A 57,671-nucleotide genomic window follows, 5' to 3' on the forward strand; every position below is an offset into this window, starting at 1 on the left:
TGCGCTTAAAAAGAGTGTAAAAAGCATCATGGATAATTACCCATCAAAATATACGATAACTTTTAGTTAAGCACTTAACTTAAGTTAACCATCCACAACAAGAAATAATTATTGATAGTTAATTTATAAATCTGAGTATCATCTCATTCATTGGGACTCAAATTATCGTTCCCTTGAAATAATATTTAACACAAATAAACAAATGAATATGTAAATAAATATAATATCATCAAAAACATAAGACACTGTTTAGTATAAAAATAAAATATATTTATTATCAATAAATAATCTACAACCATTAAAATGTAAATCCATTTATTGAAAAAAGGTGAATCGCTTCTTTGAGCCAGCAACTGTTCAGTTTACATACAGACCCTACCTTTTACGCTGAGCAAAATAACCTCAAATTAAGATTAAATTAATATGACACAAACGTATTCTTTAACCCTTGCACATATCAACGATACCCATTCTCATTTCGATCCAAACGACGTTCACTTTGATCTCAATCGAGATGGTAAAATATTAACCCTTAAAAGTCGAAGTGGTGGGTATGCCCGCCTAAGTCATCATATCGAATGCGCTCGAAAAAAAGCAAAATTGGCACAAGAAGCCTTTCTATTTCTTCATGGAGGGGATAGCTTTGAAGGCACTCTTTATTACAGTCAATTTAAAGGGAAAGCTAATTCACATTTACTGAATATGCTCAAACCTGATGCCATGGTTCTAGGTAATCACGAAATGAACGCAGGCAATGGCCCAGTAAAAGCCTTTCTTGATGAAATCAATTTTCCTTTACTTGCAGGCAATATGGATCTCAGTCATGAAGATCCCAATAAAATAGAGAAAATGGCCCAGCATAAAAATTTATTAGACTACGACCCAAACACACAGACCGCAAAAGTATTATTCAAACCAATACAAGATAAAACATTGGCTATTATTGGGATCACATTAGAAGAAATGCACAACATTGCTAGGCCTGATCCTGATACCCAATTTAAAAGTGTCGTTGAAACGACACGCAATACGATTGAGAAATTAAAGCAGCAAGGAATTGTGCACATTATCATTTTAAGCCACCTTGGTATTGCAAAAGATCGCCGTCTTGCTAAGACAGTATCAGGGATCAGCATTATTGTCGGTGGACACAGCCACTCCCTTCAAGGTGACTTTAAGGCTTTAGGATTAAACGCGACTCCCTATGGCGAAAAAATCAATCAAACTCACATATTACATGCTGGAAAATATGCAGAAACGTTAGGACTTGCAAAGATCACATTCGATGAAACAGGCCATGTCATTTCCCTTACTGGGCACAACCGATTTATGTTAGATAGTCAATTTAATTTATCTTCTTCACAAAAAGTTAAACCGGAGGATTATGAATGGGCGTATCAACAATTATTGAAACATGAAGATATCGCTTGGGATGAAGAAGATAAAGAAGTGGAAACCGTTATAAGTACTCAATATCGCCCAACAATAACGCGTCTACAAGAAAAAGTGCTAGGTGTTTTACCCCAAAATTTAACGCATGTTCGCGTCCCTTGTGACTCATTACCACATGGCAGTGAAATTTGTCCTTGGGTATGCCGCAGTATGTATCATGAAGTGAAGGCCCTAAATCCTCATCTGGATTTCGCCTTACATAATGCAGGTGGCGTTCGCGAATCTTTGTCTAGAGGTGAACTGACCTTAGCTGAAGTGATTGGCCGGATCCTTCCCTTTGAATTACCTTTAGTCACTTATGAAATTGAAGGAGTGTATTTATTTCAAGCACTAGAGTCTGCGATTAACCTTGCAACGAACAATAATATCATCGGCTCTGGTGCAGGTGGTTTTCCATACACTTACGGATTAAGGTATTTCTACGATGGCCGAGCTAAAGAAGGACAAAGGATCACCAATATCGAAATATTTAATAAAAAAAGTCAATCAAAATGGAATAAAATCAATAAGAGTCAAACATACATAGGCGTATCATCTGACTATACCGTTTCAGGTAAAGAAGGCTACCACCCATTACTCAACTCTAATTGGATAAAAGACTTTTCAAACCTCACTCTACCCGAAGCTTTTATTCAACATATGAGTAATCAACGAAACTTACAAAAAACATTGCTTCCCAATGTGCATTATACTGGTCATTGAACAGGTTAAATATCAAAGCACTTAGTGTGAAGAGAGTGAATATCACCTTCTCTTAACACTAAGTGTCTTCTCCATCAAAAAACCCATGATCACTTGACCAGATTTCTCTTGGTAACTACGATGCATTTGCCTAAACCCTTGCTGCAAAAATAATGGCTTTGACAAAATAGAGGCATCAACACTTAAAGTAGGATAATGTTGCAAGCAAGCCCATTCTTGTAAGCAACACAATAAACGTTTTCCAACCCCTTGATGTTGGTATTTTGGGTGGACATATAAACTGTCAATATAGCCTCGACCTATAAAACCCGTTTCTACATTGATGAATCCACAACACTGAGCTAAGCCCTTATTCAATTGATTATTATCAGTCATTAACCAAGTTTGACTCTTCGACAAACGTTTATGCCAATGATAATTTGACCGTGGCGCTTTTGACCAAGCTCTTTGCTGTTCAAGTGAATAGACATCTTCACCGATATGATGAATAGCATCATGAAATAGTTGACTAATACTTGCCGCATAGGCTTTTTGATAAGGTATAATTGATAACATAACAATGGGCTATTTAATGCTTGAAACAGTGACTTTCTGCCGAATAGTCGACTCACTGACAAAGCGGTAACCACTTAAACCGTAACGCTTTAGCACTTTATGACTTTGAATAGACAAAATAACATAAGGAATAATATTAACCGCGTTAATAATCGCTAAAATCGCCAAGAATGTGGTTTTCATTTTGTGATTGAACATTCGTGAAAATTTCACCGTGTTCCATACATAAAAAACAATACAAGCCACATACACCGATAACGTACCAATGAGTAAAAAAATATTGTCTGCTATTCCTTTTGCAAACTGCCATTCAAAATGGGCATATAGCCGAGGTAACATATCAAGCAACATCATCATGACTAAAGGGATTAATAACTTTTTTTGATATAGTGATATTTTTTGAAGCATTAAAATAGTATGCTCTTTACTGTCGGTGTCTACACTATCGTTTTTAACAATATTGTTAGCAATAACTGCTGAAGTGTCTGTCATTATTGAGTATAAGTTTCATGGTTAAATAAAATAATAATTTTACACTCAATGTCATCCACATTATAGCCAAATCAAGACAAAACTTGTTCCTCAATTATCTTTCTCTAATAACGGCTGCAACATAGACTCTAAACCATTAAGTTTGATTTCATACATCAATGCTAATTGCTGCCCTAATTTCCCCTCTGGAAACCCTTTTGCATGAAACCACACCAAATATGGCTCAGGCAAGGTCAATAACTTTCGTCCAGCGTATTTTCCAAAAGGCATCGTTTGATGGATAGCGGCCAACAAATCTTGTTCGTTCATCATTCTTTGTTCCAAAAACTCATTATATGCTTACCCTTGAATATGATCTCAAGATCCCCTATCTCTTTTAATAAGAAAAATAAAAAGGATGTCATATGGATATATTCATTATCATGTTAGTCAGCATCAGTGCCATTATGTGGATATTATCACGTAATTGGCGTGTCGAGCGAAAACGTAACAAAATAAAGTCCCAACCTTTTCCAAAAGCTTGGCGCAATATTCTTAAGCAGCGTTTCCCCTATTTTAATGCCATGCCGACGGATCTTCAGCTCCAGCTCAAGCAACACATTCAAGTATTTGTTTCAGAAAAAACCTTTGTTGGCTGCAAAGGACTGAAAATTGATGATGAAATCCGTGTAATTATTGCTGCCCAAGCCTGTTTATTATTACTCAATCGAAAAACGGACTTTTACCCTAAACTCACCGAAATTTTAGTCTACCCCTCTATTTTTGTCGTGGAACATCCTGAGCAAATTGGTCAAATAGTGTCGTCAAAACCCAAAATATTATCCGGTGAATCTTGGCAAAATGGTAAAGTCATCCTCTCTTGGCAAACCACACAAGATAATGCCGCTCACCCTTTTGAAGGTAATAATGTCGTTATTCATGAATTTGCCCATCAATTGGACCAAGAAAATGGTAATGCCAACGGCGCACCTATTTTAAATCGTGTTGAAGACTATCAGTCATGGTCTAAAGTATTGGCTGATGAATATGCATCACTGGTGAAGGCTGCTCAACATCAAGAAGAGTCATTATTTAATTATTATGGCGCAACCAATCCAGCTGAATTCTTTGCGGTTATTAGTGAAGTCTTTTTTGAAAAACCCCATGAATTTTTTGAACAACACCCCGCACTTTACCGAGAACTCAGTCACTTTTATAAACTCAACCCAATCCATTGGCATTGATCCGCAGCATGATAAAAAAACCGTACAGCTCGGTTGGAGGCTGTACGGCGAATTAAATCATTTTTTATTTTAATTTGCGCTTCAGATATTAGGCATTTTTAGCATAAAACTGTTGTTCTTCCGTTGATCCCGTTAATGCAGTCACCGAGGAATGTCCCCCTTGAATAATGTTGGTCACCCGATCAAAATAACCGGTTCCAACCTCTTGTTGATGGGCAACAAAACTATAACCTTTTCGCGCTGCAGAAAATTCTGCTTGCTGCACTTTTTCCACATAATGTTTCATGCCTTCACCTCGCGCCGTATCATAAGCCAGATCAAACATATTATACCACATGCTATGGATCCCAGCGAGCGTGATAAATTGAAACTTATATCCCATATCAGATAGTTCTTGTTGAAAATGAGAGATTTGTTCATCCGTTAAATTTTTCTTCCAATTAAACGAGGGGGAACAATTATAAGCTAATAGTTGATCGGGGAAATGTTCATGAATAGCATCGGCAAAACGTCTTGCCTCGTCCAAACAAGGTGTCGAGGTTTCACACCATAACAAATCAGCAAAAGGGGCATAAGCTAAGCCACGAGCAATCGCTTGTTCTATTCCAGCATTTACTTTAAAAAAACCTTCTTCTGTTCGTTCTCCAGTAATAAAATCTCTATCATAGGGATCACAATCAGAGGTTAATAAATCTGCTGCATTAGCATCGGTTCTCGCAATCACTAAAGTTTCAACGCCACATACATCAGCCGCGAGTCTGGCTGAAACCAGCTTTTGTACCGCTTCTTTTGTCGGCACTAATACTTTTCCGCCCATGTGACCACATTTTTTGACCGACGCTAATTGATCTTCAAAATGCACACCTGCCGCCCCAGCATCAATCATGCTCTTCATTAATTCAAATGCATTTAAGACCCCACCAAAACCCGCTTCTGCATCGGCAACAATAGGCAAGAAATAATTCACATATCCTTTTTCTTCTGGATCATGTCCACTCGCCCATTGGACTTGATCTGCACGCCTAAAAGCATTATTGACATTGGATACAACCGCAGGGACTGAATTAGACGGATATAAAGATTGATCAGGGTACATATTTCCCGATAAATTCGCATCCGCAGCAACTTGCCAGCCTGATAAATAAATCGCTTCAATCCCAGCCTTAGCTTGTTGTACAGCTTGCCCACCAGAAAGGGTACCAAGAGAATTAACATAACCTTTTCTAGCATCTCCATGAATAAGTTCCCAAAGCCTAGCAGCGCCACGCTTAGCAAGGGTATTTTCTGGCACTAAAGATCCCCTTAATGCCAGTACTTCTTCTGCGCTATAGGGACGATAGACATTTTTCCATCGTGGGTTTTCGGCCCAATCATTTTTAATTATATCAAGTTGCTTTTGCCGTGAAATACACCCCATTATATTGGCCATAATCGTCCCCTCTATTTTATGCATCAAGTATTTGAAAGTATTATTTTTAAGCTATCAGTAACCGTGAAGCGGGTTCAGTGAAAAAATCCACTAATTCATCTGCCAGTAACATGTTTTCCAGCAATACCGCAGCTTGTGTATACCGCCCATGAGTAAATTCTTGATCGCCCACTTCATTTTTCACCTTAGCAAGCTCTTCAATCAACATCTCTTTTATGAGAGATTGTGTGACTCGCTTTCCATTTGAAAGCAGCACTTGATGCTTAATCCACTGCCAAATTGATGTCCTCGCTATTTCAGCTGTCGATGCATCTTCAAGTAATCCATAAATAGGCACGCTGGCTTGGCCATTAATCCAAGCTTGAATATATTGCAATGCTATTCGTAAGTTCAACCGAATCCCCGCTTCAGTTCGCTCACCTTGGCAGGGGAACAATAATTCTTTGGCTGAAACCGGCGCATCAACATCACGAGTCACATGAAGCTGATTGGTATGGCTCGCACCGATATATTGTTCAAATGCCGCAATGGATATAGCAATCAATCCTTCATGTGCGACCCAAGTTCCATCATGCCCGTGATGAGCTTCAACTTGTTTCTCATTAAATACTTGTGTGAGTAATTGCTCATTATTGACTTTATCGTCACTAGGAATACCCGCTGCCAATCCACCTATCGCCATCGCCCCTCGTTTATGGCAAGTTTTCACCAATAATCTAGAGTAAGCACTCATTAATGATGCATCCATAGTGACCGCTTGCGTGTCAGGTAAAATACGATCTTTATGATTTTTTAGCGTTTTGATATAACTGAAAATATAATCCCAACGGCCACAATTGAGTGCGACAATATTGGCACGAAGTTCATATAAAATTTCTTCCATCTCAAAAACCGCAGGCAATGTTTCAATCAAACAAGTACATTTTATTGTGCCAGGGCGAAGGCAATAACGCTCTTCAACAAATGAAAAAATCTTAGCCCATAACCTTGCTTCTAAGTGACTCTCAAGTTTAGGAATATAAAAATAGGGAGCACTCCCTTTCTCTAATAATTTTAAATAATTGTTATGAAAATAAACACAAAAATCAAAAAATGCTGCAGGAATAGGTTCGTCATTCAATGTCAAATGCTGCTCCAACATATGCAGGCCTCTGACTCGACACATCAATACCGTCGCCATTTCATCATTATTTTTTCTTGTCTGAGCTATATCATCCATTTCACCATGAATAACATCACGTAGATTTTCCTGACCACTTAACACATGCTCCCAACTTGGCGAGCATGCATCTTCAAAATCAGCGATAAACACATTGGCATTTGAATTGATCCCATTCATCAAGGTATAGCGATCAACAGGACCGATTAACTCAACTCTTCTGTCTTGTAAATCCTGAGGAATCGAGGCAATTTTCCAATGCGCTTCTCTTACTGATTTCGTTTCAGATAAGAATGCAGGCAAGGTTCCCTCATCTATAGATTGCTGTTTAAGTGTACGGAGCTTGAGTAATTCAGTGACTTCATGATTAAATTTCTCACACACTTTTTCTATTAATGTCACCACGCCAGATGAAAGCACCTGACTTTGCTTTGTTAAGTGTTGTTCTTGGTCGTTCCCATTAATCACAAGAGATGAAGCGGCTTTTTTTTGTTCTTCTATTGTATTTATTGTCATCTCGACGGCTCCGTATAAAAAGGGAAAGCAAGTGCGCTCACTTCCAAATGTTGAATTAATACAAAATTTAAAGTGAAACAATTGAGAATGCAACTTGACAGTAAGCTATTTAGAAACAACATACTCTGAATATAACGAATGTTTAATTGGTCTTACCAAGAAAACAATTTAAACATTAAATGTTGATTTGAAAAGATAAAATAAAACCAACCAGATAGCTAACATCGTTATAATTAAAAAAAATGAAATTTGTCAGACAATTTGACCAGTAATGGATGAGTGAAAACCATTACGTTATTTTATTACACAATGTAAAATAATTATTACTTTTTAAATCTTTATTTTTATTTGTACTATTTCAGTTTTTGTTTTGAATTTCCCCTTAAGAAAAGAGCATTAATATCAAGTAATCATTGTGTTACATAATATTTCCCCCCTCAAAAAATTAAACAACCGTTTAAAACTTACGTTTACGTCAATTTATCGCCATTATTTTAATAAAAAGAAAAAAGGAAAATAATGTTTAGTGACTAACACTGCAATATTTATTGGTTTAATGAAAAAAAATATCGAAGACCACGGTCTTCGATATTGTTTGTCGCATCATTAGAGGCTCATCATCTTTTGTCGTTAAATAATGTTTGAGCTCAACTTGTTTTAATGGGAACACCATCAGCAGCCCAATCTTCTGAGCCAATGTTATTCCATTAAAGCAATCGACAAGGATTATGACTGCCGATGTTTAGATTTAAATCGCAATAAACGTAACGCATTAAGCGTCACTAAGGCGGTGGCGCCACTATCAGCTAAAATGGCCAACCATAAACCAGTTAGCCCTAACAAAGTGGTTACTAAAAACACGGCTTTAAGACCAATTGCCAATGTAATATTTTGTCGAATATTACGTAACGTTGCTTGGGATAACTCAATCATTGCAGGTAATTCAGTTAAACGATTATGCGTCAAAGCAGCATCTGCCGTTTCTAACGCAACATCGGTACCGCCACCCATTGCAATACCAATAGAAGCCGTTTTCATCGCTGGCGCATCATTAATACCATCTCCAACCATCGCCACATTGGTTTTTAAATTTGCTTGCTCAACGGCAGACACTTTATCAGCAGGTAACAAACCAGCTTGAAAATCAATATCAATTTCTGCTGCAATTGCCGCAGCTGCACGCGGATTATCACCCGTTAACATTAGTGACTTTATCCCCATCCCCTTTAAAGCTAACACTGCTTCTTTGGCATCACTGCGTAAGTTATCTCGCCAAGCAATCAATCCAATTGGCACATTATTTCTTAACACTACTACTAATGTTTTCCCTTGAGCCTCTAATGTAATGGCTTCGTTTTGCTGAGCGTCAGTCAGCTCCACTTGTAATGGTAATCTATCTGCAGCATGTAACTGAATATGCTCACCTTCAGCATTCCCTTGAATACCCCGTCCTGGCAAAGCTTCTCTATCTAACGCTTCTTTAACATCAATGCCCTTATCAATGGCGACATTCACCACTGCCAATGCTAAGGGATGCAAAGACCCCATTTCAACCGCCGCAGCTTGTCTAAGTAACTTATCTTCATCACCATCCCAACAAACAAGATCAGTCATAACAGGTTGACCTTGTGTTAAGGTACCCGTTTTATCAAAAGCCACAGTATTGATATGCCCTAACTGCTCTAATGCCGCTCCACCTTTAATCAATGCGCCTCTTCTTGCCCCCGCAGCTAACCCAGATGTTATCGCTGCAGGTGTTGAAATCACTAATGCACAAGGACAAGCAATCAATAGCAAAGTTAAACCACGATAAAGCCATTCACTCCATACTTGAGCAAAAAAGAGCGGTGGAATAACAATAACCAATGCTGCCAGCACAATCATAGCCGGCGTATACCAACGACTAAAACGATCAAGAAAACGTTCTAATGGTGCTTTACGTGATTCTGCATCTTCAATTAAATGTAAAATACGATCAATCGCATTTTCTCCTTGCGCAGAAATAATACTCAATTGCACCACTTTATCGACCACTAAAGAACCCGCCATGATCTTATCACCAGGTACATGCTCCACAGGTACGGACTCCCCTGTTAATGCACTCTCATCAAAACTGGCAATGGTATTGATTAACTGAGCATCAGCAGGCAATCTGGCACCTGGAGCCACTTCAATGACATCCCCTTTCACCAAAGTATCAACAGAAACCTTGACTTTAGTGCCTTCTTTTTTGATCACAACAGCCTCTTCAGGCACTAAATCCATCAGTGCTTTCACACCGCTTCTTGCCCTTTGCGCGGCATAACCTTCAAGCCGTTCACCAATTAAAAAGAGCAGTAATACCATACCCGCTTCTGCGGTCGCTCCAAGATAAAGTGCCCCGATAGCCGCAACACTCATTAATGTCTCAATGGAAAAAGGAGTCCCTGAACGGGCTAATGTAATGGCTTTTTTTACTATGGGTAATAAACCCAATACTGTTGTCAGAGTAAAAGCAATCCCCCCCCAAGTCACAGCATATTGACTGATCGCAAACGACAATAGCATCATTGACGTAATAACAATGACAGAGACATTCTGCCGAATAAAACTGTGTTCAACTTGTGCCGATGCAGGCTTCCCCGTTACCAACCTAACCCCTGTCTCCTTTGCTTTTGCTTCAATTTGTGCAATCATATTCTTAGAAGCACAATGAACAATGAGCTTTTCAGTGGCAAACATCACCTTTGCACTGTCCACTCCCTTTAATGACAATAACGCCTTTTCCAACTTATTGGCACAACTAGGGCAATCCATTCCAAGTACAGTCCAAGTTTGCTTATATTCAGCTTGGACTTTAGACAATGCAGCTTCCAATGCACGCTCTTCGTCTTGATCCGTTTTCACTATTCCATTGCAACTTCCATGCTCATGCTCATGCTCATGCTCATGCTCATGCTCATGCTCTTCACCGTATTGATTTGACGCTTTATCCGCTGCTTTAACTCTATTCAACACCAAAGGCCCACTTTGTTCTTCCTTTTTTACAGCGCAACAACCACTATTATTACCTGTGCTTGCCGCTTTATTTCCTGTTAGGTGAAGATGGGGCTCTTTTCTATTACAACTTTGAGCAGTCATAGGCAACACTCCTAAAGTACATCATCATTTTAACGGTTGCGTTTACACTAATAGTAAACACTTTCATTCTGAGTCATTTCAGATGCACTTAATCAATCAAAACGCGTCAACATGTGCTCTGTATTATCAATTATAAAGCTTAGAGTTATGTCGAAGGTCAAGCACAGTTTGCCTGTATTGAATCCGTGATTGTTTGACTGTATTGAATTGAAAAGAATAAACAGGATCATAGAAGAACAAACGAGCAAAAAGATAATAGCATTCTCCAATCCCTTATAGCACTTTGATGATTAACAGGCTCTCAGCCATTCATCTTTAAGTGGCTTAAGGGATTAGATTAACAAACGATATATACCCGTGATACTTCAAGATGCCTGTTTTCAAAATGCGTAACAGTGCCTAATTCAAGGCGTACTCTTTTTTTAAAGACAAAGGGGCCAAAATGCTTATTGCCTTTAAGGTGATACAAGGTAGAAGTTGGTGCTTTTACACACTCCCAAGGGGCTGGCCTCTTTATATGTAAAAGCAAGGCCTTTTATACTGTATTATTAAACATCGGCTTAGAATGACTAGGCTCGATGTTCAGCTGACCATCAAGGATGATGGAAATGTCACTTATGCAGGCGCAATTAATGACCTTGTCTAAAAGGCTTTTCATTCCAACTGAATCCTGCAGCTTGAAGTCTCACGGGTATATTAATAATGAGGTATCATTCGTTGGCACATTGCTGGCCTGCAAATTGAGGAGGTTTATTTCTGTGCGATAAATTTAAAGAAAGTGTCGCTGCCAATACACGATCAGGGGTAATATCACGAATTAAATCTTCATCCACTAATCCCAACCCATTGGCAAACAAATCAACACCTAAATGCCCTTTAGGTTTCACCATACTCCATGGGCTGGTTCCTAAACCTACAATCGCCACATAAGGTGTTTCTACTGCGGCAGCCATATGTAAAGGACCTGAATCTATTGTCAATAATGCATCAACAGATGCGATATTATCGACTAATTCGATTAAACTGGTTTTACCTGATAAATCCTCAACATCGTGATGATTACGCTCTAATGCTTCGGCTAATACTGAGTTCTCATGGCCTTCAGTTTTATCACCAAAAATCAAAAATTCACAATCAATAGCAGCCCCTATTTTTAACAATGCTTGAATCGCAAGATCACTTGGATAATGACGTAATCCCTTATTTTTTCCACCGAAATAAATGCCCAGCTTCAGCTTTTCATTTTGCTTATTTTGATTTAGATTCTTGGCAAATAAATACGTCTGTGGCATTTCATCAAAAGGGCGCCCAAAAGGCTCATTAGCCAAACAGGCGTATCGCTGTAAATAATGCCGATAAGGATGTAATTGATATGCGTGAGTTAATAAAAATGAGCGTCCTTCATTTGCATAACCAATCCGGTAACGAATACCTGAGAGCCAACACAATAATGCATCAGAAAAAGAGTTACGCATTACAATCGCTAATTCGCAATCATGTGATTGTATCAGTCGAGCTTGTTTAATCATACTCAAACGGGATTTAGCAGTATAACGATGATCAATCATGACAGAAACGTTATAACGATTATCTCGTTCAAATATGGGCGCTAAATAGGCTCGAACAAGTAAAATAATTTTCTTATCAGGGAAAAGCGTTCTTAGCATATCGATAGTGGGAGTCGTATTAATAGCATCACCGATATACTTTGGAAGGACTAATAATATACTTCCATTCACCTCTTTACGTTCAATTTTCTCAAGCTTCATTCTAGATTCAAATACCTTTTATTCATAGATACACATGCTTCCCCTGCCACCCAATGAATTCTCTAATAATAAAAAGAAATATTTCAAAAGAGCAATCCATGCTCATTCTAAGCGCGGTATTCTACCCTAAGATTGAATTTGTTTTAATCGATAACATTAAAAAATCATAAAAAAGGAATAATTATGACAATTCAGTCTCAACATTAACGCTAGACACTTCTTTTCTAGACAATGTTTCAGGCATAAATACAGCAAAAACAAACAATCCAACAAGACCTACCAACCCTAAGAAAATGAACCCTGTGTCGAAATTCGTGAATTCTACAACTTGCTCTGCAATGAGATTACTCAAAGAGACCCCGATACCTAACAGCGTTGCCAACGCCCCTTGCACAATATTAAACCGACCTGAACCTTTGGTTAAATCAGCAACTATCAATAAAAAAAGCACGCCAAAAATACCATTAGCGACGCCATCTAACGCTTGGATCATCACTAAATAAACAGATGTATCCGTTAATGAAAATAACAAAGCTCGAATAGGTAAAATGGCAAATGCGATTAAAAACAAAGGTTTTCGCCCCCAAATATCGGCTTTCTTTCCACAAAATATCGCCATAAAAACCATAACGAATTGAGCGGTTATAATGCAAGCAGAAGTAAATGCAATACCATGCTCAGCATTACTTCCCGAAGATAGCTTCTGACTAACCAAAGGTAGCATAGCCGCATTAGCAAAATGAAATAACAAAATACTAGAAGCAAAAATAGCTAAACGGCGATCAAGCAGTAACACTTTAAACCCTGAAGGTTGTTTGATGGTTTCTTGAGGAGTCACCATCGCCCCTCGCGCTCGATCATGATTGATTTCCCTAGGGTCTATCAATAAAGTACAAATAACCAACCCAATGGCCATCAATGCCACTAGCCAAAATACACCTAAAGCTGATACCCATAAGGCTAATATGGCTGAAACTGCAGCCGCAAAGACATTACCAATATGATTCCAAGCTTGATTGGCACTGGTTTGTCGAGTAAAACGGCGTCCGCCTACAATTCCTAACGTCATACCAGCAATTGTTGGACCTAAAAATGCAGCGGCAGCCCCAATGAGCGCTTGGCAAAAATAAATAATCCAAGGTGTACTGTTAAGGGCAATCGTCACTGTCGATATCGCGATAATAACCGCACAAATAATCAACAATAAACGTTTGCGATGAGTCGCATCAACAAACCCACCTGCGGGTGTTTGCATAATCACTGTCGCAATAGAAGTGATAGCTAAGGCGATGCCAATTTTTCCTGGATCCCATTGCAAAATAGACATGAGATAGATAGCAAGGTAAGGCCCAAGACCTGCACCAACATCACCTAAAAAGAAATTAATACCCAATAGAGGTTTGTGCATAGTTCAGATCAACCCTATAAATGAACAAACAAAGAATAATCATATGGTTTTTTATACAATTTTGGCATTATTGATATAATGAATAATAATTAATCATATCCTATGAGTATAGTAATGAAATTATTTTATGCTTTATTTATTATTCCAGATATATAACTAGAATATTGATAAACAAAATAAATCAATATAAACAAACCTAATTAATTTAGTAAAAAATGATAGTAAGTAATATAAAACTACAAATGTTCAATATAATTTAATAAATCAATCTCTTGCATAAAATTAACAAAAAAACAATGTATATCTTATTTATAATCAATTTTTAAAATCACGTTAAAATAGCGTCATGGTAGCCACACAAGCTATAGAATATAGCCCTAATCTTATTAATGAGTCACCATCAATAAGGCATCATTATGTCATTTAGTTTAATCATCACCATCATTATTTTTATTTTAATCTCAATTCGGCAATGGCTACCTTCTTGGCTTCGTATTTGGCATATCATGTCAATGGGCGCCATAGCTATTCTTCTCATGGGGGAGGTAAGCTTTAAAAGCGCTTTTACAGGGGTTGACTGGAATGTCATTGCGTATTTATTTGGTGTTTTTTCTATTGCTGCTGCGCTATATGATAGTGGTATATCCGATCGTATGTGTGATTATTTGAACAAACATCACCCTAGTATTTCTATTTCTTTACTGTTTCTTATGGTATTTTCTGGCATAACAGCTGCTGTATTAACCAATGATGCCGCTGCGGTAATCGGAACACCTATCGCGCTCACTTTAGCCAGATTATTAAAAATTCGCCCAACCTTGTTACTCATTGCATTATGTACTTCAGTGACAATTGGCAGCATGTTAACACCTGTAGGTAACCCTCAAAATATCCTCATTGCCGCTAAGGGGCATATCACCAACCCAATGAGTAGCTTTGCACTCTGGTTAATTGTTCCAACCGTTTTTTCAATGCTATTCGCTTTTTTTTGGTTACTCTACGTGCAAAAAAAGTGGGGAAGTCCCTGCCAAGAACATGCTGACCTTCCCAAACCCAATCACGGTAGTACCTGGCCGGCATATTTAAGTGTAGGCATGCTTATCATAATGATTTTAGGTGATAGCATTCTCATTAGCATTAACCCAAATTATCATCTTCCCATTGGTGTCATAGCCCTCATTGCATGTTTACCTGTTTATTGCTTTAACCGACACCGTAAAACAGTCTTGAAAGAAGTCGACTGGCCCACACTCATATTTTTCGTTGCCATGTTCATTGTCACTGGAGCCGTACTTGCCTCTGGAGACTTACAAACCTGGTTAGGGCCCAAAATCAATGAGCTTGATCACCCTCCACTGCTAACAATGATCAGTTTTTGGGGTAGCCAACTATTTTCCAATGTGCCACTAATTGAAATTTATTTACAGCTGTTGACTCAGCAATCACTGCCTACCATGATGTTATTATCAGCCACCAGTACACTGGCAGGAAACCTTTTTATTATCAGTGCAGCAAGCAATGTCATTGTGGTACAACAAGCTGAAAAATTTAATGTAAAACCCTTCAGTTTTTGGGAGTTTGCTTTAACCCTACTTCCAATTACAATTGTTTCTCTTATTTTTAGTTACATATGGATTGTTTTTGTCATGTCCTAAGTTTTTATTCACACTCAAATTTACTAGAGCCACAGCAAATCATTATGCAAGGTGGCCCAAAGTATGAATATCGCAATGAACCAGAATACTACTCGCTAATTTTAGACTCTAAGTCTTTTTTCACTATAGACAAAGCCTGTAAAGCAACGTGAGGATCAATATCATTGCTTTCAAATAAAAAAATCAAATCTACTGCTAACTTAACCTCAGCCGAAGCTGAATCTAAAGGATGTCTCTTGTTTTCATTGCTATCTGTCATATCGTTATCTTGGCTCATTATTATTCTCAAAAGGGGATCTCAATAAAGACTATCAAGCCAAGCGCAACGACCATCTCAGCCCATAACATACTTATTTCCTTACATCTTGACATCATTTTTAGGTGTCCGAAGATGTGATTTCTTACCCGAAATCATTGCTGATACAATACCCGGCTGATGAGTTATTTCCGCCAATACCACACCTAACACGTGAAAGAAAATCAATAACATCAAAAAATAAACACTATACAAGTGCACTTTACCCGCCAAGCCTTTATAAGGACTCAAGAAAGCATATTTATTCTCATCAACACCGGTTTTGTCATAAGGCTTAATCAATGTTGGCTCAACATTTTCTTGCGCAATAAATTGCTGAGTCATACGGCCAAAAGGAGGATAATACACATCTGTTCCTGCACGAATAAGCCCCGTGACACTAATGATAACTAAGGTTAGCAATATCAAAATAACGGCTACTTTCCCAAGAGGGTTGTGCCCAATATATTGTGAAGTATTATCGCCTCTAACGTTTTTAACATACTGCTTTATTTCACCCTTTTTAAACGTTAACGCACTCCACCTAGCAAATTTGTTCCCCACAAACCCCCATATTAACCTGATCACAAGATTAATCACGAAGCCATAACCAATAATGATATGTAGCTCTTTTAATTTAATTTTAGCCGCTAAACCTGTGATCCCTAACTCGGGCTTAAATAACATAATAACGCCGACAAAAAGTAACATGAGGACTAAAAATAAATTCATCCAATGAAAAATTCGACTGGGCAAATCCCAAACAGCAATGGTAAATTGGTTTTGCGACTCAGACTTCATTTGATTTCCCCTCTACAAACACAACTTTTATTTCGGCGGACATCTTACTTGTTAAAGCAAACAAAATCGAATATTAACGATTTACCCTTGATCGGTATCAAAGCCAATGACAAGCTCGTGCTCCCTTACATTTAAGGATATTTCACTTGTGAGATGAAAGCGGGGTTAGGTATAATTGAGAAAATCATTTGAAATTATGTCAGGCTCTTACTCTGAGCGAAAACATAAGCAGTAAAGGCTAAACATCATGACAAAAATGGATTTCTCCAATATTAATAAAGCCACGACTCAGTCGTATAACGAACAAAAAAACATGATAAAGCGCGTGTTTAAAGGCCAAAGTGTGTTGTGCAGCAACTGTAACCAAACATTGTTATTAAAATTACCGGTACCCAAGCAACCTGCGAGTGTATCGGGAATATATTGTAAAAAAGGCTGTACTGATATAGAGCTGGATATGGAACAGATAAACTAGTTCCGCACGCAATACTTAACATAAATCCACATGAATACCATCTTGAATCTGCCCATTTATTACAGTTGAGCCTTTCCTTTGAAATTAAGTCCCCGATTACATCACATTAACAGCATGATCAATCAAGATTATGACCATATATGGGATTGCTGCTGCGATCACGGTTTACTCGGTGCGGCATTACTCAAGCAACAAACGAACGCTCAAATCCATTTTGTTGATACAGTTCCTCACTTAATCACATCACTACGCGATAAACTAGAATGCTTCTTTCCACAACAAGGAAGCGATAAAAGCTCATGGCAATTACATTGCCAAACGGCAGAAACTCTTAGACTAGCACCAGCCTCAACATCTCAATTGATCATCATCGCTGGCGTTGGCGGTGATCTCACCATTCAAATTATCAAAATGATTTTAAACGCCCACCCGGAGCATCCATTGGATTTTTTATTATGTCCTGTTCATCATCATTATAAACTCAGACAGATGTTAGCAAAATATCAACTTGGCTTAGTCAAGGAAACATTGCTTAAAGACAATCAACGCTTTTATGAAGTCATTCATGTCTCAACACAAAGTCAAAAGTCATTATCCACTATCGGTAAAATGTGGGATCTCAACTTAAAAGATCACCAAGACTATTTAGCCAAAACCCTTAAACATTACCAAAACATCGCTCGAGGCTCAGAGCGCGCAGACAATAGTCCTATCGAGGCCTATCAAGCGCTTTTATCGCCAGATAATCCCTTACAAATCGACTTAACCTGAACAAGAATTAAGCTGCGCTGCTAAATACCACTAATATTAACCAATTGATAGTAATAGTATTCTAATGATGACTTAACACTCATTCCCCCGAGTTCAGCTTACTTATTCATCCTTTGCAATCCATTCTCTTGTTATTAGCGTTTCACCATTTAGCATCGCCTTGGCGCAATAATGGCTTTCAGGTTTAACTTTCCCCACTCCTTTAGGTGTTCCCGTCATAACAATATCACCGTCCTCTAAAGACATAAAACTTAAAATATGCGCTAAAATAGCCTGAGGAGAATGGATCATTAAGCCAATATCACCGACCTGTATCTGTTCATTATCAATAGAGAGTGAAAAAGATAAAGAGGCGTCTATCTCATCGATTGAAATAAAGTCGCTGAATAAAGCTGAACCATTAAATGCTTTCGATTTTTCCCAAGGCAAACCTTTTTGCTTTAGCTGACTTTGTAACTCTCTTTTCGTTAAATCAAGGCCAACAGCTACTGCTGAAAAACGTCCAGCTTGGTACATGAAGCATAACTCCGTTTCATAGTGTAAAGCCTCACCATGAAATGACTGAAGTTGTGATGATATCGCTGAATTAGGTTTAACAAAAATCACCATTTCATCAGGAATAGTATTATTCAACTCTTGAATATGCTCGACATAATTACGCCCGACACACACTATTTTAGACGGTATTACTTCTTGTTTATCTAACTGTACATATTTCACAAAACCACCCTTAACTTAATCATTTATAATAGAAATTATACATTAAATACAATAACAACCAAGCTTTCATATCAACCAAAAGTTGATGACTCAGTCAGGCGAGATAGCATGAATAAACAAATAGAATAAAATTCAAGCGATAATGAAGAGTAAAACCAAGAAATAGACTAAAGTCGAAAGTAAAATTCAATTTTTATGAATAAAAATGTTAAGCAAACAATAACTTGATTACAAGTAAAAAAAATGCAACTCTAAACAACAACTAAACCAAACATTTTGAAACAAACTAGAACAATAACGCAACAATAATTAACGAAATAGGTGATTTTATCATTTCAACCCTGTTTTTTAGCTGAATATCATTAAAGAGACTTGCTAATAAAGAAGATATCGAAGAGTATTTTTAGCACTAAAGATGGACATAACCCTCTACGGAAAGAGATAAACAACATAATTGAAGGCATAAAACTCATGTTTAAATCATTATCATCGCGCATTTTTATCGGTTTATTTTCCGGCCTAATAATAGGCACAATTATTCAATATGGCTTTCCTCAAAATAACTTTGCAACAGGTACCTTAATCCATATGGCATCGGGTGCAGGGAGTATGTTTGTTCAGTTAATTATGATGCTCGTCGTTCCCCTCGTCTTTTTTAGTATTGTCACTGGAGTCAGTGAACTACAAGATTTAAAATCCTTTGGCCGCTTAGGCAGTAAAACCTTTGCCTTATACCTATTCAATACCATGATAGCCATTGTTGTGGCCATTGCTTTTGCATTATGGCTAGAGCCTGGTGCTGGTATGATGTTATCTGGCGCTAAAGATGCCCATTTGACCGCCACTGAGTTGCCTGGCTTCATCGATATGATTGTCAATATTATCCCCAGTAACCCTGTCAAAGCTTTTTATGAAGGTAATATGCTTCAAGTCATATTTATGGCTTTACTGACAGGAGGCATTGTCAAATCCCTCGGAGATGAAGTCAAACCTGTCGTCGTATTTTTTCAACACGCAAATAAAGTGATGCTAAAAATGATCACTGTTGTGATGAGCATTGCTCCAATAGGAGTTTTTGCCTTAATGGTCAAACTTGGCGCCACTTTTGAGCCTGATGCTTTCATTAGTGTCTTTAGCTACATGGCATTAATTATTGCTTTACTGGCTTTCTGGGCCTTGGTGGTCTATCCCGTTATTGTGGGACTGACAACTAACATACCTGCTTCACAATTTCGTCGTAAAACCAGTGAGCAGTTCTTATTTGCTTTATCAACAGCAAGCTCAAATGCGACTATTCCTGTCACCATGCGAACCTTGACAGAAAAATTAGGGGTTAGATCAAGCGTTGCTGGTTTTGGTGTCCCCATGGGAGCCACCATGAATATGAGTGGCGTTGCTATTTATATTACTGTTGCTGCATTCTTTGTTGGAAATGCATTCGGTCACCCTATCACAGTCAGTCAATTACCTGTCTTAGCCTTTAGTGTATTCTTACTTTCTGTAGGAGCCGGTGGCGTGCCTGGTGGTGGAATCGTAATGATAGGCGTACTCATCCATCAGCTTGGATTACCTATTGAAGCGATTGCACTCGTTGCCGCATTGGATCGCATTATCGATATGTTCTGTACAAGTACTAACGTTGTCGGTGACTCAGCAGTGGTAAGTATCGTTGATCACTCTGAAAAAACACCAGAGCAAAGACAAGCATCAGCGACAAAAGCCAGTGCAGAGCTCAGCTAAATCAAGGTTAATCTGGCGCCGACTGCCGATAAAGTAGTATTCAATGTCAGATTAATCAATCAAACGCCAATCATTTTGATTGGCGTTTTTTATTTCTTTCTATTTGCCGTTAATATTTTATCCAGTTGATTAGAAAAAGCTTGCCGCTCAGCCTGACTCATTGCAGCAGGACCACCAGTTTGAACACCACTTGAACGCATGGTATCCATAAAATCACGCATATTTAAAATCGCTTTAATATTATGGTTCGTATACAACTCTCCTCTAGGATTGAGCGCCACCGCGCCTTTATCAATCACTTCTGAGGCAAGTGGAATATCAGCGGTGATCACCAAATCATTCGCTTCTAAACGTTTCACGATTTCATCATCTGCGACATCAAATCCTGCTGGCACCGTGATAACCTTAATAAATGCAGAAGATGGGATCCGTATGGCATGATTAGCCACTAACGTTGTCATGGTCTGCGTTCTGTCAGCTGCTCGAAACAAAATATCTTTAATGACTCCCGGACATGCATCAGCATCGACCCAAATTTTCATTTCTATCTCCAATAAAAAGCATAAAAAAACCTCTAGCTTAAGTTAGAGGTTATAAAATTGTCTTTAACTTTGATTATGATTTTTTGACAAAACAAGTCAAAATGACAATTCGAGTCCCATTGACTCGCCCTTCAATATGTTCAGGGTTATTCGTCAGTGAGATATTACGTACTGCCGTCCCCCTCTTAGCAACAAAACTGGTTCCCTTTACATTAAGATCTTTAATGATGACAACATTATCACCCGCTTCTAATACAGCCCCGTTACTGTCAAGCGTAGCAACACTTTCTTCTTCTGCGTTATCCGCTTCAGCATCAACCCAAGCTTGTAGCTCATCTTCTAAATAAAGCATATCCGTTAAATCTTGTGCCCAGCTTTCTAACTGTAAACGTTTCAACATTCTTGCAGCCATCACTTGTACTGCAGGAACCGTACTCCACATACTGTCATTTAAGCAACGCCAATGATTCGCATCCATTTTGGCGGGTGTCACCACTTGCTCATGACATGTATGACAAACCATGATTTCATTTTCATGATTATCACCAGAATAAGGTAACTCATAGGCAATTAATTCTGGACCAGCGCCACAAAGCTCGCATTTATTCTCACAACGTTTACGTAATTCAGCGGTCATAACTCTTTTCAATTATCCATACAAAATTGAGGTGTATTGTATCCCATTGACAAAAGACTTGAAATACTTGAAATACTCACCTCAAGGCTGAAGCTATCACTCTAGTACCATTTCAGGGTATAATCCGAACCAATGTTAATCCATGCTCGTCATTCTCGTCAGCATTCATATCTAGGCTCTTATTCATGGATACCCCTAACAATATTGAGGCACTCAGCCCACTGCAAAAACGTGCACTGAGTTATAGCAATACACTTCAACGACTTTTTAATGAAATTATAAACACTCGATCTCCGGCCGATCGTGTGTTAGCCCAATACTTCAGGGACAATAAAAAACACGGCTCTAAAGATAGGAAAGTGATCAGAGAGACCTTATTTGCATTATTCCGTTGGTGGGGCTGGCTTAAAAAAGTAGCAATACAAGAAGAAAATCATAATTGGTATTTGCAGCTGGGGCTGACGGGTTTATTTGAGAAGCATAACTGGCATGAGTTGACCAATGCGTGGCTAGCATTTGCGAAGCTTAAACCCGCACACTCACACTTACTTTCTCCCTATCTACTCACCAATAATGAATTGGTGAGTCAAGATACACCTATCATTGAAAAAGCGCACTTACTTCCCCTGCAAGATAAACAAGTATTACTAGAACAACTCACCTCTTTAGACTACCCATTACTCGACTTGGTCCCTGATTGGTCTAAAAACATAGGCATTTTTACTGACGAAAACACACCTAGTCTTATTGAAGCATTTAGCTCTCGTCCTCCTATTTGGGGAAGAGCACAGAATATCAATACCCAACAACTAGTTGAAATATTAAAAAAATCAGGTATTGAAGCCAAAGCACATTCCGTTTTCGCTGACAGCATTCATTTAGGCCACAAAAATATTAACTTAAGTGGGCTCTCACTGTATAACCAAGGTCAATTGGAAATACAAGATTTAGCCTCACAAGTAATTGGCCATGTCTGCGCGCCTAAACCCAATGAAAATTGGTGGGATGCGTGCGCTGGTGCAGGAGGAAAAACGTTACAACTGCGCTCGTTAATGTTGAGGCAAGATCCCAAAAGTAAGGGACACATTATTGCCTCAGATGTTAGATATAAAGCACTAGAAGAGTTAAATAAACGGGCTAAACGAGCTCAATTTAAAGGCATTAAAACCCAAGCTTGGGTAAACAATGAACTCCCCGTCAATGCGAATAGTTTCGATGGTGTTCTTGTTGATGCTCCTTGCAGCTGTATAGGCACATGGCGACGTAATCCTGATCTGCGTTGGATAAGTGACATTTCAGCTGTTCAAGACAAAGCCCCTCTTCAGCTTGATATTCTAAACCGTAGCGCTCAAGCCGTGAAAGTCGGAGGAAAACTCATTTACGCCACTTGTTCTCTTTCTTCCATTGAAAATGAAGATGTGGTTAATGCCTTCTTACAATCTCACCCTGAATTTAGCTTAGATACACTCACCCACCCTTTTACAGGTCAATCTCATAGCATGCTAACTATCTGGCCATGTGAAGCCAATAGTGATGGCATGTTTGTCACAAAATTGACTCGAAATCAATAAATATTAATCTCACCATAAGCTCTTAAAAAATGCATTAATCCCTCCCTTTTTAAGAGCTTGCCCTCTATTTTCACCGTTCCAGCCATGGCGCCTTCAAAATTTACGATCCTCATTTAATCAATTGTCCACTCAAAATATATTGTGCACAACTGAATTTAACGATACAGTAAAAGGGAAATAATGATAGGGCCTATTGTTCTTTCGTGGTTAAATTATGTTCAAATAAACGTGTTTTAATCGCGACGGGAGGGATGACGCCTAGTGATCTAAGCCCTCTTTCTTTAACAAAGGGCTCTCAACAAAGAGTAAAACACGTTTAGTGGATCCTACGGACAGCGCTTGTCGCTCCTTTCTACAGCGTTATCGCTTATTTATGGACGACCCCATGGATGGGGGGAGGTAGAGTGACGTTCGACGACTCCAAGGATGGAGAAGGTAGAGCGACATCTGGAGTCAAAGCCGAGAACAAGGACACCGCATAAGCTCTGCCTTGTATAAAGAAGCGACAAACTGCTGCAGAAAAACTCACCAAAGATCAACAGGCCCTAGGCCACATTTACTATAAAAAGGATATTCTAATGGCAAACTCTATCTATCAATTTTCAGCTGTCGACATACAAGGTACTCAGATTAATTTTAAACAGTATGAAAATAAAGTGCTTTTGATAGTCAATACCGCCAGTCAATGTGGCTTTACACCTCAATATAAAGCCCTCGAAGCATTATATAAAAAGTACCGATCCCAAGGACTCGTTATTTTAGGCTTTCCTTGCAATCAATTCGGTCAACAAGAAAAAGGCTCTAATGAAGAAATTACGGCTTTTTGCGAATTAAATTTTGGAGTTTCGTTCCCTCTATTTCAAAAAATAGAGGTCAATGGAAAGCAAACCCATCCGCTTTACCAATTCTTGAAGGTGTCAGCAAAAGGCATATTAGGATCTGAAAATATCAAATGGAATTTTACTAAATTTATGGTTGATAAGAGTGGACAAGTAACCAAACGTTATGCTCCCACGACTAAACCTGAAGCATTAGAAAAAGATATTCTGTCTTTACTTTAAGTCATTAAATAAAAACAACAATTTATTTTTTTACTTTTTTATCGATAATTTTTGAACTAATGGTGATAAAGCCACTCTAATTTATTGAGCATGTTTTTTATGTTCATCATTCTCCCTTGGGGGTTTTAGCGATCCCCATTGATCAATAAATTGATCGAAAGGCAACACTTGATTTAATCAAGCAGGTTGCCTTTTTTGTCTCTGTCACTTTATTTTTTCTCCCTCTAACCCCTTTTCGTTTAATACCCATTTTTCATTTTTTTTGCATAAAAATGGAACTTATGCGCATTTAAGCACTCTGATATTATGAAGCGATTATTTTTGAATGGTTTCATCATTTATCATCTCCCTATTTAAGCATATTTTGTGCTTATTCGGAAAATGACATGAACAAGGCTTGGCACTGGGCTGATAGGTCTTATTTTGAACACCTATCACCACGTTCAATGCAATACCGCCGATTAATATGTAATGCAGTAATGGTCGCTAGCGCATCACCACTTACCATAACATCAATACCCCGGCGCAGTTGAACACAGAGGTTCATTGATATTGTTCACATTTTTCATTTACTGATTGTTATTGGCAACCCTCATTTGAGCGTTGCCATTTTTTATGGCATTTTATAACACTTTATGACCTACTCGCTCTCGACACTTGATGTTCGGCTTTCTTTTTCAGCTTTCAATAGGCAGCCTCACCCATTTTTCATTTTTTTTGCAAAAAATGGAACTTATGCGCATTTAAGCACTCTGATATTATGAAGCGATTATTTTTGAATGGTTTCATCATTTATCATCTCCCTATTTAAGCATATTTTGTGCTTATTCGGAAAATGACATGAACAAGGCTTGGCACTGGGCTGATAGATCTTATTTTGAACACCTATCACCACGTTCAATGCAATACCGCCGGTTAATATGCAATGCAGTGATGCTCGCTAGCGCACCATCACTTACCATAACATAAATACCCCGGCGCTGTTGAACACAGAGGTTAGTTGATATTGTTCACATTTTTCATTTACTGATTGTTATTGGCAACCCTCATTTGAGCGTTGCCATTTTTTATATGTGATGTTTATCTCTTTTGGGTTTAGAGGCGAATACCTGCTTTCTCTAAATCTTTAGCTATCACTCCACGAGGTAATGCAACATAACCATCTTTTTCTACAATTTTTTGCCCTTGCTTCGATAAAACAAAACGAATGAATTCACGATCCATTGGAGCCAATGCTTTATTTGGCGCTTTATTGATGTAGACATATAAGTAACGAGATAATGGATAAGTTCCCCTTGCCGCATTTTCAGGGGAAGCATCGATGTAATTTTCGCCTTTCTTTGATATAGCAACCGCTTTCACGCCTGCTGTTTTATAGCCAATTCCTGAGTAACCAATGGCATTTAATGATTGCGAAACTGATTGAACAACCGATGCAGAACCAGGTTGCTCGTTAACATTGGCTTTAAAATCACCTTTACAGAGTGCTTTTTTCTTAAAATAACCATAGGTGCCTGATACTGAATTGCGGCCATATAACTGAATATCTTTAGCAGCCCAACTCCCTGTTAAGCCAAGATCTCCCCAACGAGTCGCATCTTGCCCACCACACTTATATGTTGCAGAAAAAACATCATCAATTTGCTCAATACTTAGCCCTTTTATAGGATTATCTTTATGAACAAAAACGGCCAATGCATCGATAGCAACCCTAATTCGAGTAGGTTTATAACCGTAATGCTTCTCAAAAGCCTCAATTTCATTTGGCTTCATTTTTCGACTCATTGGACCAAATTGAGATGTCCCTTCAGTCAGAGCTGGCGGCGCAGTAGACGATCCTGCCGCCTGTATTTGAATATTGACATTTGGGTATAGTTCACGAAATTCTTCAGCCCATAATGTCATCATATTAGCCAAAGTATCAGAGCCAACCGATGACAAATTTCCTGATACGCCACTTGTTTTTGTGTAAGTTGGTAAATTAGGATCTATAGATGCCATTGTCCCTACAGAAAACACACTTGCGGCAGTCAATCCCACTGCGCTAATCAGCTGTTTAAGTTTCATTTCTTGCTCCGATATTCAGCCTATTAATTTCAACGCAGTCAGTATCGATTGCGACCATGACAAGTCTATGACAACAAGATGACACAACAATGACAGTCATGACATTATCGTTAAATTTCGACTAAATGCGGTGGGATCACAAAACTAAATGTACTGCCTTTGCCTAATTCACTGACAATATTCAATTCACTTTGATGATGACTCAAAGCATGTTTAGTGATTGCTAAACCCAGTCCCGTTCCTCCATTGCCTCGAGATCTTGCACTGTCCACTCGATAAAAGCGCTCAGTCAGTCGACCAATATGCTGCATTGCAATTCCTTCCCCTGTATCAGTAACACTAAAAACACCTCCAGAAGGTGTGTGACGCCAACTGATCTCTATCACGCCACCTTCTGGGGTATACCGAATGGCATTAGAAATTAAATTTGAACAAGCGCTCCGTAATTGCACTTCATCACCGTGTACATTACATTTTTGCTCACAAAAAAAGTGCAGTTGATATTTCGACTGAGAGAGAGCTTTTGCTTCTTCTGTTAAGGTTTTAAACAAAGCCCCCATATTGATAGTTTGTTCTAAATCAATACTACTGGCATCTTCAATACGTGAAAGCACCAATAACTGCTCTACCATCAAACGCATACGCGTCGTTTGCTGCTGCATTTGTTCCATAGCCTTTACATTTGGAGAATCCGGTTCAACCATTGATTGCATCATCTCAAGGTAGCCTTGCAAGACAGTTAATGGTGTTTTTAATTCATGAGACACATTTGCTACAAAATCTTTTCGCATGCCTTCCAGCTGTCTAACATGGGTAATATCTCGCGCAATAAGAAGATACTGCCCTGTTCCATAAGGCATAATCCTAATCTCTAGCACTCCAGTATCAGATAAAGGTGCAGCCAATTCGAAAGACTCTGCATAGTCACCTTTTTTTAAATATAAAGAAAAGTCAGGATGACGAAGAAGATTATCTATGCGCTGGCCATTATCTTGAGGCCAGACCAACCCTAATAATAAACGAGCTAACTGATTACACCATAAAATATTATATTCAGAATCGAGCACAACAGCGGCATCAGGTAAGGCTTCAGCACCTTGCCTAAAACGCCCTAAAATAAAAGCCAATTGAGAAATCCGCTTTCTATTTTTCCCTTGTAAGCGATAAATACCGTTAAACACCCCTTCCCAACTTCCACTGCCATTTGGAGGCGTTAATCGTCTGTCATGCCATAACCAATAATTTAACCTAGAAATTTGATGATAATGCCAAATTAACAAGCCAATACTGCCTAGTAAGACTATTTCCATGACTTTATCGAGTAATAAGCCCAGAGAAAAGCAAAAAAACAAGAAAAAAACTAAACGAAAGAACAGACGGGAACCCGAATAGGAATTAAGCATAATACAACCTAAATACGGCACTAAAACACCGCACATTCAAAAAAGAAATAAACAACGTCAGGCTAGCCTCATTGATAGACAACCAATATTATACAAATAGTATTTATAATGCAGCCACCTATCACACTATACAGTATTCCATTAATCTGACTTTTCAATATGCTATTACGTATAATACAATTTACTCTAGCAATGATATTCATCCCATAAGTTATCTAATCTAAGCCGCCAACAAGTATGATTAATGTCTCCACACATATTGCTATGTCATTCTTCTTAAATAATGGTATTTCACAAGTGAAGTACACCAAATGATTAACAATTCTAAATATCTGGGGATTAGAGACACAACAAACTCATTAATCCATTCAGTCTCTTCAACATAAACCTAGAAACCTTGTTATCCCCAATACTTAAAAATAACTAAAATAATCAACTGATGATAGAACCTAAAGTCTACACATAACTTAAACAAATTTTAGTCATATATCAACCACCGTATATCTATCATGAAAAGCGAATATTGTATTATCATCAGATGATTACTATAGAGGTAATCATTACTATTTCCATTAGAATATTAACTCATTATCATCGAGCTGAAAACCGATATCCTGCTCCTCGCACCGTTTGTATCAATCTATCATGTCCACCAAACTGTATCGCTTTCCGTAAACGCCTAATATGCACATCGACAGTTCTATCTTCAACGTAAACATTGGTTCCCCAGACATTATCGAGTAACTGCTCTCGACTATAAACACGCTCAAGATGCGTCATAAAAAAATGTAATAATTTAAACTCAGTAGGCCCCATTTCAATCGCAACTTCACCAACAGTGACTCTATGACTCACAGGATCAAGTTGTAAACCTTGAACATCAATCGTATCTTCTAAACAGGTTGGCGCACTTCGACGCATCACCGCTTTAATCCGCGCAACCAATTCTTTGGGTGAAAAAGGTTTAGTAATAAAATCATCGGCCCCCACTTCTAATCCACGCACCTTATCTTCTTCTTCTCCTCGTGCTGTTAACATGATGATTGGGATCTGACGTGTAAACTCATCTTGGCGTAAACGCTTTGCTAACTGTATGCCACTGCCACCAGGAAACATCCAATCAAGTAAGACCAAATCAGGATAGGGTTCAGAAAGCTTAGCTAAAGCTGAATCATAGTCTTCTGCAGCAATAGTGTTAAAACCGTGTTGCTCGAGCACAAAAGTTAGCATATCTCGAATAGCTAACTCATCTTCTACAATTAATATCCTTGCCGTCATAATTAATCTTCTATCAGTGAATTTTACACGACTATTATTGGTCAATTTTATTACAAAAATATGAAACAACGCACGATATTTACCCTCAAAAGCAATATTCTCGTCTTGTTAACTTTACACAACATACTCAAGTCTCTTAAAAGTGTATGTTTTCAAATCGTTTTAATATATACCCGTGATACTTCAAGATGCATGTTTTCAGAGTGCGTAAAAGTGCCTAATTCAAGGCGTATTATTGCCGAAATGCTTATTGCCTTTTAAGATGATGCAACGTAGAAGTCGGTGCTTTTACACACTCCCAAAGGGCTGGCCTCTTTATATGTAAAAGCAAGGCCTTTTATACTGTGTTATTAAACATCGGCTTAGAATGCTAGGCTCTATGTTCAGCTGAATCCTGCAGCTTGGAAGTGTCACGGGTATAGCAAACAAGGAGGTATATGCCTCCTTGTTTTATCTTACTTTTTCAATGAATGCAATGTCACATTTTTAGAATTTATGTTCAATCCCGACAGCAAAATACTTATCGGTTTCTTCACTACTGCCTGTATAAGCACTGTCGTAGGTACGATCTATCCAAAAAGCAAGCAATTTAGTTGGTTTAGCTAACTTATAATCAAAACCTGCAGCCCAAGATTGACCAACATCTTCCATGTCTTGATATTGTGCTTTTAACGTAAAATCATTTATAGGATAAGCTGCACTTAATAAATAACCATTTTCACGACTACCCGATACAGCACCTGTCTCATCATAGGTTTCTTCTTGTTGCTGGTACATCGCGCCCAGTTTAAGTTTCATGATGTTAACTTGCGCAGTCGCACGTAAGATTTCATAACCTTTCACATTATCATCATAAGCAACTGATGCATAAAACATGGTTTTCTTTAAAGCTTTATCGCCATAAAATGCGGCAATACTATACCCATTCTCACCATATTGATTCGCTTCTGCATCAGCGACATAAGTTGCACCAATTCTAAAGCCATTCATATCAGGCGTTAAATAGGTTGCTGTTTGTGCCATACGATTTTGGCCTTTAAACAGATATTTAATATCACCATCTAAATCATTAAACTGATCAACTTTACCTTCTGAACGTTTAAAAATCGTGTCATTACGGCCCACAGCCAGTGAGCCTAAATCTCCTCTTAATCCAACAAATTGATTACGAGCTGTAAAGTTATCCGAACTATCAGAGCCCACATCCACCTTATACTCAATGGTATAAAAAGCTTCAAGTGAATCTGTAATTTGATAGCCACCTTTAACCCCTAAACGAGACTCATTACTTTGAATAGTGTTTTCAGTATCGCCATTTTCATCGTTATATTGGCCCGTAATATTGAGCTTGCCGTATAAGATCACCGCATCATCTGAGGCTTGTTGGCTTTGCATGGTATTTCCACGCTCACTGTCAATATTAATATCTGTCTCAACTTCTTGTTTATTCGTTGTATGTGTTGCTTCAGCAGCCTGAGCAGAGGCCAAAGTGAGTGAAGCCAGCGTGGAAGCTAATAGAGTTTTATGAAAAACATTCATCAATTCATCCTTTGGCGTTAATTCGCCTTCGTTATTGGTTTTCGAGCGCTATAATGCAACATCTTTATTTCATTTTTATTTCAATAATTATCTTATGATGCATTTAAATTAATTAAAAGGTTTGTTGTTAATCAAATGTGAGTATTCCGGATTTTCATCTCTGTTCCTGTTACGGATAAATAATCAAAATGAACGTATGGATTAGAGTTTACCCACACTCGACAATGCCTTACACTTCTGTGCTTAATTTCTCACTAGGTGTGCTATATATGTGGTTCAAAAACCTTACCCTTTACCGCTTCAACAAACCCTTTGATATTGATACAGAAAAACTTGAACAATCACTTTCTGATTTCACTTTCTCACCTTGTTCAAGTCAAGATATCAGTCAATTTGGTTTTTCTAATGCCTTAGGGAAGCTAGGACAAGCATTGGTTCATACAGCAGAGAATAGACATCTTATATGCGCCACTAAAGAAGAAAAAATTCTTCCAGCCCAAGTGATTAAAGAAGCATTAGAAGAAAAGGTTATACTGATTGAAACGGAAGAAAACCGTCAATTAGCCAAAAAAGAGAAAGATGCCTTAAAAGATGACATTATTACCAGTTTATTGCCTCGTGCCTTTTCAAGACGCAGTCAAATTCACGCATTAATTTTGCCAGAAATTAATATGATTTTAGTGGATAGCAGTAGCGCAACGAAAGCTGAAGAACTATTGGCATTATTAAGAAAAGCCTTAGGCAGTTTACCCATAGTCCCCTTAAGCTTTCAAACCCCCATAGAAAGCCAATTAACTGAATGGCTCAAAATAGGAAACGCCCCTCAAGGGTTTGAAATGCAAGATGAGGCAGAACTCAAATCTGATTCAGATGAAGGAGGAATCGTACGTTTCAAACAACAAGATCTGAGTGAAGATGAAGTGCTTGCCCATATTGAAGTCGGTAAGCAAGTACACAAACTAGCCTTACATTTTGGTCAATCTATCGCTTTTTTAATCCAATCAGATGCAAGCCTTAAACGACTTAAGTTTTCTGAAGAATTTAGAGCAGAAAATGATGATGTTGCCGATGAAGATCCATTAACGCGTCTTGATGCCGATTTTGCATTAATGAGTTCCGAACTCATCGCACTTATCAACACATTGATTGAGGCGCTAGGGGATATCGAAGAGCATTAAGCCCCACGAATAAAAATGGCAGCCTCAATAACGGGCTGCCATTCTTTCAACTGTTACAGTTTTATCCATTCCCCTTTTTCATCAAAAGGCCATTCTATACCTAGCCACGCTGTCAAAAAGGCTTTTTGTTCTCTCGTCGGTGACTTAACACTGCTTAACTGTAATGGACTATTTGGCTGCGCCGCTAACGTCACAGGCACAGCTTTTAATTGTTGCTCTTGAAAAACAGTCAAAGTAATCGTCTGCCCAGCAGTAAAATCTTGGATACGTTTTTCAAGCTCTTCAGGTGTCACTTTTAAGCCATTAATCGCAACTAATTCATCGCCTAAAGTGAGACCTGCGTTCCAAGCCGGACTATCTCGCAATACTTCTAACATAACCAAACTCCCTTCTTCAAACGTCACTCCTGTAAAAGGGATGTCTCTCATTCCATCTTTATAAGTTATGACGATTCCAGCAGTTTCCAGTAATTCAGAAAATTCCAATTGCACTGGTGACTCCACATATTGAGACCACCATTGTTGATAATCTTGGCCTGATAATGTCTTTAAAATAGCTTTTACATCATCCACATCATAAGATTTAGGTACTGAAAAGTCTTGATATAACTTTTGATGCACATCTCGATAAGATACGTTATTCGATGTGTTTTTCAATAATGAAAAATCCAAAGCAAGTGAGGCCAAATAGCCTTCAGAGTATATACTCACGCTATTATTTACCGAATAATCTCCCCTAGCGCTGACCCATTGATTTTGGCTGGCTTCAGATACCGATTGAATTTGATTTCCAGGCGTATGTCGACTCAAAGTAATTCTCTCGGCTAAATCATCAAAAAACTCTTCAGCAGTGATCACACCCGCCCTTAATAACAATTGACTTTGAAAGTAACTGGTTGACCCCTCTGATATCCATAATAACGGCGTTAATTTTTCATACTGATAATCATAAGGAACGAGACCTTTAGGCCGATAAGCCTTCACATTCCACGTATGAATAAACTCATGTGCAGCAGTCTTAATAAAACTGAGATAATCTTCTCTATCACGAAAATTAAAACGGGGCTTTTGAATGATAGTAGAATTAAGATGCTCTGTTGCCCCACTTTCTCCACTTGTTGCATGGATCATATATAAATAACGAGAAAAAGGATAATCAGACCAAATGGCAGAAGCTTGGCGACTTAGTTTGGTTAAATCTGTCACTATTTGCTGAAGATCATAGTTTCCTTCTCCCCAGACCACGAGTCCATATTGCTTACCATCCACATTAAACTCTCGATACTGGCTTAAGCCCGACTCAATCGGGGAGTCAACCAACACATCATAATTCATTGCAGTGAAATGATGTAAACCCTCTCCCCTTTCCATACCCGAATAACTTTTCCACTCTTGGGGTACGGATAAATGTACGTTAACCTTATCTTCTCTGTAAGTAGGGCTGTACATAAAGGTGCCTGAAGCATCTAAAAATGCATGGGTGCCATTAATATGACTGACTCTTTGGCCCAGTAAATTTGCATGTAACTGATAAGAAACTGTCACACTCGTCGGTTTATCTAGCACTATTTGCCATTCCCCACTGCTCTCTCTTCGCCAAGGCAGTGGCTCTCCTTGAGGATCCGTCGCAGTAAACGAACGAATATTATTCGACAAAGGTAACACTTGATATTTTCCGGTTCGCCAAACTGGCAAATTCACCGTCAACATCTTCGATTGTGTTTTCGGAAATTGAATATCCACACGAGCAAGATGATGCTCAGGCTCAACAATATCAATAAAGTAATTAACATCACTGTATACAGGTAAACTCAAAAATGCGCCGCAAAGAGTTACAAATGAAACTGACTTTTTCACTAAAACACCATTATGTTATTATAATTTATAATTAAAAAATAAAAGTATAACATTAGAATCAAGCATACTGGTATAATCAAAAAAGAATCCTTGTAAGTGAATAAAGGCTAGCGGTTTTATGCGTTTCTTGTTGTTATTACTTCCCCTTGCGCTATTAATGCTTTCTTTTACAGCGAGATCGGAAAATGAATTTTTACTCGAAGTGAAATTAAGAGAAAACCCCCACCTTGTATTACAAGACATACTCACAAGTCTACCGACTCGCTTTAGCTTTAATAACCAAGCTGACTTTTCTCAATTGGTTCGAACCAGCTCACTGACCAGTAGTGAATTAAAACATCAGCTATTGCAACTGGCTCGGCTTTATCTACTTACTGACATCAATACCCAACTCACGACGAATGAACGTTACCAACGTGCAAAAAAAATTATTAAATCAATGGAAACCATCGTAGAAACACCCTTAGAACACAGCATGTTATTGATGTTAAAAGGACGCTACTTAAAACAAACCGTCCAAGACTACACTGGCGCCATTGACTTGTATAAACAAGCACTGGAAAAAATAGGGTTACAATCTTCTCCCAAAGAACGTTTACTCAAGTACATTCTCTATGAAGAGCTAGGGATTATGTATAGAATGATTAAGCAAAATGATTTATCTCTTTCATATTTAAATCAATGTAAAACCCTTGCATTCTCAATGAAAAATAAGTATCTAATTGTAAAATCTGAGATTTATTTAGGCCGCTATCATCAAACGAAAGAAGAATTAACAGAATCGTTAGAGCATTTTACTGAGGCAATCATTTTATCTGAACATATCAAAATGCCCGCTTTAAGGGCTGAACTTTATATGCAAGTTGCACGAGTTTACAAAAGCTTAGAACAATGGGATAACGCGCTCAAATATACTCAAGATGCCTCACTTATTTATACAAAAATAAAAAAAGAGCATAAAGTTATTGCTTCCATCAGGCTAATGGCCATGATTTATGCTGAAAAAGGACAATGGAATTACGCCATCGATTACCATTTAACAGCCTTACAATCGGATATTCATTTAGGTTATTTTATTGGTCAAGCTATTGATTATCATAACCTTGGTGAAGCTTACTTTCAAAGTAAAGACTATAAAACCGCTTACAGTTACCTCAAAAAAGCAGATATCATTTTTTCCGATAAAAAGGCCCATCATTATCTTGTCTATAATGATTTGCTTCTCGCACAGACAACACTCGCAATCAATCAATATTCTCCCGCGAAAATGTTTGCTATCAATGCGTTTGATAATGCGGATCAGCTCAACTTACTCGAAGAGAAAAAACAAGCATTACAATTACAAATCACTGCTTATAAACATTTAAATCAATATGCTCTTGCATTATCCGCACTAGAAAATTGGATACAATTAGACTCTACGGCTCAAATCCACAAAAAAAACAATCACCATGCCAATGCTATTTTGGCTCAACAAAAACTCCAATCAACACTGACTAATGCCAATCATCGACATAATAGCGATATTAATTTACAAAATCGTTACCAATTTATATTGGCCGTGATGATTATATTCATGATTTTTTTGAGCATGGCTTATTTAGGCTTATGGCGTAACCGACGCCTTATGGCTATCAAGCTCACTGAACAATCACAATACTTAAATACCGATCCTATTACCAATTTACCTGACTATAATGCTTTTATTTCAAGACTATCAAAATCGAATATCAATCAACCTTGCTGTATCGCCTTATGTGCATTAAGTGAACAACTTAATGCTGATTTCACTTTAGATTTGAAAAACAGCCGTGATTTACATCAAGCACAATATACAGCAATAAGCCAAGCATTAAACACAGAGACCTTTTATATTCGCCCAGGAGTTTTTGCACTCTTTATGCCAGATAATACTGATGCCACCTGTTTCATGCATACATTTCGAGATTGTCTCAATAACCACCAATGGCAAACAAGCCTTCATGTCGGCTTATTAAATTTACCCTTACATGCCGATCCTGCCATCAAAGTTGATCTGGAAACTCATTTTGGTACCGCCCAAATGATGCTGGCCGGCGCAATAAGTTTAGGTCCTCAGCAAGACACTTACGTGACCATGACAACATTAGATTTCGCACCCGCCAGTATTTTCACTCCTCCTTTATATCCGCAATTAAAACGCAATATTGAACGAGGACTCATTAAAATTGAAACCAATGGGGACAAAAACGGTATTATCTGGCCCTAAATCCATTTTTAACAACCTCTAATGGCTAGTCAACAATAACATTGTTTCATAATAAAATAGCTCATCAGGATAGAGTAATGAAGGATAAAATTACCCCGAAGAAAATAAACGTATCAACGGCTCATTTTCCTAGCATAACAAAACAGCAAGTGACAACAACTCAACTTAACTTGTTATTTCAATTTATCGATTATTTAAGTAAAGCCTGTAAAGGCCTCAACCTTGAACTCGATAATAAATTGGCCAATTTACGTGCCCTATTCACATCCTCCGATAAACTGCCTCAAACTTTTGCAGAACTCAGTAAAATCGAAGTCATATTAAAACAACACGATAAACATGTTCGCACACAATTAACTGCTCACAGAGAGCAGCTAATTCTTGCAATAAAACCACTGGAGAGACTCGAGAGTTTCTGTCAAAAAGACAAACAAACGCTATTATCTTTAAAAAAAGATCTCAATAACCCTTTTCATACATTCTTGGACTACATTAAACAATTAGAAAAGCTTATTGATCTTTATCATCATATTATCAGTGATGATAATCAATGTGTTCAACAAACAACAAGCAGTTACAGAACACAAGCAATAGAGCTGACACAAATCATCTCTGAGATCCGCTTCCATAAACATCAAACAGACAAAATAACAAAAATTAAAGAAGTATTACTTGGTGATTTTTTAGTCAGCGATCTATTATCTGCTTATCAAAATATTCTCCGTTTGTTACAAGAAAATATTGATAGCTCCCAATCTGCTTCTCAAGCTTTTTTGTTCACGCTTGACGATGCTTTATCAGCCATGAGTCATATGGCTGATAATACCCAAACACATACACAAGATCAGTTTGCCAGTCATACCATACTCAATGACAGCCTGTTTAAAAAAATCAATATCATAGAAGACCACTTAATGCACATTGATGACATTGATGAGCTAAAAGTTAAACTCATTGAACAAGTATCTAATATTCATTTAGCGCTTAACCAAAGACAAGCTCAAGAAAAACAATCAATGAAAGTGATGGAACGGGCTTTTGCTTCCATGAAAAAACAAATAAAAGGATTAAATAAAGAAATTAATATTTATAAGCAAAGTTTGTTTGAACAACAAAAATTTCATTTAGTCGATCCGCTCACTCAACTTCCAAACCGAGCAGCACTTGAAGAACGTATGTCATTGGAATTTAGACATTACCAACAACACAAACAAGCCCTATGGGTCGTAATTGCCGATATCGATCACTTTAAATCTGTTAATGATAATTTTGGGCATTCTACAGGCGATAAAACCCTACAAGTTATCGCGATGGCATTAAAAAATACCCTCAATAAAAACGAGTTCGTCGCACGATTTGGCGGAGAGGAATTTGTTATGCTTCTGCCCCAATTATCAGTCAACCACCTTGATGCCACACTCAATCGTTTACGAAAAAAAATTAAAAATATCCCATTTAAGTTCAAAAACCAACGGATCACAGTTACAGTATCTATAGGTGCAGCCAAAATATTAGAAAGTGAAACCATACAGGATACATTTGAACGCGCAGATGCTGCCCTTTACCGAGCCAAAAATGAAAGCAGAGACAAGGTGATTATTGACTTATAAACAATAGCAACCTCACAAGATAAAGCACGACTTACTATTGTGTGAAAGTAATGATCATCATTAACTGCTAAGGAGTTGCTATGATAGTTAGGATCAGCCCAAAAGGTAGTATGGAGCAACTGTCTCAATTAGAAGTTGCCCGCTTGAAACAAAATGCACAAAGTGAGCTTTATCAATTGTATCGAAATTGTTCTCTTGCCGTCCTTGCATCTGGTATTAAAAGTGATAATAGCGAAAAGCTATTTAAGCAATTTGAAGATTTTAAAGTAAATGTGCTGCAAAAAGAACGTGGCATAAAAATAGAACTCATTAACCCTCCAACGGCCGCATTAGTCGACGGAAAGGTGATAGCGAGCATTCAAGAACATTTGTTTTCAGTGCTTAGAGATATCATCTATCTAAACGACAAATTCGAGCAATTTGAATATATTGATTTTACCAATTCTAGCCACATAACTGACCTCGTGTTTGATATTTTGCGTAACGCTCGAGTCATGCCCATGTTCAACCCCAATATTGTTGTGTGCTGGGGGGGACACAGTATCAATAATACTGAATTTCAATACACCAAAGCTGTTGGTCATGAACTCGGTCTTCGCGAACTTGATATTTGCACAGGTTGCGGGCCTGGTGCAATGGAGGGCCCCATGAAAGGCGCAACAGTGGGTCATGCAAAACAGCAAATCAATCATGCTCGCTATATTGGATTAACCGAGCCCAATATTATTGCTGCAGAGCCCCCAAATCATATTGTCAATGAATTGGTCATTTTACCCGATATAGAAAAACGCTTGGAAGCTTTCGTTCGTCTAGGCCATGGTTTTATTATTTTTCCTGGTGGCGCAGGAACAACAGAAGAGTTACTTTACCTTCTGGGCATTTTACTCCATGAAAATAATCAAGATTTACCCTTTCCACTGATTTTAACAGGTCCTAAAGAAAGTGCTGATTATTTTATTCAAGTGGATGCTTTTATTGGCGCGACTCTGGGAAAAGAAGCGCAAGATAAATACCAAATTATCATCGATAACCCTGCTGAAGTGGCAAGGATCCAAAAAGAAGGAATGGAAGCCATTAAAAAATTCAGGAAAAAAACAGGTGATTCTTATCAATATCATTGGGCACTCAAAATCAACCCTGAATTTCAATTTCCGTTTAATCCAACCCATGAAAACATGGCAAAACTCGACCTACATTTTCAACCCAATAAAGCTAAACTGGCCGCGAATCTACGGCAAGCTTTTTCGGGTATTGTGGCGGGTAACGTTAAAATGGAAACCGTTAACAAAATCAAACAGCATGGCCCTTTTCAATTAAAAGGCGATCCTAAATTAATGGCGTTAATGGACACCTTGCTTCAGGCATTTGTTGAACAACAAAGAATGAAGCTACCTGGCACACTGTATGTCCCTTGTTATGATATTACCCATGCCTAATGATTGACAGACGCTAAACGATATTAAAGTCTTATGCCATTCATCACATCCTTCTCAAATAACTTGATATGCTATCGTCAAGTTATTTTGGGATACCAATGACAAGATGAAAATATTGCAAACTATTGATATACTCTGTAAAGCCCCTCCTTTCACTCAAGTCGATGACAACACACATGAATGTATTTTTAATCATTGATGGTATGAATCTGGTTCGCCGTATGCATGCAGCGCAGCCCAATGACACCAATATTGATGGATTACAAGAGCAAGTGCATCGCTCTTGCAAGAAGCTCATTCGATTCCACCAACCCTCCCATATCGCCATCGTGTGGGATGGAAAAGCCATTTCATGGCGCAAGCGCTTATTTGAAGATTATAAAAAAGGGCGTAAACCTATGCCTGAGGCACTCGAAAAAGGACTACCATCTGTAAAGACCTACTTACAACATCAAGGCATTTATTCCATTGAAGCCCAAAGTGAAGCCGATGATGTGATAGCAACTCTAGCCACTAAACTCACCCAAGCACAAGGTAAAGCCATTATCGTCTCAACTGACAAAGGCTTTAACCAACTGACTCATCCCCACATCCAACTCTGGGATCATTTTAACCAAACTTTTTTAACCCTAAAAGCCAGAGAAGAGAAGCTCGGCGTTGAATCTAGCCAATTTTTAGATTATCTCGCTTTAGCTGGAGACAGTGGCAATAAAATTCCAGGCGTACCAGGCATTGGTCCTAAATCAGCTTCTGAATTACTTAAAACCTTTCGTACTTTAGGAAATATTTATCGTTCTCTTGATAAAATAGGCGCCAAACAAGCAGAAAAACTGGCTACAGGAAAAACCTTAGCTAAGCTCAGCTATAAGTTGATCCAATTACAGACGGATTTACCATTAAATGTGAATTTGAAACAATTTAGGCTTTCAAGTCCCCAAAACACACCTTAAATAAAACAGTCGCTTTATCACTCATAAAGAGCGCTTTACTCAACTCAGCTATCGCAGTATATTAACTAGAAAAAATATCAGGGATGGTTAACTGCAATGAAATCAAAATTGCCGCTCTTTATTGGTAGCCTTTTTAGCCTATATTTACTCTTTGTCGCGTTTGTTGTCATCGCATATGAGCCCCTTGCCGATGATAAAGATTGGCAAGATAGACAAGCTCATAATTTATACCATATTGCCCAACTGTCATTAGGTAGTGATATCATTCAAATAAAAACATTATTGGGTATCGCCGATTTTTCAGAAGCTAAAATGGCGGAAAATGTCGCCATGCAAGTCTTGTTTTACCGTACCCAGCACAACTTCTCAGACGGGATCACGACTAAAGATGAATGTACTCCTTTATTGTTTAAAGCCGGAAAATTGATTGCTTGGGGAAGTTCCGCTTATGAAGCCTTCTTAACACTCAATGCCGAAACCTAACATGCTCCATGAGAGCGGCAATATAATCGCTCTCTATTGTTATCTTCTGATACCAAAACAGCTTTTCAATCCACCTTCTTGTTTATTTTTGATGTCAGAATATGATCTTCCCATTGACCCGCTATCTTTAAATAATCTTTTGCTCTGCCTTCTTGCTCAAAACCTAAGGTTTCTAATAAACGCTGACTTTTATCATTAGATGGCATGTAATTAGCCATGATCCGATGCAAACCTAACTCATCAAATGCATAATCTATCGTTGCCGCTAACATTTCTTGCATATAGCCTTGCCCTTGACGAGCTTCTGCCAAAGAATAACCTAAATGGCAAGCTTGAAACGCACCTTGAATGATATTGGTAAAGTTACATACACCTATAATTTTTGCTTCAGGACGTAAGCAGAGCAACCCTTGATTTAAGTCATTTATCGAACTGATATCTTGATGTTGAAAAGCCACCCAGTGCACAGCTTGCTCTTGAAAATAAGCCCTTAACTGACGTTTTAATCGTGCTTGGATCTTAGTATCACTAAAGTGATCAACTGATCGCTGTGGTTCCCATGAAGAAAGATAAGCGCGATTTTCGAGGTGATAATGACCCAACAACGCATATTGCTCTGGTAATAACACTGTCAAATATAATCTGGCCGTTTTTAAAATAGGCAATACTTCAACTTGGCCATGATTAAGGCTTTCGCTGTTGACATGATAATGGGTGAATAATCCTTCAGGCACGATTCGCTCTCCTTTAATACCACTTTATATGACGATTTATATGACAATATTAGTCGGCCTTAAACAGCTTGAACACTCTCAAACCACCACAGGGCCTACTCACTTTTTAATGCTGTTTCACTAAGGCTATTGACCTTTTTGGGGTAAATTTCCCCAAGCAAAACATATTTTAATCACAACAAGAAAGCTGAGGTCTAGCCATACTAAACCCCTTTCGTTAAACAGAGTGGCTCTCAACAAAAGATCAAGCACCTTGAGTGGATCCTGCTTAAAACAATGACAACAACGTTTATCCTGCAGAAGTCATCACCAAAGACGAACATCCCCTAATCCTTTTTATACTCTTGATACGCTTCTCCTTGCGTTATCCACTTAGGCTCAGGTTGCCCTTTTAAATAATGATCAAAATACGCCATCATGCGTAAACTATAATCGACTTTATTAGGGTATTTCTTTAAATGATGAGGCTCATCTTTATATTGTAAAAAAACCACTGGCTTACCTAAACGACGCATCGCTAAATAAAGCTCAATCCCTTGCTCCCAAGGCACCGCTTCGTCTTTATCACCAAACATCAACATCAGCGGCGTATTAATCTTATCCGCATAAAAAATAGGTGAATTTTCAATATACTCCAAAGGTGCCTGATATAAACTTTTCCCAATGCGGCTTTGCCCCGTTTCATACTGAAATTGCCGCGCAAGACCCGTGCCGTGGCGAATACCACTGTAAGCGCTAGTCATATTAGACACAGGGGCTCCAGATACGGCAGCCTTAAATAAAGACGTTTGTGTTATTGCGTAGGCCGTTTGATAACCCGCCCAAGAATGACCTTGTAAACCAATGGCATCAGGCTTGGCCAATCCCATATCAATAAGGTACTGTACCCCTGAGGTCAATGCGCTAACAGAAGAGTCTCCAGGACGACCAATCTCAAAGCGAATATCAGGCAGAAAAATACCATAGCCATTGTCCGCAAACCAAGCAAAATTAGGTCTATGGTTAAATTTCATATCAGGGAAAGCATGTAATCGATTACTCATAAAGCGATAAAAATACACAATCACAGGGTAAGATTGCCCTTCAACATAATTGCTTGGCTTAATAAACACACCATCTGACACTTTTCCGTCACTGTTTGTCCAATGCACTAATTCAGCTTGTCCCCATGCCAAACGTCGTTTTTGCGCATCCAAATCCGTTTGTTTCACATTATCTTGGGGGGTTAAATAAGGGGCAGTATAAAGATCAGGAAAAAGATCATAACGTTGCTTAGAATAAACAAGCATTTGAGGGTCTTTACTATGTGCCAACGGCGTTAATTTATAATCGCCAGCCATCAAGGTTTGTACTCCTTGCTGGCCCACTTTGGCCACATAAAATCCATCCCCTTTTGTTTTTTCACTATAACCCTGTAGTAAAATAGGCTCCTCACTTTCAAAGGTGGTCGGTAACGCGTCTTTCACCGTTAAATCCACCACACGATATTGGACTTGTTGTTTTCGCCCTAAACCTTTCGTGAGTCTCAGCCCTTTTTTAGACTCAGTACTAAATTGCCAAATATCATATTTATCATAGACTAATACTCCAGCATCATTCGCTAACCATGGACCAAAACCATAGCTGGGTGCATTTGATGGATAATCATGATCTTCATCGGAAAAAGGAACCGCTAATGCTTGAGTTAAATTAACCTTTTGCTGTTTATCTATATTATAAAGAAATACATTACCTTGCTGATAATAAACAACAAATTTCTCATTAGGCGAAAGACTTGGTACTTGAGATTCTGGTTGCTGATGCAATAATAACTGCTTTTCACCTGTCTTTATATCAAGAATATAAAAATCACGATAAAACCCCGCCCAAGTGATCATTTTTCGGTAAGGTCTATCTGAGCTGGCTAATACATAACGTTTAGCCGTTAATAAACTGGTGGTAAATGGGCTTTGTTCCAAGTCAGTTTGTTCAAGATCCGGCACATTTTTATCGGTAAGCTGAATTAAGCTATGGTTATCGATGTACAATACGGCTAAATACGTACGGGTTAACTCATTAGCATACTGCTTTATTTCATTAGGTTTAATACGTTCATCATCACCTTGCCATATCACTAAATCTCTGTTCTGACGCAGCACATCAATATCAAACACATCCTTGTCTGTTTTCATCTTCGTCATCGTCGGCTCTGGCAGGACTTGAGGCACACGTCCCATAAAGAGTCGTTCATTGTCATCTGAAAATTGCAACCCACTGTAACGATTCAATGTCCACGCTTGAGCATTGGCAGCTGAAATTCTCGTTATCTTATTGCGTTCAAGATCCATCAGACTCAAGATATATTCACGACCAAAAGGCGGCACACTGGCTTTACCTGCTGTCCAAGCTAAATGGCGCCCATTATCGCTCAAAGCAATATGACCTATTTGTTGCTCATTCGATGCAAAAACCACCTTTGAAGACAGATCTGACAACGCCACGAATTGAAGCTGGTGAAACTGATCTGCTATATTATTTTGTGCGATCACCAAATGGTGACCTAAAGCATCAAATGCAAAAGCTGATACATGTTCAAACGTCAGCTTATGCCCTGTATTTAACTGTTGCAAAACCAGCTTACTGCTTTTGTCAAATGCATCCACTTCTACTGATGGAACCTCGGCATTTTGCTCGCTTGTCGTGTTTTCACCCTTACTATTGTCTTTTTTAGGATTAAACCAAATGGCCAGCGCATTTCCTTGCTCATTAAAGTCAGCCTGCTTAACATCATCAAATTTACTTTTCTCTCCTGAGACCGTATTCAGTAGAATAAGTCCTGTCGTTAATTTTTCTTTTTCTGCCTTTGCAGTGGTTTCTAGTTGCAGTAATGTTGGTGGAATCTTGGCAATCACAAAACGGCCATCATGATTAACTCGAGGTTTAACACTGCCTTTTAGAGTGAAGCTTTGCAGTGTTTGAATGTTTTTCACTAGCACATGACTGTCACCTCTATCGGGTTTGACTTCCACAGCCAATACGGCTCCATTATTTGAAATAACAGGTTTATCTAAAGCTTCAAATGCCATTATTTCACTCGGTGTCACTCTTTGAAGCGTCGCATAACTCGCGAAAGAAAGTCCCCCCAAAACCATCATTATAAAAAATCGTATTAATTGTGACTTCAATGTCTTCTCCATTATTATTGTTGTTTATTTTCGACTAACATTAACCCATGCTTACCAAATAAGCTTAATTAACCTATGATCACATAGTACAAATAATCCTTCATTAATGGCGGTCAATGAATCATTATTTGCTTAAAAAATGTGATTTTACTCACTATTTCCTGTGAAAGTAAGACGAAAGTCGTTAAAATGACGAAGACAATGAAAATTTCAAATCGCCAGTCTATACCAGTTGCACTGGCCGATATTAGCAGTAGCGCCCAAAAGGCGGTAGGATAAACATGACAAAAAGAACCATTACGGTGATCCCTGGTGACGGGATTGGACCCAGTATTATCGATTCAGCCATCCAAATTCTTGATAAAGCAGGTTGTAACTTCGAATATGAATTCGCAGATGCAGGCCTTGCGGCACTTGAAAAACACGGTGAGCTTGTTCCACAACAAACATTAGACTTAATTGAAAAAAACAGCATCACCTTAAAAGGTCCATTAACTACACCTGTCGGTGGTGGATTTACTTCAATTAATGTGAGCTTACGTAAAAAATTCAGCTTGTATGCTAACGTTCGCCCAGTGAAATCCTTTAAAGGCACTCAAGCCCGCTATGATGATATTGATATCATCACAGTACGTGAGAACACTGAAGGCATGTACTCTGGTTTAGGTCAGACACTGTCAGAGGACGGCACAACAGCTGAAGCCACCAGTATAATTACACGCAAAGGTGCTGAGCAAATCGCTACTTTTGCTTATGATCTCGCGCGAAAAGAAAAACGTAAGAAAGTCACTATCGTGCACAAAGCCAACATTATGAAATCAACCTCAGGCTTATTTCTAAAAGTGGCTAAAGAAGTGGGTGAACGTTACCCCGATATCATCACTGAAGAAATGATTGTTGATGCCACTTGCATGAAGTTGGTCATGAACCCAGAAAACTTTGATGTTATTGTAACCACCAATTTGTTTGGTGATATATTATCCGATCTGTGCGCAGGACTCGTGGGCGGTTTAGGCATGGCGCCAGGCGCTAATATTGGTCGTGATGCTGCCATTTTTGAAGCTGTTCATGGCAGCGCCCCTGATATCGCAGGTAAGAATTTAGCCAACCCAACCTCGGTTGTATTAGCATCCATTCAAATGCTTGAATACTTAGGTATGGCAGATAAAGCCGAGCTTATTCGTAATGCGATTTCAAGCGTGATTGCTGAAGGCGATCGTACAACACGTGACTTAGGCGGTACCCATGGAACAACTGACTTTACTCAAGCAGTTATTGAACGCCTCTAATGTCATCTTCACCTAGAAGCAACCGTTCCTAATAAAAAGCCTCAATCAATATTGAGGCTTTTTATTATCTCTATCACCAAGGTGCATTGGGACGTAAACAAAGATGAACCGTTACTTCATCTCTATCATGATAAAGGTGTTTACAGGCTAACGAAAAATCAGTGACATCATTTTCCGTTAAAATTTCAGCCAGTGTCGATAAAATCACACTGACTTCTTTATAGCGACTTTTCATGGGTAATTTCAAGTTAAAAATGGCCTCTTTAAACCAGCCATTAATCGCCCATGCCTCAATAAGTTCTGCCACTCTAGAAGGCTTCTCCACCATATCGCACACTAACCAATGGATATTCTTTCTTGGCGGCTCAAATCGAAAACCATCTGCTTGATAATGCTTAACCTGTCCTGTTTCCATGAGCCCTTCATCCATAGGGCCATTATCAACAGCCGCCACAAACATTCCTCGACGCACTAATTGATATGTCCATCCACCCGGACATGCCCCTAAATCAACCGCGTTCATGCCACTGCTTAACCGCGTTTCTTGCTCTTCCTTTGGAATAAAGTGATTAAAGGCTTCATCCAATTTTAACGTTGAACGGCTCGGTGCATCCGATGCAATTTTCAATCTTGGGATCCCCATAAAGTGAGGAGAACTGTTCTGGCTTAATGAATAACCAACATAAGCAGTACCCGAAGCCACAAAACACACATGAATAATCGGTCTTTTCGAGTTTTCTTTTGCCAATAAGCTGCCCGATTTTTTCAATGCTTGGCGTAAAGGTACAGTAAACTTACGGCAAAAGCCTGAACGCTCTTTCGCCTCATTTGTATCTGGCGTTTCCACTCTTAGCTCACCCGCTTTAGCCACATCGGCTAAGGCCTCAACGATAGGCGTCGCTCTATCTGACTCAGGAAGATCCTTCAATAATGCTTTGGCTGCAAACATTTGTCTGGCAAAAATAAGCGAATCTAACGGAATTTTTTCGGCTAAAACCGCCCCATCACCTTCATTAAAACACTGAAAAATCACATAAGCGTCATTGGTCTTTGTTTTAACAAATCCGCCAATATTTAACTGGGCAGCGCGATCTTGAATTTCTGCCGCACACTCTTTTTCGTAGCCTGCACGGCAAAATAAAAATAGGTTTATCATTAAGCTTCCTAAATATTAGCAATCCTGATCGATATGACCATCAGTAATTGCTGGCTATTTTACACTGTATCTAGGAGCCTGTGTACTTTATTCCTACCACAGCCGATTACTTAAATTCATTCACACGATTACGCCATACTGCCACCGCAATAAACAACCAGCCCAATAAAAAAGACAAGCCCCCTAAAGGTGTCACCGCCCCTAACCAAGCCGTTTGAGTCAATGCATAAATGTAAAGTGAGCCTGAAAATAACACTATCCCTAAAATAAACAAATAACCTGCCCAATTCAGTATCCGCGACGGTAACCAATGGCCAGCAAAGGCAACAGCAATTAAAGCAAAGGTATGATAAAACTGATACTCTACGCCTAAATTGAAAATTCGAATCATCTCTGGTGAAGCCATATCTTTTAAACTATGAGCACCAAAAGCGCCTAATGACACAGCCAAAAAGCCACTCAATCCTGCCAATAATAAAAAACCACTGCGCATATTCACTTCTCCCTTAATATTGCTTCAATAAATTGCTGGCAATACGTCACCGCCTGCGTCATATTCTCATCATAGGTTACTCCAGAGGCTTTGCGAGGCTTAAAGCTATGACAGCCATCAACAAGCCAGTGCAGCTGTACAGCATGCATTTCAGGCCAAGTCTCCACTAAACCTTTATAACCAAATTTATCCCGCTCACCTTGTACCACCAGCAAAGGCGCTTGACACTCTACAATGGGCAACAATCTTGGTTCTCCACCTTTTAAGGGAATAAAGGGGTAGCCTAAGCAAATAACGCCGTCTACCTGGATTTTTGCAGCCACAATAGCAGCCATTCTCCCTCCCATCGATTTGCCCATTAAAATTATCTTTTTAGGCGCGTATTTTTCTTTTAAAAACGTGATGTGAGAATCAAAATCAATCACTAATTTTGGCGCTCTATCAGGTGGTCTGCGTTTTCCATCCAATGCATTGGCACACATATAGGGAAAATTAAACCGAGCAATACGCCTATTCTCCCCAGCCAAAGCCTCAGCCATTTGCACCATAAAATCAGAATGCATATTAGCACCAGCGCCGTGAGCAAAGATCACTAACACTTCACAACCAGCACCATCAAACACATACGGGCTCACTTTACTAACCACTTCACTCATGGGCTCTGTTTCTTCCTTATCCAGGCAATAATTCACTACGGGATTCTTCTTCAAACATGCTCAACATCCACTCTCTAAAAGCGGTAATTTTACCCACCTCAGCTAAGTTTTGCTCGCACACAAGGTAATATGCATTCTTACTCACTAATACATCAGGAAAAGGACAAATCAATCGACCCGCCTTAATATCGGGACTGGCAAGCACGCTGTAACCTAATGCGACCCCCTGACCATATGCAGCAGCTTGTAATACTAATGAAGAGTGACTAAATATGGGACCTTGATTCACATTAATATCACCCACACCAGTTTGCTTAAACCACGCCTGCCAATCTTGGCGGCTAGCATCATGCAATAAAGTATGATTTTTAAGATCGCTAGGTGTATTTAACGGCTTTGGACCTTTAAGTAACATAGGCGAGCAAACCGGAATTAATACTTCATTACGTAACTTATCGGCATGCACACCCGGCCAATGACCTTGCCCATAGTAAATAGCCACATCGACATCATCACTCAGTGAGCTTTGCTCATTATCAACCGCTTTAATCCGCACATCAATATCAGGATTGAGTTCACTGAATTTTGATAGCCTAGGAACGAGCCATTGAATAGCAAAACTAGGGGAAGTACTCACAGTCAACGATCCAATCGCACTTCTGGCTAATAACCTATCTGTGGCATCCGATAGCTGCACAAACAGATCTTTTATATCGAGAAAATAACTCTGACCTTCTTCGGTTAATAACAGAGAACGGTTTTTCCGACGAAAGAGTTTTAGACCTAAAAACTCTTCTAATGCCTTTATTTGGTGACTCACAGCCGCTTGGGTCACAAAGAGTTCTTCCGCTGCACGGGTAAAACTTAATTGCCTTGCAGCCGCCTCAAATGCTTTCACTGCATTTAATGGAGGTAATCGTTTTGGCATAGTGATCTAGCTCTCATTTTTGGATTAGTTTTTCTAATCTTGATTGTTACATTTTATCCTTTGTAAAAGCCAGTTTTTTTGTGTAAATTTCGCGCTATCGCAATGACAGCAAACATGACTCTTTTTACATAAAGCCATGCACTTTATTTACTAGCTGGGAGGCCAAGTAACCATGTTATCCTTTAAAAAACACATGACCCTTATTACCTTTATCACTCTGTGTGCGGCTTTTTTTGCCAGTAGCATTCAAGCCAATGACACATTAATGAATACCACAGCGTTACAAGCCAGTATTAATGCAGAGCTCAATTTAAAAATGGAAGAACTTAAACAGCAGCTGACTCAAGATATGGACACTATCTTAATTGCTGAAGAGCAGGAAAGTGATACCACTACTCAATAAGCCTTAAACATTCTCCCATCTATCATTAGATGGTTAAGCTTACTTCCCCCTCATTTAAGCTTAACCATCTGTGGTATTATTCATGCTCACCCTTGTTTTAATCATTTTTAGACTCATTCAACCTAAGATTGATTCAAACAAACGCCTATAATATCAATGCCACTTGTCCAACATGCCTATTTGATATCGGTTTATATGACACTGCCAGACAAAGTGATTATCAAGAAAATATCAGTTATCTCAGTCAATATATCAATTTAAGCTTAATGCTTTCCAGCCTATTTTGATCCTTGTGAGTTTTTCAAAACGCTCAGCAAGCAATAATCAGCTATGCTCAACACATGATGATTGCTTGAACAAACAGGATCCAATCATGCGCACCATTATTGAACCCTTTCGTATAAAGATGACTGAGCCCATTCATATCATTTCAAGAGAAGCGCGAATAAAGAAGCTTAAACAAGCTCATTATAATGTATTTTTGCTCGATGCTATCGATTGCGCCATCGACTTATTAACCGATTCTGGTACAGGTGCCATGTCTGCTCAGCAGTGGGCCGCGATTATGCTTGGCGACGAAAGCTATGCTGGCAGCCAATCTTGGAAAAAATTTGAAAAAACAGTTAAAAAAATTACTGGAATTAAGCATATATTTCCTACACATCAAGGGCGTGCAGCAGAAGGATTACTCGCCATGAGCCGTATTAAACCTGGTGATGTGATCCCCAATAACAGCCATTTTGATACTACTCGCGCCAACATTGAATTTGCAGGTGCTAACGCCATCAATTTATTATGTCAAGAAGGCCACGATCCTAGACTCGATGCGCCCTTTAAAGGCAACATGGATATCGACAAACTCAAAGAGTGTATTTTACACCATGGCGTCGAAAATATTCCTTTTGTCATGTTAACTATCACAAATAATACAGGTGGGGGCCAGCCAGTTTCCCTTGCAAATATTCGAGCCGTTAAAGCAGTGCTGTCACAATATCGTATTCCTTTGGTGTTGGATGCTTGCCGTTTTGCCGAGAATGCCTATTTCATTTCCCAGCGAGAGCAAGGGTATCAAGATAAAACCTTACTGAGTATTGCTCAAGAAATATTTTCCTTTGTCGATGCTGCCACTATGAGCCTCAAAAAAGACGGCTTGGCTAATATCGGTGGTTTTTTTATTTGTCGTAATGATGAGTGGGCAGAAGACTTTAAAAACCTATTAATTTTACGTGAAGGATTTCCAACCTATGGCGGATTGGCAGGAAGAGATCTCGAAGCTATATCGGTTGGCTTAATGGAAGCGTTAGAGATAGATTATCAAGTATATCGTCATGCATCAGTGGAATATTTAACCCAAAAACTCGATAAAAAAAATATTCCTGTGATTAAACCCAGTGGTGGTCATGCGGTTTTTATTGATGCTAAAGCCTTTATGCCCCATATTCCACCACTCCATTATCCCGGTATTGCATTGATTAATGCCCTATACATTGAGGGGGGGATTCGCGCCGTGGAATTAGGCACTGTGATGTTCGGGCGCATGAATAGTACAGGAGAGCAACACCCCTCTGATTTAGAGTTAGTCCGTTTAGCCTTTCCCAGAAGGGTATACACACAAAGTCATTTCGACTATATTATTGAAGTTATTGAAAAGGTTTGGGAAATGCGCGACTCTTACAGTGGACTTAAAATAACCAAACAACCCGCAATGTTACGGCACTTCTCATGCCATTTTCAATACCTGACTTGATAAGCCTTACCTTATCAAATTTTTTCCTATACTAGAGGTTGTTGAACTTTTTTGATCATTTATGCAACAGTTTGTGGGGTTTTTAGGCAAGGCTGAGCTTAGGCAATATTGTGATATTTAAACGTCACTCTACTTTCCCCGTCTGATGTTTATGGATGAACAAATGTCGTGCTCACATCAATGTGAATGAACGATTTTGAAAGCAGCTCTGATTCTTTTATAAAGCAGGATCGACTAAAGGTGTTTGACTCTTTGTTGTCGCCTTCTTAACTAGAGAAAACGGGCTGAAAGAACAAAGCTGCACTCACGACGCCGCAATTAAAACACATTTAGTTCGAATATAAAGATCAACAACCCTTGATAACCTTATAAAAATAATGAGAACAACATGAAAATTCTAGCATTTGCTGCCAGTAATAGTCGCCAATCTATTAATAAAAAACTCGTCACTTATGCCTGCAGCTTAATACCTTATGCCGATATCGACATCATCGACTTAAATGACTACGAACTGCCCCTATTTAGTGTCGATAAAGAACAAGAGCTAGGGCAACCCGCTTTAGCCCAAGCTTTTTTTGATAAAATAACCAGTGCAGATAAACTCATCATTTCCTTTGCTGAGCATAATGGCTCTTACACTGCTGCTTACAAAAACCTGTTTGATTGGCTCTCTCGCATCAACAATAAAGTGTATCAAAACAAACCCACATTATTACTGTCTACCTCACCAGGGCCGGGCGCTGCCGCTAGCGTCATGAAGTCAGCCTTACACTCGGCGCCCTTTTTTGCCGCCGATGTCAAAGCCCATTTATCGGTGCCGCGTTTTTTTGATAATTTTGATGTAACGAAAAATATCATCAATAATAATGACATTCATGCTGAGCTGCTTGCAGCCATCGAGCAACTCTAAATAAACGGCGCCAATAATCGATATCCTATCGCTTAGAAGCTAGTAAATATCACCATTATTGGCGCAATAAAACCAACATGTGCCTATGGGCACAGCAGTCTCATATCATTTAAAAAGGATTGATTATGATAAAGCAGGCAGCCACTCATTTACTCTTTATTCTATTATTAGCTATTTCACCTTTTGCTTTTAGCATTGATGTTTGCAGTGCAGATAAAAAAGCCGAAGCCCTCGCCCAAGCGACCTTACAAAATAAGACCATTGACTTAGCATGTCATTTAACGTTATCAGATACTGATGTCATGACGAAAAAAGTGATCATTCAAGGCGAAGTCGCCTCAGGTATGGTATTTGATTGTCAAAATGGCATTATCGATATGGCGTCGGGCATTGATACCGGCCTATTTACCCACGCCGAAAATACAATTAGCATACAATCGGTTAAATTAGCCGATAACACTTGGTCTGTTCCCAGTAATATCACTATTGAAAACTGCCATATAAAAGGCAATATTCGCATTATCGGTATGGGAAAAAATGGCGAAGCGAGGGAGGTTAATCTCTCATCGCAAACCAGTGGACATACTCAGCGAGCCAATAATGCGGCTCCCAATAATATTCTGCTTAATTCTCTCTCCATTGAGTCTATCGTACGCACTCCCTTATATATTGCTCCCGGCGTGCATCATGTGACACTACAAGATTCAAATATATTAGGCACTTCCAGCTCTGTTGCGCTTTATTTGGATGCTGAGTCAAATCACAATCACATTCTCAATAATCAATTTCATGCCAGTGGCCCACGTGAAGTGATGGCCATTGATGGCTCTGCAATGAATACCATTCGAGGAAATTTATTTTCTGCTATTAATAATGGGGGCATTTATCTTTATCGTAACTGCGGCCAAGGGGGAACCGTTAGACATCAAACCCCAAGTCACAACATCATAGAGCACAACTATTTTTATTATGATCAATACACTGGTATACATCCAGCGATTTATGTCAGCGCGCGAAACGGTAATAGACAGTACTGTGAGGATGATAGCGCTGCAAACTTGCCTAATACCAGTTCGACAGATAATAACGATAATGCAGAATCTAACCTTATTCGCTACAACCAATTTTTAAACCGAGAGCCCATGCTCTATACACGATTTGGCTTAAGGTTTGAAGATGCTTATCTAAATATACCCACTACTTATGGGAACTATCGGGTTAGCCAATTTCATTTCGGTTCAACCTTGGCTGGTACACTCCTTCAGCCTAAAGACACTCGAGGACAAACTTGCCAGCGTAATGTATATTAATGAATGAGTTAAGCTCTTTAACGCTCATCAACCCAAGTTCAGGTTATATTAGGCCATCATGTAAACATAATGGCCTATTTCAATCAGACAGACACTGCTAAGGGCGATATACCTTTACATTGGTATACCCTTGCTCTTGTAAATACAAGGTTTGCAGTTTACTCATCACGCCACGTTCGCAATACAAAAGATAGGTTTTATCTTTATCAAAATCACCAAATTGTGTCGCCAGCTTATAAAAAGGCACTTTTTTCACTTCAATACCGCTGAGTGCTAACGGCGATAGCTCTTCTTCTTCTGGCGCACGCACATCAATCACTACTTCACCGTGATTGATAGCATCAACTGTTGCCGTTTCAGTGATTTTTTGATCCATTTCCGTCGCAATATCCTTAATGCTGATCACCTTAGATTCTGCCAGTACGCGCTCAATTAAATCGTCAGAAAACTTCATTTCTTCTTTTTCAATCTTAGACAATACAGCTTTAACCGTCGGCTTTTGAGAGATCACACCACAATATTCAGGAATGGATTTCGCAAAGTCTTCGGTGCCAATTTTACGACTGATATCAATAATGTCTTGTTTATCCATTGCGATCAAGGGACGTAAAATCAATTGCTCTGTGCACCTATCGATCACATTTAAGTTAGTCAAGGTTTGGCTAGACACTTGTCCCATCGCTTCCCCTGTGACTAACGCCTGTATGCCCATACGTTCAGCCACTTTTGCTGCCGTTCGCATCATCATACGTTTTAAAATCACTCCCATTTGGCCATTATCAACACGCTCTAAAAGCTCTTGCACCACAGGATCAAATGGCACTGAAATAAATTTCACTTTATGGGATTCACCGTATCTTTTCCATAAATGATAAGCCACTTGCTTCACGCCAATCTCATGCTGATCGCCGCCTAAATTAAAGAAACAAAAATGAGTACGTGAGCCACGCTTAATAAATTGATAACTGGATACGCCAGAATCAAAGCCGCCGGAAATCAATGACAACACATCTTCTTGGGTGGCCATAGGAAAACCACCTAAGCCTTGAATACGCTTATCCACTAAATAAAGCTGTTCTTGATCGATTTCAAGGTTGACCGTGAGATCAGGGTTTTTTAATCTTACCCCAGTCGCATCGGTAAACTGATTAAGTCCACCGCCCACATAACGCTCAACTTCAATAGAATTAAAATCATGCTTACCGCTACGTTTTACGCGCACACAGAAGGTTTTTCCTGCTAGCTCATCTTTATAAGCCGCTAAGGTTTGCTGGTAAATATCATCGATTGACTCAAAAGTACTCACATTGACTTGCAGAATGTGGGCAATCCCCGGAATACAGGCCAAGCGCTCACCAAAAGCGTCAATTAAATCCTTTCTCTCATCGGGCACCATGATCATGATTTTGTCCCACTGACGCTGTACTTTTGCACTTTCGTCAACATTTTTAAGGACATTTCTAATATTGGTTTCAAGCATTTTGGTAAAACGCATTCTTACCGGCTTGCTTTTCATCATGATTTCAGGAAACAGTTTTACGATAAATTTCATGGGCGTTCCGAGGGAAAGAAAATTAAGAGTCAATAAACGGAGCGGGATTATAGCATAGACGGATTAAGCGAGATATACCGAAGCATATGAAGCAGCATTGAAATACGATCAAGAGGAAGAAGGAGACGAAAAAGCCTAAACGATTAGTCAAATTAGACTCATTTGATATCGCGATAAAAAAGCGATCTGCCTTCATTAACTGGTTGTTCAACATCGAGGGAGTTACCCACGCCCAGCGAACTCAAGCTTATCAGTAAAGCCAGTAGCTTTTATGCTGTGTTGATTTTCTTTACCTAACAAGGTCCGCTTCTTAGCTCAGGTTTAGGTTATTTATGCCGATGATCAAATAAAATTAGATATTAATGGAAGTTAACATCTAACCTTAAATAATGATGAGATATTAACAAATAATTAGAAATGGTTATGGAGTCACACATGTACAATATTGCATTATTTGGTGCTGGGCGTATTGGAGAAATCCATGCTGTTAATATTCACAGACATAATGAAACATTACTTTATTCGATTATCGATCCATACATGGAAGGCGCCAATGAACTTGCTCAGCGCTATAATGCTAAAGTACAATTAACAGAAGAAGCCATTGCAGACCCGAATATCCACGCTGTATTAATTGCTTCTGCAACCGATACTCATGCAGATTTGATAGAAATGGCGGCTAACGCTAAGAAAGATATTCTCTGCGAAAAACCGATCCATTTAGACATGGATCGCGTAAAAAAGTGCCTTGAAATAGTTAAGAAAAATAATGTTTCTTTACTCGTAGGATTTAATCGACGTCATGATCCCCACTTCCAAAAAATGCGAGAATTAATCAAAAAAGGGGAAATTGGTCAGCTTGAATCATTATTGATGATTTCCCGAGATCCATTACCTCCGACCGCTGATTATGTCAAAGTCTCTGGTGGTATGCTTCGCGATATGACCATCCATGATTTTGATATGGTACGCTTTATTATGGAAGAAGAACCTATTTCTATTTATGCTAAAGGGAGTAATTTAATCAGTTCAGACATTGAGTTAGCAGGTGATATTGATACCGCTGTTGTTGTCATGAAATTTCCCTCTGGTGCAATAGCAACCATTTCAAATAGTCGCCGTTCCGGTTACGGATACGATCAACGTATTGAAGTTCATGGTGCCAAAGGCTTATTAACAGCGACTAATATCAAAGAAGATAGTATTGAACAATGGAATCAAAATGGCTGTATCACCTCGCAACCAGAGCATTTTTTTCAACAACGTTATCAAGCTGCATATAAAGCGGAGTGGGATCATTTTGTCGATGTCATTGCTGCGAGAGTCGTACCGATATGTAATGGTTACGATGCTAAACAAACATTATTTCTGGCCAATAATGCGATGGAATCTTTAATAACGGGTACTGAAATTCAACTTTCTTTATGACAATAAAGTGAAGTTTCGTAATGCTTCTTGGGTGACATAAGGTATGGCTTTATTCATAAAATAAATACGGTCAAACTTTTCTGGCTCATTATTCATCAGATCACGCAGGTTATGCCACAAAGCCTGACGTAAACAGGTACCAATATTAAATTTGGCAATACGGCTCTTTTTCAGCTTTATCATGTCTTCATCACAAATACCAGTTGTGCCGTGGATCACTAGCGGGAGCGATACTTCTTTGGCAATCTTATCCAACAAATCGAAATCAATGGTACAACTTGGCTCTGTCATACGATGAATGTTACCAACAGAAACGGCCACACAATCAGCACCACTCTCACGCGCAAAACGTACAGCATCAACCGGACGTGTATCAATAGTTTTGATATGATCACGTCCTTCATTATAAGGCACCGAGCCAATTTCACCTTCTACAGAGGCACCTAATGCATGCGCCACATCAGCCACTGCATGGGTACGAGCAATATTTTCAGCTAAAGGCAGCTGAGAACCATCAAACATCACTGAACTAAAACCGGCCTTTAGTGCACGAAAAACAATAGATTCTTCATAAGTGTGGTCCAGATGTAAACACACTGGGACGCGACTGTCATGCACAAGCTTCAAAAGCATCGCCGCGACGGTTTCAACACCATAGAAATCCACCATGTCTTTATTACAACCCAAAATAACCGCTTTATTCACCGTTTCTGCCGCTTCAATAATGGCTTTAGTATCCTCAACACCAAATACGCTAAAACACGGAACGGAATAATCAGCAGCGGCTGCTTGCGGCAATACATCGTTTAAATTAACTAACATAATCTCCACACTCCAGATTATTTAAATTTGGCAATCATATCTTTAATGCCAGGGATCGTTTCAACTTGATAGGCGTGATGCGGGTCAAAATGCTGACACAATGATTGAGAAGTTCTACCTACTATCACAGTAAAGTAATACATCTCGTAACCTGGTGCGGCCACACTGGGGTGATAACCTTTATCGATTTGAATCACCGAACCTGTTCGCACATGATAAACAGGACCAAGATCATCTTCATGTTCATATAAAAATTGCGCACCAAAACCGACATCAGGATTAAAACGAAACTGATACACTTCTTCAAATGCTGTTTCTTTATTCCCGTCACCTTTCACACGATCAACATCGTGCTTATGTGGCGGGAAACCAGACCAACCACCAGCACCCACAGTAAAAAGCTCACTGACAAGAAGACGGCCACGTTTATCAGCATTCGATTGGCCTAATATGTGTTTAATTTTACGATGTGTTTTGGTTTCATCAGAGCCATATTGCACCATATCGACGTTATCGACGCGCACACAAAAAGGCTGAAGAGATACTTCAAAGCATCCACCTGCGATCATGATATCTGCATGTTCGCTGATACTTTCAATGACCGCACTATAATCTAACGGGACATACACCGATTCAGGATCGCCTTCCCATACCGAAGCACGCTGACCAACATTGTCGAACATGATGTCTTTATCGACGCCATTGCTCACAGTGATGCGACACGTACCACCGGCTAACACGATGACAGATTCATACCCTTCGATGCGGTGCTCATATTGTTCGCTTTCGCTTAAATGTACTTGATTAAAGTAACACCGCGGTGTGACATCATCATTCACATCAACAATTGGCTGATTCATATTATTAAACGGGGGAATATGTTTGCCCATAGTCATTTTCTCCTCACTGCTAGATCTTGTTTATTAGCCTCAATAAAA

49 protein-coding genes (1 of these 49 running past the window's edge) are annotated in these 57,671 nt (G+C 38.9%); 20 read left to right on the forward strand and 29 right to left on the reverse strand.

Annotation, left to right across the window (positions count from 1 at the left end; all coding sequences use genetic code 11):
- The first annotated feature begins 423 nt into the window (after positions 1-423).
- The gene (locus Q0976_RS19300; RefSeq protein WP_299495507.1) at positions 424-2,154 is read left to right on the forward strand and encodes a 5'-nucleotidase C-terminal domain-containing protein; all 1,731 of its coding nucleotides are present in this window, start codon (positions 424-426) and stop codon (positions 2,152-2,154) included.
- Between the two features lie 42 nt (positions 2,155-2,196).
- Here the strand turns inward: Q0976_RS19300 and Q0976_RS19305 are convergent, their stop codons facing one another.
- The 3 genes from Q0976_RS19305 to Q0976_RS19315 all read right to left on the reverse strand — a co-directional run bounded on the left by Q0976_RS19305 (position 2,197) and on the right by Q0976_RS19315 (position 3,510).
- Positions 2,197-2,709: a GNAT family N-acetyltransferase gene (locus tag Q0976_RS19305; protein WP_299495508.1), complete on the reverse strand. Its 513-nt coding sequence runs from the start codon at positions 2,707-2,709 to the stop codon at positions 2,197-2,199.
- A gap of 9 nt (positions 2,710-2,718) precedes the next feature.
- On the reverse strand, positions 2,719-3,201 hold the full coding sequence (locus Q0976_RS19310) for a hypothetical protein (protein WP_299495509.1): 483 nt from the start codon (positions 3,199-3,201) through the stop codon (positions 2,719-2,721).
- A 90-nt stretch (positions 3,202-3,291) separates the two neighbouring features.
- Positions 3,292-3,510, reverse strand: coding sequence for a DUF3820 family protein (locus Q0976_RS19315; RefSeq protein WP_299495586.1), 219 nt, complete (start codon positions 3,508-3,510; stop codon positions 3,292-3,294).
- A 95-nt stretch (positions 3,511-3,605) separates the two neighbouring features.
- On the opposite strand from Q0976_RS19315, the gene Q0976_RS19320 reads away from it, so the two are divergent.
- Positions 3,606-4,424, forward strand: coding sequence for a M90 family metallopeptidase (locus Q0976_RS19320; RefSeq protein WP_299495510.1), 819 nt, complete (start codon positions 3,606-3,608; stop codon positions 4,422-4,424).
- Positions 4,425-4,512: 88 nt separating this feature from the next.
- Here Q0976_RS19320 and aceA read toward each other — a convergent pair whose 3' ends face one another.
- The 5 genes from aceA to Q0976_RS19345 all read right to left on the reverse strand — a co-directional run bounded on the left by aceA (position 4,513) and on the right by Q0976_RS19345 (position 13,825).
- On the reverse strand, positions 4,513-5,841 hold the full coding sequence (gene aceA, locus Q0976_RS19325; RefSeq protein ID WP_299495587.1) for an isocitrate lyase: 1,329 nt from the start codon (positions 5,839-5,841) through the stop codon (positions 4,513-4,515).
- Between the two features lie 58 nt (positions 5,842-5,899).
- Entirely contained in the window at positions 5,900-7,528 is a 1,629-nt protein-coding gene (gene aceB, locus Q0976_RS19330; protein ID WP_299495511.1) for a malate synthase A, read from the reverse strand.
- 726 nt (positions 7,529-8,254) lie between these two features.
- Entirely contained in the window at positions 8,255-10,648 is a 2,394-nt protein-coding gene (locus Q0976_RS19335) for a zinc/cadmium/mercury/lead-transporting ATPase (protein WP_299495512.1), read from the reverse strand.
- Positions 10,649-11,358: 710 nt separating this feature from the next.
- Entirely contained in the window at positions 11,359-12,417 is a 1,059-nt protein-coding gene (locus Q0976_RS19340) for a glycosyltransferase family 9 protein (RefSeq protein ID WP_299495513.1), read from the reverse strand.
- A 181-nt stretch (positions 12,418-12,598) separates the two neighbouring features.
- Positions 12,599-13,825, reverse strand: a complete 1,227-nt coding sequence (locus Q0976_RS19345) for an MFS transporter (protein WP_299495514.1) — start codon at positions 13,823-13,825, stop codon at positions 12,599-12,601.
- 416 nt (positions 13,826-14,241) lie between these two features.
- Here Q0976_RS19345 and Q0976_RS19350 point away from each other — a divergent pair, with 416 nt between their 5' ends.
- Positions 14,242-15,480 carry an SLC13 family permease gene (locus Q0976_RS19350; RefSeq protein ID WP_299495515.1) on the forward strand — a complete coding sequence of 413 codons (1,239 nt, stop codon included), beginning with the start codon at positions 14,242-14,244 and terminating at the stop codon, positions 15,478-15,480.
- An 88-nt stretch (positions 15,481-15,568) separates the two neighbouring features.
- On the opposite strand, the gene rsmS is transcribed toward Q0976_RS19350, so the two are convergent.
- Positions 15,569-15,757 carry a pleiotropic regulatory protein RsmS gene (rsmS, locus tag Q0976_RS19355; RefSeq protein WP_299495516.1) on the reverse strand — a complete coding sequence of 63 codons (189 nt, stop codon included), beginning with the start codon at positions 15,755-15,757 and terminating at the stop codon, positions 15,569-15,571.
- Positions 15,758-15,838: 81 nt separating this feature from the next.
- Positions 15,839-16,576: a cytochrome b/b6 domain-containing protein gene (locus Q0976_RS19360; RefSeq protein WP_299495517.1), complete on the reverse strand. Its 738-nt coding sequence runs from the start codon at positions 16,574-16,576 to the stop codon at positions 15,839-15,841.
- A gap of 247 nt (positions 16,577-16,823) precedes the next feature.
- Here Q0976_RS19360 and Q0976_RS19365 point away from each other — a divergent pair, with 247 nt between their 5' ends.
- Positions 16,824-17,051 (forward strand): hypothetical protein, encoded by a 228-nt coding sequence (locus Q0976_RS19365; protein WP_299495518.1) that lies wholly within the window; start codon positions 16,824-16,826, stop codon positions 17,049-17,051.
- A 78-nt stretch (positions 17,052-17,129) separates the two neighbouring features.
- A complete protein-coding gene (locus tag Q0976_RS19370) occupies positions 17,130-17,822 on the forward strand; it encodes a tRNA (adenine(22)-N(1))-methyltransferase TrmK (protein ID WP_299495519.1) in 693 nt (230 codons plus the stop codon).
- 102 nt (positions 17,823-17,924) lie between these two features.
- Here Q0976_RS19370 and Q0976_RS19375 read toward each other — a convergent pair whose 3' ends face one another.
- Positions 17,925-18,542, reverse strand: coding sequence for a fumarylacetoacetate hydrolase family protein (locus Q0976_RS19375; RefSeq protein WP_299495521.1), 618 nt, complete (start codon positions 18,540-18,542; stop codon positions 17,925-17,927).
- 471 nt (positions 18,543-19,013) lie between these two features.
- Between Q0976_RS19375 and Q0976_RS19380 the strand changes: the two genes are divergently transcribed.
- Positions 19,014-20,282, forward strand: a complete 1,269-nt coding sequence (locus Q0976_RS19380) for a dicarboxylate/amino acid:cation symporter (protein ID WP_299495523.1) — start codon at positions 19,014-19,016, stop codon at positions 20,280-20,282.
- 89 nt (positions 20,283-20,371) lie between these two features.
- Here Q0976_RS19380 and Q0976_RS19385 read toward each other — a convergent pair whose 3' ends face one another.
- Both Q0976_RS19385 and Q0976_RS19390 read right to left on the reverse strand, forming a co-directional pair.
- Positions 20,372-20,824, reverse strand: coding sequence for a YaiI/YqxD family protein (locus Q0976_RS19385; protein ID WP_299495525.1), 453 nt, complete (start codon positions 20,822-20,824; stop codon positions 20,372-20,374).
- A gap of 73 nt (positions 20,825-20,897) precedes the next feature.
- Positions 20,898-21,461, reverse strand: a complete 564-nt coding sequence (locus Q0976_RS19390; RefSeq protein ID WP_299495527.1) for an alkylphosphonate utilization protein — start codon at positions 21,459-21,461, stop codon at positions 20,898-20,900.
- Between the two features lie 185 nt (positions 21,462-21,646).
- Here Q0976_RS19390 and Q0976_RS19395 point away from each other — a divergent pair, with 185 nt between their 5' ends.
- Positions 21,647-23,032 (forward strand): RsmB/NOP family class I SAM-dependent RNA methyltransferase, encoded by a 1,386-nt coding sequence (locus tag Q0976_RS19395; protein ID WP_299495528.1) that lies wholly within the window; start codon positions 21,647-21,649, stop codon positions 23,030-23,032.
- Positions 23,033-23,610: 578 nt separating this feature from the next.
- On the forward strand, positions 23,611-24,093 hold the full coding sequence (locus Q0976_RS19400; protein WP_299495529.1) for a glutathione peroxidase: 483 nt from the start codon (positions 23,611-23,613) through the stop codon (positions 24,091-24,093).
- A 418-nt stretch (positions 24,094-24,511) separates the two neighbouring features.
- Here Q0976_RS19400 and Q0976_RS19405 read toward each other — a convergent pair whose 3' ends face one another.
- The 5 genes from Q0976_RS19405 to Q0976_RS19425 form a co-directional block, all read right to left on the reverse strand.
- Positions 24,512-24,640, reverse strand: a complete 129-nt coding sequence (locus Q0976_RS19405) for a hypothetical protein (RefSeq protein WP_299495530.1) — start codon at positions 24,638-24,640, stop codon at positions 24,512-24,514.
- Between the two features lie 548 nt (positions 24,641-25,188).
- On the reverse strand, positions 25,189-26,160 hold the full coding sequence (locus Q0976_RS19410) for a phosphate ABC transporter substrate-binding protein PstS family protein (protein WP_299495531.1): 972 nt from the start codon (positions 26,158-26,160) through the stop codon (positions 25,189-25,191).
- A 110-nt stretch (positions 26,161-26,270) separates the two neighbouring features.
- Positions 26,271-27,563 carry a phosphate regulon sensor histidine kinase PhoR gene (gene phoR / locus Q0976_RS19415; RefSeq protein ID WP_299495532.1) on the reverse strand — a complete coding sequence of 431 codons (1,293 nt, stop codon included), beginning with the start codon at positions 27,561-27,563 and terminating at the stop codon, positions 26,271-26,273.
- Positions 27,564-28,154: 591 nt separating this feature from the next.
- Complete coding sequence (phoB, locus tag Q0976_RS19420) at positions 28,155-28,841, reverse strand: phosphate regulon transcriptional regulator PhoB (RefSeq protein WP_299495533.1); 687 nt, start codon at positions 28,839-28,841, stop codon at positions 28,155-28,157.
- A 486-nt stretch (positions 28,842-29,327) separates the two neighbouring features.
- The gene (locus Q0976_RS19425) at positions 29,328-30,383 is read right to left on the reverse strand and encodes a porin (protein ID WP_299495534.1); all 1,056 of its coding nucleotides are present in this window, start codon (positions 30,381-30,383) and stop codon (positions 29,328-29,330) included.
- Positions 30,384-30,649: 266 nt separating this feature from the next.
- Between Q0976_RS19425 and rdgC the strand changes: the two genes are divergently transcribed.
- Complete coding sequence (gene rdgC, locus Q0976_RS19430; protein WP_299495535.1) at positions 30,650-31,558, forward strand: recombination-associated protein RdgC; 909 nt, start codon at positions 30,650-30,652, stop codon at positions 31,556-31,558.
- Between the two features lie 53 nt (positions 31,559-31,611).
- Here the strand turns inward: rdgC and Q0976_RS19435 are convergent, their stop codons facing one another.
- Positions 31,612-33,414: a PDZ domain-containing protein gene (locus Q0976_RS19435; protein WP_299495536.1), complete on the reverse strand. Its 1,803-nt coding sequence runs from the start codon at positions 33,412-33,414 to the stop codon at positions 31,612-31,614.
- Between the two features lie 118 nt (positions 33,415-33,532).
- Between Q0976_RS19435 and Q0976_RS19440 the strand changes: the two genes are divergently transcribed.
- The 5 genes from Q0976_RS19440 to Q0976_RS19460 all read left to right on the forward strand — a co-directional run bounded on the left by Q0976_RS19440 (position 33,533) and on the right by Q0976_RS19460 (position 40,141).
- Positions 33,533-35,662 carry a tetratricopeptide repeat protein gene (locus Q0976_RS19440; protein ID WP_299495537.1) on the forward strand — a complete coding sequence of 710 codons (2,130 nt, stop codon included), beginning with the start codon at positions 33,533-33,535 and terminating at the stop codon, positions 35,660-35,662.
- 77 nt (positions 35,663-35,739) lie between these two features.
- Positions 35,740-37,272: a GGDEF domain-containing protein gene (locus Q0976_RS19445; protein ID WP_299495538.1), complete on the forward strand. Its 1,533-nt coding sequence runs from the start codon at positions 35,740-35,742 to the stop codon at positions 37,270-37,272.
- Positions 37,273-37,352: 80 nt separating this feature from the next.
- A complete protein-coding gene (gene ppnN / locus Q0976_RS19450; RefSeq protein ID WP_299495539.1) occupies positions 37,353-38,708 on the forward strand; it encodes a nucleotide 5'-monophosphate nucleosidase PpnN in 1,356 nt (451 codons plus the stop codon).
- A 176-nt stretch (positions 38,709-38,884) separates the two neighbouring features.
- Positions 38,885-39,658 carry a flap endonuclease Xni gene (gene xni, locus Q0976_RS19455; RefSeq protein ID WP_299495540.1) on the forward strand — a complete coding sequence of 258 codons (774 nt, stop codon included), beginning with the start codon at positions 38,885-38,887 and terminating at the stop codon, positions 39,656-39,658.
- Between the two features lie 96 nt (positions 39,659-39,754).
- Positions 39,755-40,141, forward strand: a complete 387-nt coding sequence (locus tag Q0976_RS19460; protein WP_299495541.1) for a DUF3192 domain-containing protein — start codon at positions 39,755-39,757, stop codon at positions 40,139-40,141.
- A gap of 65 nt (positions 40,142-40,206) precedes the next feature.
- Here Q0976_RS19460 and Q0976_RS19465 read toward each other — a convergent pair whose 3' ends face one another.
- Both Q0976_RS19465 and Q0976_RS19470 read right to left on the reverse strand, forming a co-directional pair.
- Positions 40,207-40,875 carry a GNAT family N-acetyltransferase gene (locus Q0976_RS19465; protein WP_299495542.1) on the reverse strand — a complete coding sequence of 223 codons (669 nt, stop codon included), beginning with the start codon at positions 40,873-40,875 and terminating at the stop codon, positions 40,207-40,209.
- A 326-nt stretch (positions 40,876-41,201) separates the two neighbouring features.
- Positions 41,202-44,039: a prolyl oligopeptidase family serine peptidase gene (locus Q0976_RS19470; RefSeq protein ID WP_299495543.1), complete on the reverse strand. Its 2,838-nt coding sequence runs from the start codon at positions 44,037-44,039 to the stop codon at positions 41,202-41,204.
- Between the two features lie 281 nt (positions 44,040-44,320).
- Here Q0976_RS19470 and Q0976_RS19475 point away from each other — a divergent pair, with 281 nt between their 5' ends.
- Positions 44,321-45,328 (forward strand): isocitrate dehydrogenase, encoded by a 1,008-nt coding sequence (locus tag Q0976_RS19475; protein WP_299495544.1) that lies wholly within the window; start codon positions 44,321-44,323, stop codon positions 45,326-45,328.
- Between the two features lie 73 nt (positions 45,329-45,401).
- Here the strand turns inward: Q0976_RS19475 and rlmM are convergent, their stop codons facing one another.
- The 4 genes from rlmM to Q0976_RS19495 form a co-directional block, all read right to left on the reverse strand.
- Positions 45,402-46,484 carry a 23S rRNA (cytidine(2498)-2'-O)-methyltransferase RlmM gene (gene rlmM, locus Q0976_RS19480; protein WP_299495545.1) on the reverse strand — a complete coding sequence of 361 codons (1,083 nt, stop codon included), beginning with the start codon at positions 46,482-46,484 and terminating at the stop codon, positions 45,402-45,404.
- Positions 46,485-46,590: 106 nt separating this feature from the next.
- A complete protein-coding gene (locus Q0976_RS19485; protein ID WP_299495547.1) occupies positions 46,591-46,977 on the reverse strand; it encodes a DUF423 domain-containing protein in 387 nt (128 codons plus the stop codon).
- A 2-nt stretch (positions 46,978-46,979) separates the two neighbouring features.
- Positions 46,980-47,633 (reverse strand): alpha/beta fold hydrolase, encoded by a 654-nt coding sequence (locus tag Q0976_RS19490; protein ID WP_299495548.1) that lies wholly within the window; start codon positions 47,631-47,633, stop codon positions 46,980-46,982.
- Positions 47,634-47,649: 16 nt separating this feature from the next.
- Positions 47,650-48,561 (reverse strand): transcriptional regulator GcvA, encoded by a 912-nt coding sequence (locus Q0976_RS19495; protein WP_299495550.1) that lies wholly within the window; start codon positions 48,559-48,561, stop codon positions 47,650-47,652.
- 172 nt (positions 48,562-48,733) lie between these two features.
- On the opposite strand from Q0976_RS19495, the gene Q0976_RS19500 reads away from it, so the two are divergent.
- The 4 genes from Q0976_RS19500 (at position 48,734) to Q0976_RS19515 (ending at position 52,931) form a co-directional block, all read left to right on the forward strand.
- A complete protein-coding gene (locus Q0976_RS19500) occupies positions 48,734-48,964 on the forward strand; it encodes a hypothetical protein (RefSeq protein ID WP_299495552.1) in 231 nt (76 codons plus the stop codon).
- A gap of 373 nt (positions 48,965-49,337) precedes the next feature.
- The gene (locus tag Q0976_RS19505) at positions 49,338-50,711 is read left to right on the forward strand and encodes a tryptophanase (protein ID WP_299495553.1); all 1,374 of its coding nucleotides are present in this window, start codon (positions 49,338-49,340) and stop codon (positions 50,709-50,711) included.
- A 388-nt stretch (positions 50,712-51,099) separates the two neighbouring features.
- Positions 51,100-51,621, forward strand: a complete 522-nt coding sequence (locus Q0976_RS19510; protein WP_299495554.1) for an NAD(P)H-dependent oxidoreductase — start codon at positions 51,100-51,102, stop codon at positions 51,619-51,621.
- Between the two features lie 125 nt (positions 51,622-51,746).
- Positions 51,747-52,931 carry a hypothetical protein gene (locus tag Q0976_RS19515; RefSeq protein ID WP_299495555.1) on the forward strand — a complete coding sequence of 395 codons (1,185 nt, stop codon included), beginning with the start codon at positions 51,747-51,749 and terminating at the stop codon, positions 52,929-52,931.
- A gap of 97 nt (positions 52,932-53,028) precedes the next feature.
- Here Q0976_RS19515 and thiI read toward each other — a convergent pair whose 3' ends face one another.
- Positions 53,029-54,483, reverse strand: a complete 1,455-nt coding sequence (gene thiI / locus Q0976_RS19520; protein WP_299495556.1) for a tRNA uracil 4-sulfurtransferase ThiI — start codon at positions 54,481-54,483, stop codon at positions 53,029-53,031.
- 435 nt (positions 54,484-54,918) lie between these two features.
- Between thiI and iolG the strand changes: the two genes are divergently transcribed.
- Positions 54,919-55,911, forward strand: a complete 993-nt coding sequence (iolG, locus tag Q0976_RS19525) for an inositol 2-dehydrogenase (protein ID WP_299495557.1) — start codon at positions 54,919-54,921, stop codon at positions 55,909-55,911.
- Here the strand turns inward: iolG and Q0976_RS19530 are convergent.
- The 3 genes in view from Q0976_RS19530 to iolC are tightly spaced (at most 17 nt apart) and all read right to left on the reverse strand, a layout consistent with a single transcriptional unit that may run on beyond the window.
- Positions 55,906-56,733 carry a class II fructose-bisphosphate aldolase gene (locus Q0976_RS19530; protein WP_299495558.1) on the reverse strand — a complete coding sequence of 276 codons (828 nt, stop codon included), beginning with the start codon at positions 56,731-56,733 and terminating at the stop codon, positions 55,906-55,908. The two genes, iolG and Q0976_RS19530, sit on opposite strands and share 6 nt — an antisense overlap.
- Positions 56,734-56,750: 17 nt before the next feature.
- Entirely contained in the window at positions 56,751-57,623 is an 873-nt protein-coding gene (locus Q0976_RS19535) for a 5-deoxy-glucuronate isomerase (protein WP_299495559.1), read from the reverse strand.
- Between the two features lie 2 nt (positions 57,624-57,625).
- Positions 57,626-57,671 carry the 3' portion of a 5-dehydro-2-deoxygluconokinase gene (iolC, locus tag Q0976_RS19540; protein WP_299495560.1) on the reverse strand. It continues 965 nt past the right edge of the window, so 46 of the gene's 1,011 nt are visible here — the last part of the coding sequence; the start codon falls outside the window, past its right edge; it ends in the stop codon at positions 57,626-57,628.

It is taken from the genome of uncultured Shewanella sp., assembly GCF_947501665.1.
Classification (GTDB): Bacteria; Pseudomonadota; Gammaproteobacteria; order Enterobacterales; family Shewanellaceae; genus Shewanella.

Coding starts and splice junctions, on each gene's coding strand:
- xni (WP_299495540.1), top strand. CDS start 38,885: ATGAATGTATTTTTAATCATTGATGGTATGAATCTGGTTCGCCGTATG.
- rlmM (WP_299495545.1), bottom strand. CDS start 46,484: ATGATAAACCTATTTTTATTTTGCCGTGCAGGCTACGAAAAAGAGTGT.
- Q0976_RS19335 (WP_299495512.1), bottom strand. CDS start 10,648: ATGACTGCTCAAAGTTGTAATAGAAAAGAGCCCCATCTTCACCTAACA.
- Q0976_RS19530 (WP_299495558.1), bottom strand. CDS start 56,733: ATGTTAGTTAATTTAAACGATGTATTGCCGCAAGCAGCCGCTGCTGAT.
- Q0976_RS19460 (WP_299495541.1), top strand. CDS start 39,755: ATGAAATCAAAATTGCCGCTCTTTATTGGTAGCCTTTTTAGCCTATAT.
- Q0976_RS19390 (WP_299495527.1), bottom strand. CDS start 21,461: ATGACCGCTGAATTACGTAAACGTTGTGAGAATAAATGCGAGCTTTGT.
- Q0976_RS19440 (WP_299495537.1), top strand. CDS start 33,533: ATGCGTTTCTTGTTGTTATTACTTCCCCTTGCGCTATTAATGCTTTCT.
- ppnN (WP_299495539.1), top strand. CDS start 37,353: ATGATAGTTAGGATCAGCCCAAAAGGTAGTATGGAGCAACTGTCTCAA.
- Q0976_RS19510 (WP_299495554.1), top strand. CDS start 51,100: ATGAAAATTCTAGCATTTGCTGCCAGTAATAGTCGCCAATCTATTAAT.
- Q0976_RS19345 (WP_299495514.1), bottom strand. CDS start 13,825: ATGCACAAACCTCTATTGGGTATTAATTTCTTTTTAGGTGATGTTGGT.
- Q0976_RS19365 (WP_299495518.1), top strand. CDS start 16,824: ATGACAAAAATGGATTTCTCCAATATTAATAAAGCCACGACTCAGTCG.
- Q0976_RS19535 (WP_299495559.1), bottom strand. CDS start 57,623: ATGGGCAAACATATTCCCCCGTTTAATAATATGAATCAGCCAATTGTT.
- Q0976_RS19405 (WP_299495530.1), bottom strand. CDS start 24,640: ATGAACCTCTGTGTTCAACTGCGCCGGGGTATTGATGTTATGGTAAGT.
- Q0976_RS19385 (WP_299495525.1), bottom strand. CDS start 20,824: ATGAAAATTTGGGTCGATGCTGATGCATGTCCGGGAGTCATTAAAGAT.
- Q0976_RS19500 (WP_299495552.1), top strand. CDS start 48,734: ATGTTATCCTTTAAAAAACACATGACCCTTATTACCTTTATCACTCTG.
- Q0976_RS19515 (WP_299495555.1), top strand. CDS start 51,747: ATGATAAAGCAGGCAGCCACTCATTTACTCTTTATTCTATTATTAGCT.
- Q0976_RS19400 (WP_299495529.1), top strand. CDS start 23,611: ATGGCAAACTCTATCTATCAATTTTCAGCTGTCGACATACAAGGTACT.
- Q0976_RS19310 (WP_299495509.1), bottom strand. CDS start 3,201: ATGACAGACACTTCAGCAGTTATTGCTAACAATATTGTTAAAAACGAT.
- Q0976_RS19320 (WP_299495510.1), top strand. CDS start 3,606: ATGGATATATTCATTATCATGTTAGTCAGCATCAGTGCCATTATGTGG.
- Q0976_RS19360 (WP_299495517.1), bottom strand. CDS start 16,576: ATGAAGTCTGAGTCGCAAAACCAATTTACCATTGCTGTTTGGGATTTG.
- aceA (WP_299495587.1), bottom strand. CDS start 5,841: ATGGGGTGTATTTCACGGCAAAAGCAACTTGATATAATTAAAAATGAT.
- Q0976_RS19395 (WP_299495528.1), top strand. CDS start 21,647: ATGGATACCCCTAACAATATTGAGGCACTCAGCCCACTGCAAAAACGT.
- Q0976_RS19350 (WP_299495515.1), top strand. CDS start 14,242: ATGTCATTTAGTTTAATCATCACCATCATTATTTTTATTTTAATCTCA.
- Q0976_RS19305 (WP_299495508.1), bottom strand. CDS start 2,709: ATGTTATCAATTATACCTTATCAAAAAGCCTATGCGGCAAGTATTAGT.
- Q0976_RS19380 (WP_299495523.1), top strand. CDS start 19,014: ATGTTTAAATCATTATCATCGCGCATTTTTATCGGTTTATTTTCCGGC.
- thiI (WP_299495556.1), bottom strand. CDS start 54,483: ATGAAATTTATCGTAAAACTGTTTCCTGAAATCATGATGAAAAGCAAG.
- rdgC (WP_299495535.1), top strand. CDS start 30,650: ATGTGGTTCAAAAACCTTACCCTTTACCGCTTCAACAAACCCTTTGAT.
- Q0976_RS19485 (WP_299495547.1), bottom strand. CDS start 46,977: ATGCGCAGTGGTTTTTTATTATTGGCAGGATTGAGTGGCTTTTTGGCT.
- rsmS (WP_299495516.1), bottom strand. CDS start 15,757: ATGAGCCAAGATAACGATATGACAGATAGCAATGAAAACAAGAGACAT.
- Q0976_RS19490 (WP_299495548.1), bottom strand. CDS start 47,633: ATGAGTGAAGTGGTTAGTAAAGTGAGCCCGTATGTGTTTGATGGTGCT.
- phoB (WP_299495533.1), bottom strand. CDS start 28,841: ATGACGGCAAGGATATTAATTGTAGAAGATGAGTTAGCTATTCGAGAT.
- Q0976_RS19300 (WP_299495507.1), top strand. CDS start 424: ATGACACAAACGTATTCTTTAACCCTTGCACATATCAACGATACCCAT.
- iolG (WP_299495557.1), top strand. CDS start 54,919: ATGTACAATATTGCATTATTTGGTGCTGGGCGTATTGGAGAAATCCAT.
- Q0976_RS19505 (WP_299495553.1), top strand. CDS start 49,338: ATGCGCACCATTATTGAACCCTTTCGTATAAAGATGACTGAGCCCATT.
- phoR (WP_299495532.1), bottom strand. CDS start 27,563: ATGCTTAATTCCTATTCGGGTTCCCGTCTGTTCTTTCGTTTAGTTTTT.
- Q0976_RS19445 (WP_299495538.1), top strand. CDS start 35,740: ATGAAGGATAAAATTACCCCGAAGAAAATAAACGTATCAACGGCTCAT.
- Q0976_RS19340 (WP_299495513.1), bottom strand. CDS start 12,417: ATGAAGCTTGAGAAAATTGAACGTAAAGAGGTGAATGGAAGTATATTA.
- Q0976_RS19410 (WP_299495531.1), bottom strand. CDS start 26,160: ATGAAACTTAAACAGCTGATTAGCGCAGTGGGATTGACTGCCGCAAGT.
- Q0976_RS19475 (WP_299495544.1), top strand. CDS start 44,321: ATGACAAAAAGAACCATTACGGTGATCCCTGGTGACGGGATTGGACCC.
- Q0976_RS19495 (WP_299495550.1), bottom strand. CDS start 48,561: ATGCCAAAACGATTACCTCCATTAAATGCAGTGAAAGCATTTGAGGCG.
- aceB (WP_299495511.1), bottom strand. CDS start 7,528: ATGACAATAAATACAATAGAAGAACAAAAAAAAGCCGCTTCATCTCTT.
- Q0976_RS19315 (WP_299495586.1), bottom strand. CDS start 3,510: ATGAACGAACAAGATTTGTTGGCCGCTATCCATCAAACGATGCCTTTT.